The sequence below is a fragment of the Bacteroides sp. 1001136B_160425_E2 genome, assembly GCF_015559655.1.
In the GTDB taxonomy this organism is placed as follows: domain Bacteria; phylum Bacteroidota; class Bacteroidia; order Bacteroidales; family Bacteroidaceae; genus Bacteroides; species Bacteroides luhongzhouii.
On sequence record NZ_JADMQH010000011.1, the window covers coordinates 173,014 to 230,684 of the forward strand.

Genomic DNA, 57,671 nt, shown 5'->3' on the forward strand with positions numbered 1-57,671 from the left:
ATATGGATGCTGAAAGAGCTGCTAAGGAGAAATTCTTGAAAACAACTGTTCCGGCCTGGTTGGAAAAAGCGAAAGAAAACGGCCGTCTGGCACAAAAATAAGAGAATTTATATATGTGGAGCAAACCATGGAGTTATAAAGAAGGGCTGGTGATTGGCGCAGGATTACTGGTGATAGGACTACTGCTGCAAATGACAGTGGGCGCTATCAACTGGAGCCTGTTTGCCTATCCGGTCAATGTGATTGTGTCAGTGGTTTATATCATTGCTTTGGTAGCCATGCACCTTCTTCGTAAACGTGTTTATTTATTTGGATGGTTGAGTCATTATTCTGCTGCTGTTTCTTCTCTGTTGTGGGTAGTTGGCATGACGGTGGTGATGGGACTGATCCGGCAGGCTCCTTCCGGTCATGCTCCGACGGATCTGTTGGGATTTTCGCAGATGATTGCCTCCTGGCCTTTTGTTCTGCTCTACTTTTGGATGGTCACCATATTGGGATTGACGATCCTTCGTACCGGTTTCTCTTTGAAGGTCAGCCGGATTTCTTTTCTTTTGAATCATTTCGGATTGTTTATTGCATTGATAACAGCCACTTTAGGAAATGCCGATATGCAAAGGTTGAAAATGACTGCCCGGATGGGGAGTGCCGAATGGCGGGCTACTGACGATAAAGGTCAACTGATTGAACTTCCATTGGCTATCGAACTGAAGGATTTTACTATTGACGAATATCCTCCGAAACTGATGCTGATTGACAACGAAACCGGGCGTACGCTTCCCGAAAAATCTCCTGTACATGTATTGCTAGAAGAGGGAGTGACAGAGGGAACATTACAGGACTGGCAATTGACAATCGAACAATCTATCCCGATGGCAGCTTCTGTGGCTACTGAAGATACCTTGAAGTTTACAAAATTTTATTCGATGGGAGCAACTTATGCTGTTCACCTGAAAGCTGTCAATCCGAAGAATCAAACAACAAAAGAAGGTTGGGTAAGCTGTGGCAGTTTTCTCTTTCCTTATAAGGCAATCCGACTGGATTCTTTGACCAGTCTTGTGATGCCGGAACGGGAACCGCAGCGATTTGCATCGGAAGTGAGAATCTACACACAAGAGGGAACTATAACGGAAGGTACTATTGAAGTGAACCGTCCGATGGAGATAGAGGGATGGAAAATCTATCAACTAAGCTACGACGAGGCGAAAGGACGATGGAGTGATGTCAGTGTCTTCGAGTTGGTTCGCGACCCGTGGTTACCGGTTGTTTACACAGGAATTATAATGATGATGGCAGGAGCTGTCTGCTTGTTCGTCAGTGCACAAAAGAGAAAAGAGGAGGACAAAGCATGAATTGGGAGTACTTTATATTATTTGCAATAGCTGCACTGGTTTGTTGGGCTTTAGGAGCTTTTGCTGCCTGGAAAGGAACAAAACCGGAATGGGCTTATGGATTTACTTTCTTAGGGTTGGCTATTTTTTTCAGCTTCATTATCGGAATGTGGATTTCATTGGAACGCCCTCCGATGCGAACCATGGGAGAAACCCGGCTATGGTATTCTTTCTTCCTTCCGTTGGCGGGATTGATAACTTATGTACGTTGGAAGTACAAATGGATTCTTAGTTTCAGTTGCATCCTTTCGTTCGTCTTTATCTGTATCAATATCTTCAAACCGGAGATTCACAATAAAACGTTGATGCCTGCTTTGCAAAGTCCGTGGTTTGCTCCTCATGTGATTGTGTATATGTTTGCTTACGCTATGTTGGGAGCGGCGACGGTGATGGCTGTCTATTTGCTTTGGTTCAAGAAGAAAGAGATTGAACGGAAAGAAATGGATTTGTGCGATAACCTCACTTATGTAGGTCTGGCATTTATAACGCTAGGTATGCTTACAGGAGCTATCTGGGCAAAAGAAGCCTGGGGACACTACTGGGCTTGGGACCCGAAAGAAACCTGGGCGGCAGCGACCTGGTTTGCTTATCTGGCATATATCCATTTCAGATTGGGAAAGCCATTGAAGGCACGGCCGGCATTGGTTATTTTATTGGTATCTTTTGTCTTATTACAAATGTGTTGGTATGGTATTAATTATCTTCCGTCCGCACAAGGAGTCAGTGTACATACGTATAATTTAAATTGAAATATCGAATCATTTAAACTGCAATATCAATGAAAACATTTTATTGGTCGTTCTTGCTTATGCTATTGCCAAGCATAGCATACACACAAAACACGGAGAAAGAGAATGAATTTACGATGTCTATGCAAATCAGACCTCGTGCAGAGTATCGGAACGGTGCCTTGACTCCACGGGATGAAGGGGTGGCTCCTACGTCCTTCATTAATAACCGTGCGCGGTTATCGATGGATTATAAACGTTCGGATCTGGAACTGAAGATGTCGGCACAGCATGTAGGTGTCTGGGGACAGGACCCACAGATCGAAAAGAACGGGCGTTTTATGCTGAATGAGGCTTGGGCAAAGATGAACTTTGGCGAAGGATTTTTTGCTCAACTGGGACGTCAGTCATTGATTTATGATGATGAACGTATTTTGGGAGGATTGGACTGGAATGTAGCGGGTCGTTACCACGATGCGTTGAAGCTGGGATATGCCAACAAAAATAATGAAGTGCATTTGATCCTTGCCTTTAATCAGAATAATGACAGCAGAACAAGCGGAGGCACTTACTATGATTCTTCTACGGGGCAGCCTTATAAGAATATGCAAACCGTTTGGTATCACTATAAGGCGGACAATGTTCCGTTCGGGGCTTCTTTATTGTTTATGAACTTGGGATTGGAGACGGGCGATAAAGTTACGGATGATTCTCACACCCGTTACTTGCAAACAATGGGTACTTATCTCACTTATAAGAATAGTAACTGGAATTTGGATGGTGCTTTCTACTATCAGATGGGTAAAAATAAGGCTGCGGAGAAAGTTTCAGCTTTGATGGGAAGTATACAGGCAGCTTATACGTTTGACCAGACATGGGGAGCTGTGGTTAGCTTTGATTATCTAAGCGGTGATAAGGGAAATGGCGGAAAGTACAAAGCTTTTGATCCTCTTTATGGAACTCATCATAAATTCTATGGGGCAATGGATTATTTTTATGCTTCTACATTTGCGAACGGTTATGCGCCGGGATTGATGGATGCTTGTATCGGAGGTCGTTTCCGTGCTTCTGCCAAAGTGGATATGGAGCTTAATTATCACTACTTTAGTACAGCCGTAAAGGTTCAGGACTTGAAGAAGTATTTAGGATCGGAAGTCGATTATCAGATAAACTGGTCGATAATGAAAGATGTGAAACTCTCTGCCGGATATTCTTTTATGCGTGGTACGAAGACGATGGACGCTGTGAAAACCGGCAATCATAAAAGCTGGCAGGATTGGGGTTGGTTATTGTTGAATATTAATCCGAAGATATTGTTTGTGAAGTGGTAAATCCAAGGGAATAGATAAAATTTAAATAAAAAGAGAGTTTTTGAAAGGTTTTGAACTTATAAAATCATCCTTACTACAGTATATCTGAAGTGAGGATGATTTTTCATTTAAGTAGACTTTTCTAATTATCACTTTCTTTCTATTAACCTGATTGTTACAGGTACTTCTCCAAAGTTGTTTTATTTAAAATCTCAATTCGTTTTCCTTCCATGATGACGAGTCCTTCTTTCATCATCTTATTGATTTCTTTAGATAGAGCAGGGCGTGACACATTTAAATATTCGGCGAGCTGGGATTGGGTGTGCATGATATCTACTACTAACGAGTCTTTTTTCTTATGTTCGTATAGATAGACAATGAACCTTTCCCGTACGGTTTTGCGTGAAAGAGGTTTCAGACGGGATACAGTACAGATGTTACAATTACCTGCGATGCAAAGAAAATTATGAAGAACTTGTGGGTCCTGACTAATTACTTTGAAGGTTGAATCTTTGGTTGCCATAAGTACCACACTGTCTTCAAGAGCAGTGAAAGTAGCCGGCAAAGTATTGTTCGAATTAAAAAGATGAGGAGTGGCGAAGGTACGTGGAGCGATAATGTATTCAATCATCACCTCATTACCTAATCCGTCAATAATATCTGTACGTAGTTTTCCTTCTAAAAGTACAAATAACTTGTTGCAAGGTGTTCCTTGTGTAACGACTATCTCTTTTTTACTAGCCGCATAGATTACAAAATCCAGTTTTTCCAATAAGGATTCTTTGATGTTTAAAGGTAAATCCCTGAATAAGGGGATCTGAAACAGCTTTTCTTTATGTGAGTCGGTCAGTTGTATTTTTTTCATTGTATCATGTTGTCTGTATCACGGGCAAACTTACATAAAAAAAACGGATTTCTTGCAGGAGGCTGTGCGAAAAACAGAATTTTTAATGCGCCATTCGTCAACAGACTACTTAGAAGTGTTGACAGCTCAACAATCGTTATTAAATGCCGAATTGACGCAGGCACAGGATTTGTTTGATAAAGTTCAAAGGATTATCAATCTTTATCATGCATTAGGGGGAGGAATATAGCTTTGTTTGCAGAATCTGTAATTATGGTATCTTTCTCTGTAATTTATCTACATGCGGGGTTCTTTTATTTGTCTATTTTTGCAACATGAATCATTGATTAAAAGAATTTTGAAAATAAAAAGTAATAAAAGAAAGTTATGGCTAAAAAAGTTCTGATAATTTCGTCCAGTCCACGTAAAGGAGGCAATTCTGATTTGCTTTGTGATGAATTTATGAAAGGCACTCTCGAAGCGGGAAATGAAGTAGAGAAGATTTTTCTGAAAGACAAAACGGTTCATCCTTGTACGGGATGCAGTGTTTGCAGTATGTACGGTAAGCCCTGTCCACAGAAGGATGATGCAGCGGAAATTGTAGAAAAGATGATTGCCGCAGATGTGATTGTAATGGCAACTCCGGTCTATTTTTACACCATGTGCGGGCAGATGAAGATAATGATTGACCGCTGTTGCGCACGTTATACAGAAATAACCAATAAGGAATTTTATTTCATTATTGCGGCAGCAGAAAACGATAAAGCAATGATGGAGCGTACTATCGACGGCTTCCGTGGCTTCCTCGATTGCTTGGAAGGACCACAGGAAAAAGGGACAGTCTATGGCATCGGTGCATGGAAAGTAGGAGAGATTAAAGATACTCCCTACATGCAGGAAGCATATAATATGGGAAAGATGGTGTAACTGTTTGTTTTCCATATTAAAGATATTCATAAAGAATATGATAAATGGATTTGTTCGAATATTTGAGATATAGTTTTGAACTTAACTTTTAAAACCTGACGGGAAATCTGGAAAAGACGGTTATGTTTTCCAGATTTTCCGCCGTCTTTTTTTATAAGAAGAGGGGAAAAGGTGAGGGTAGTGAGGGTGGATTTCTAACATTCGTGTTTTTTTTAGAGAAAATATAGATAGGAAAAAATAAAATATAAAAATAAAAGGTTGCAATTCTTCCCTCACTACCCTCACCTTTTCCCCTTTTTACGATTACTTAATTGACTGGATTGCTTGTTCTGCCACAGAATTATTATAATTTTGTGGCAGAACTTTTTATTTTGTATAATTCGTTTGATAACTAAGCATCATGGGCTATAAAATAACGACTCTTGTGGAGAATTGTGTCTATGGACGTAAATTGCAGGCAGAACATGGTCTTTCTCTATATATCGAGACTCAAGAACATAGATTACTTTTCGATACGGGAGCATCCGACTTGTTTATCCGTAACGCCCGTCTTTTGCATATTGATTTACAAAAAGTTGATTATTTGATATTATCTCATGGTCACAGTGATCATACGGGCGGATTACGTTATTTTCTGGAACTGAATACGCAGGCAACCGTTGTCTGTAAGCGTGAGGTTTTTTCTCCTAAATTTAAGGATGAACGTGAAAATGGGATGATGCATACACAAAATCTCGACCTTTCCCGTTTCCGCTTTATTACAGAGCAGACCGAACTGCTTCCCGGAGTTTTTCTTTTTCCGTCTATTGATATTATAAATCAGGAAGATACCCATTTTGAGCGTTTTTGGGTTCGGCAAGAAGACGGATGCAAAGTGCCGGATACTTTTCAGGATGAATTGGCGGTGGTATTGGTGGAACCGGAAGGATTTTCTGTATTAAGTGCCTGCTCTCATCGGGGAATAACCAATATTTTGCGCACGGTTCGGGCTGCCTTTCCCGAATCTCCTTGTAAGTTACTTTTAGGAGGTTTCCATATCCATAATGCGGAAAAACAAAAATATCAGGTCATTGCAGATTATTTACAGGCATATCTTCCCCGGCAGATTGGCGTTTGTCATTGTACGGGAGTGGATAAATATGCCTTCTTTTGCAAGGATTTTGGCGACAGAATATTTTATAATTACACGGGAAAACTAATTCAAACCGATTGATTTATCGGAATAAATATATAATAATTTGATATGAAGAAACTAATAACTTCTTTAGCGCTGGTATTATCAGTATTATCCAGCTATGCAATTACTCCTTTGTGGATGCGTGATGCACGTATTTCACCGGATGGATCAGAAATTGTTTTTTGTTACAAAGGTGACATTTATAAAGTCCCGGCACAAGGAGGAACAGCAGTCCGACTTACCACACAAGCCTCTTATGAAGCCAATCCGGTTTGGTCGCCCGATGGCAAGCAAATAGCGTTTGCCAGTGACCGGAATGGGAATTTTGACTTATTCATTATGCCGGCTGACGGAGGTGCTGCCCGGCGACTGACCTATCATTCTGCATCAGAAATACCGTCGGCTTTTACTCCGGATGGAAAGTATGTCTTTTTCTCTGCCTCTATACAGGATCCGGCAGGCAGTGCCCTGTTTCCTACAGGAGCAATGACGGAATTATATAAAGTTCCTGTTGCCGGCGGACGTACCGAGCAAGTGCTGGGCACTCCTGCCGAACTGGTTTGCTTTGACAAAACAGGGAAGAACTTTCTTTATCAGGATCGTAAAGGTTTTGAGGATGAATGGAGAAAACATCATACTTCCTCCATTACAAGAGATATTTGGTTATATAATACCCAAACGGGAAAACATACGAATCTGACAAACCGGGGAGGAGAGGATCGTAATCCTGTGTATGCACCTGATGGTAATGCTGTCTATTTTTTAAGTGAGCGTGATGGAGGTTCCTTCAATGTGTATACTTTCCCTTTGAATACCCCACAGGAAGTGAAAGCTGTAACTGCTTTCAAAACTCACCCGGTGCGTTTTTTGTCTGTCAGCGATAAAGGTACCTTATGTTATACCTATGATGGTGAGCTATACACACAGAAGTCTGGTGCACGTCCGGAAAAAGTAAAAGTAGAACTTGTCCGTGATGATGAGCAGCAGCTTGCTGCACTTAAATTCTCGCAGGGAGCAACTTCCGCCTCTGTATCTCCGGACGGTAAACAAGTTGCTTTTATTGTACGTGGTGATGTGTTTGTGACCTCAACTGATTATGCTACCACCAAGCAAATCACAAATACTCCGGCAAAAGAAGCTGCCGTCTCTTTTGCTCCGGATAATCGGACACTGGTTTATGCCAGTGAGCGAACCGGTAACTGGCAACTTTATACCGCCAAAATAAGTCGTAAGGAAGACCCGAATTTCCCTAATGCCACTCTTATTGAAGAGGAAGTATTACTACCGTCCAAAACGGTAGAACGTGCTTATCCGCAATATTCACCGGATGGCAAAGAATTGGCTTTCATTGAAGACCGTAATCGTTTGATGGTACTCAATTTGAAAACAAAAAAGGTACGTCAGGTGACAGATGGTTCTACATGGTATAACACCGGAGGTGGATTTGATTACGAATGGTCGCCCGATGGTAAATGGTTCACTCTTGAATTTATAGGCAACCGTCACGATCCTTATTCGGATGTAGGCATTGTCAGCGCACAGGGAGGAACGATTATTAATCTGACAAATAGTGGATATATCAGTGGTGCTCCGCGTTGGGTACTCGATGGGAATGCTATTCTTTTCCAAACCGAACGTTATGGTATGCGTGCGCACGCTTCCTGGGGATCGCAGCAAGACGTGATGTTGGTATTTCTCAATCAGGATGCTTATGATCGTTACCGTTTGAGCAAAGAAGATTTCGAATTACTCAAGGAATTTGAAAAGGAACAGAAGAAGGCAAAGGAGAAAGACGATGATAAGACAAAAGTCGGAAAGAAGTCTAAGGCGGAAAAAGCTGATAAAGAAAAAGCTAACAAGGGAAAGACTGATAAAGGCAAGGGCGACAAGGAAAAGAGTAAAGTAGATAGCGGCAAAGACAGCGATCAGGATGAGTCCACCGAGGATAAAACAGACCAGAAAGAGATAGTTGTCGAGCTTAACGGTATTGAAGACCGTATCGTACGTCTCACCCCCAATTCTTCCGACTTAGGCAGTGCCATACTTTCAAAAGACGGGGAAGATCTTTACTATTTCTCTGCGTTCGAAGATGGATATGATCTTTGGAAAATGAATCTCCGTGAAAAAGATACGAAGCGTCTGCACAAACTCAATACCGGTTGGGCATCGTTGATGCTGGACAAAAAAGGAGATATCTTTTTGTTGGGAAGCCGTAATATGCAAAAGATGGATGCCAAGTCGGATGCTTTGAAGTCCATCAGCTATCAGGCTGAAATGAAAATGGATTTGGCTGCTGAACGTGAAACGATGTTTGACCATGTGTACAAACAGCATCAGAAACGTTTCTACAATGTCAATATGCACGGGGTTGACTGGGATGCCATGACTAATGCTTATCGTAAGTTCCTGCCTCATATTGATAACAATTATGACTTTGCGGAATTATTGAGTGAGTGGTTGGGTGAGCTGAATGTTTCACATACCGGAGGACATTATTTTCCCCAAGGAAAAGGAGATGTCACTTCTAATCTCGGACTCTTGTTCGACTGGGATTATCAGGGAAAAGGAATGCAGATTGCCGAAGTAATAGAAAAAGGTCCGTTCGATCATTCGCGTACCAAAGTTAAGGCTGGTTACATTATTGAAAAAATTAATGGAGAAGAGATAACTCTCGATAATGATATAACCTGTTTGCTGAATAATAAAGCAGGGAAGAAAACGTTGATTTCAATCTACAATCCGCAAAGTAAAGAGCGTTGGGAAGAAGTGGTGATACCGGTCACCAACGGGCAACTGAATGGATTGTTATATAAACGTTGGGTAAAACAACGTGCGGCAGATGTTGAAAAATGGTCGAAAGGACGTTTGGGATATGTTCATATTCAGTCGATGGGAGATGATAGCTTCCGTACTGTCTACTCGGACATTCTGGGGAAATATAACAACTGCGAAGGCATTGTGATTGATACCCGTTTCAATGGTGGTGGTCGTCTGCATGAAGATATTGAAATACTGTTCAGTGGTCAGAAATACTTTACACAGGTAGTACGCGGACGTGAAGCGTGTGATATGCCAAGCCGTCGTTGGAACAAACCTTCCATTATGCTGCAATGTGAGGCCAACTACTCGAATGCACACGGAACTCCGTGGGTATATAAACATCAAAAGATTGGCAAACTTGTCGGTATGCCTGTTCCGGGCACTATGACGAGTGTGTCTTGGGAAACGTTACAAGATCCTTCACTGGTTTTTGGTATTCCTATTGTCGGTTATCGTTTGCCTGACGGCAGTTATTTGGAAAATTCTCAATTAGAACCGGATGTGAAGGTTGCCAATAATCCGGAAACAGTAGTCAAAGGAGAAGATACCCAACTAAAGGTGGCTGTCGATGAACTTTTGAAAGAGATAGATAGTCAGAAGAAGTAAATACGAGTATAATTATATCTAAAATAAAGAGTCGCTTCTTTGAAAGAATCAATCAGATTCTTACAGAGAAGCGACTTTCTTTTATAGCGATTTTCTTATATTGACCTTTTTATATGACTCCTTTTATAAGGCGTTTATTTTAAATAGATATAGGGCTTACTTCCAGACCGGCAGTAATCTATGGAGGTTTTTTCTAGTCATTATCTTCTGATTCAGGAAGCTGACGATATACCCCGTTATACAAGCTGCAATGAGTGATCCTTCGCGTACTCCCTGAATACCTTGAGTCAGCAGGAGAGAGAGAATCACGGCTAATGTAACCAAAGTAATATCGAAATAAACTTTGAACTTTCCAAATTCCTTGTTATAATGGCGGGATGCATATTTCACAAATGCTTCTGCGCTCATCATGGCTACTCTTGGTTTCAGTTCAAGTACTACTCCGATAGACTGCACTATGCATCCTGTAAGTAATAAAGCAATCGACATACCATAATTAGCGGGATGTAGTTCGCTTGTCACCATCATATTGAAATCAATGAATGCCGAGAAGATAAAAGAGAACGGCAGTTGAAGAAAAATTTCAATAATATCCTGCCGGGTTCTGTTCTTACGGATTAACCAGAACTGTCCCAGGATAAGCACCATGTTGATGATAAATGTACAAGTACCCAATGATAAAGGACTATTCAGGCTTAATACATAATTGATGCTCGATATGGGAGTAGTCCCTAATGCCGAGCGTATAATCAATACGATACCTGCCGCTAAAAAATAGAGTCCGATAACAAAAACTAAATACCTCTTAAAAATCTCTTTCATTTCCATGTCTTTTTAACCTCTTTCTATTGATTCCCTTTTCATGTATTGAAAAGGATATGCAAAGGTCCTGTTTTTTACTCTGAAATAGATTATCTAATTCCATACAGTTTTTGTCATATCCGAAACAAATCGTATTTTTACGTCATAAAATAAAGGTGTAAATGGTAAAATCTCGTATATTTGATAATACGCAACTATTGAAGGAGCATCCTGAACTTCCTCATTATAAAGAGGAGGTAGTCTGTTTCCGGAGTGAATATAAAGATAGAAGTTATCCGGCGAATGAATGTTATTTCAATCGGGAGCTTTATATGATATTCGTTCTTGAAGGTCGTTCGGAAATTCTACTGAATGGAGAGTTTATTGCGATAGAACCGAATATGTTACTTATTCACGGAGCGAATTATCTCACGGAACATCTTTATTCAAGCCGGGATATTAAATTTATCACTCTTGCCCTTTCCGAATCCATGCGGACGGACGATTCATATCTGACACAAATCACGGCAATCCTGTTGGCGACCATGAGGCGGAATAAGCAATATACGATTCAGTTGACGGAGTACGAAGCTCAAATCATTCATAAGGAGCTGGAAGTATTGATGCATCTAATGAATATTGAACATCATTTCCTTTTCCGGCGTATACAGGCAGCGTGCAATTCTCTGTTTTTGGATATAGCAGATTTTCTTTCCCGAAAGACCGTTATCAAAAAAGAGATCAGTCGTAAAGACCATGTTCTGCAAGAATTTCATGCACTCGTTACCCGTAATTTCAGGGAAGAACATTTCGTGAGCTTTTATGCGGATAAATTGGCTATTAGTGAACAGTACCTGGCACGTATTGTACGTCTTGGAACTGGTAAGACTATCAATAGCCTTATAAATGAATTGTTAGTAATGGAAGCGCGTACTTTATTGAGTTCTACCAAATTTACGGTTGGCGAGATTGCTGCTAAACTGGGGTTTAGTGATGCAGCCGGTTTTTGTAAGTTCTTTAAAAGAAATGCGGGACAGACTCCGTTGAATTATCGGAAAGGATTATTGATTTGAACGGAAAGGATTGCTGAACTGAATGGGGAATTGCTGAACTGAATAGGGAATATAATGAATTTAAATAATAAGTTGACTGATTTGAATGAAAATGGAAGTAGGTTGATGCAACTGTCCTTAAAGACCGTATACATCAACCTACTTGAATATATAGTGAATTGGCTTGATTTTAACCGATCACTGCTGTGATATCTTCTACAATTTGTTCATCCGTCAAATGATTGGCACGGAGAAACTCCTGTATATCATATCGGTCAACAAATTCTTTTTTAGCTCCAAAGTTCAGAACTTTCATGTTTGTAGCACCATAATAACGGGCAATCTTTTCACCGAAACCGCCATCCAATACACCGTCTTCCAACGTAATCACTAATTCGTGATCTGCTTTCAGTTCATCCATCAGTTCGTTGTCTACACCGGTGATGTAACGCGGATTGATGAGTGTTGCGTCAATATTGGCTTTTTCTTTCAGAAGTGATGCAACCGACTGTCCCAATCCATAGAACGAACCTAAAGCAAGAATGGCTACTTTTGATCCACGATGCGTTACTTTATAGCGATTGAGAACACTATAATCAGTCTCCACCGGTTCCCCACAAGTAATTACATCTGTTGCCGGTACACGGATTGCAACCGGGTGTTCATTTTGGCGGATACTCCATTCTAGCATAGCAAGATATTCCTCTTTGCAAGTCGGTGCCAGATAAACCATATTAGGAATATTGCTGATGAGCGGAATATCGAAGAAGCAGAGGTGAGTTACATCATTCATTCCGGACAGTGTACCCCAGAATACCAACAAAACAGCCGGGTTATTATTAATACAGAGGTCTTGCGAAAGTTGATCGTATGAACGTTGGATAAATGTACTATACACTCCGTAAACAGGTTTTCCGCCATTGGCTGCGATACCCGAAGCAAGAGCTACTGCGTGTTCTTCTGCAATACCGACATCTACAAACTGCTTACCTGCTTCTTGACGACGGTCCAGTGTAAATCCCAATACAGTGGGAGTGCCCGAAGTGATTGTCACCACACGAGAATCTTCTTTCATCTTTTTCAGCAGATATTGAGCGGTTACTTCGCTGTAATCTTCTTCCTCATAACTGACTTTTGCTTCTCCGGTTTCCAGATTGAATGGAGTGCGCCAGTGGTAAGTCTCTTTATCTTGTTCGGCACGTGCATAACCTTTACCTTTCAAAGTATTGATGTGTACTACTACCGGATGCTGAATATCTTTCACTTTGGAGAATGCTTCAGTCAATGCTTGTACGTCGTTACCCTCATTTACATATATATAATCCAGACCCATCGCCTTGAAGAAGTTACATTCGCACTGACCGTTACTGTCACGCAATTCTTTCAGATTCCTGTATAGACCTCCATGATTTTCAGCGATAGACATTTGGTTATCATTGACGATAATAATCATGTTGGTGCCAAGTTCTGCAGCATAGTCCAGTCCTTCGAAAGCCTCCCCTCCGCTTAAGGAGCCGTCGCCTATGACAGCTATGATATTTTCATTGCCACCTGTAAGGTCGCGTCCTTTAGCCAATCCGCTGGCCAGACTGACAGAGGTAGAAGTATGACCGATTACAAAGAAGTCGTGTTCGCTTTCTTGTGGTTCGGTATAACCGGACACGAGATCGTATTCTTCCGGATGAAGAAAAGCGTTTTTACGGCCAGTCAGCATCTTGTGTACATAACTTTGGTGCGATACATCGAATACGATTTTATCTTTCGGAGAATTGAATACATAGTGCAAGGCAATCGTTGCTTCCACCATTCCGAAGTTGGGCCCGAAATGCCCGCCATGTTCGCTTAACTTTTGTAGGAGTGACACACGGATTTCATCACTTAACTCGTTTAGCTCTTTTACCGACAGCTTCTTTACATCTGCCGGAGAATAAATATTTTCTAAGTACATATCAAACAGTTTTTCTAAATAATGTTTTTACTTATTTCTTTATGGCACTGCAAAGATACAGCAGGATTTGAAATCTGTTTGTATATGAATTACGGATTGTTTTACCTATATTACAGTTCCCTTATTCGAGTGAACCATATTTTTATGCTAAAATTTGGCTTCTGTATTCATTAGGCGTGCATCCGACGCGTTTTTTGAATAATCTGCAGAGATGTTGCGGGTATTGGAATCCTAACGAATAAGCTATCTGACTTACGGTTTCACATTCTCTAGTTTTATAACTTTATCCATGGCTTTTGGTATTTGGGATCGGTAACAAAGATACAGATAAATGTCCTGTTTTCATAGTAGGGAAATGACTAATCTGTAATTGGGGTTATCATATCCGTAATCCGTCTACAATGGCTTCTTTATATTCTTCCGATCTTTGCCATGTTAAATAAAACTTAATGAAGCAGAGGAAATTAATAAAATTCGGTATTTGAATAGTAAAGAAGTGACAGACACTTCGCTTCCTTCGCTAATCGAAAAAATACATCAGAGAGATATGAAAAAGATACTTGTAATAATGAGTGCGGGCACAAAACTCGACAATACAGACCGACTGACCGATGCATATATTAAAGGATTGGTAGAGCGCAGACATTCTGTGTCGGTGGTTGTACCGGATGCGAGAAACTGGCATGGCAGATTGATAAAGTACATCTTGAAAACGCCCATAAAAAGGGATTGGAATTATAAATAGCATATAGTAACCATGGAACAAAAAAATAAATTAAAACTCAATTCGGGCGGTTTGCTCGTTTTTATCCTTACGGTCGGTGTATTTGGAATTATAAACACCGAAATGGGAGTAGTGGGGATCCTGCCCTTAATAGCCATTACTTTTAATGTTTCCGTACCCCAAGCCGGCTGGACGGTAAGTGTTTTCGCGTTGGTGGTGGCTGCGTCAGCCCCTGTGACTCCTTTATTATTTTCGGGGATCAATCGGAAGAAAGTAATGTTGCTGGCATTGGGATTGTTCACAATAAGTAATGTAATATCCATGCTCACCTCTAATTTCACAGTATTGTTGATTGCTCGGATACTTCCCGCTTTCCTGCATCCGGTATATGTCTCTATGGCTTTTACGGTAGCCGCGGCGTCTGTTAGCAAGGAACAGGCTCCCAAGGCTGTTTCTAAAGTCTTTGTCGGTGTGTCCGCCGGTATGGTGTTGGGTGTTCCGGTGACTAGTTTTATTGCCAGTGAAGTTTCGTTCTCCATGGCGATGTTGTTTTTCACTGTTGTAAACGCATTAGTCTTTATTGCTACGATTTTGTTTATCCCTTCCATGCCTGTAAAAGAAAAAGTATCTTATGGTGCGCAGCTTTGCGTATTGAAAAAAACAACGATGTGGCATTCAATTATTGCTGTTACCTTGATTAATGGAGCTATGTTCGGATTCTTTAGCTATATGTCGGATTACCTGAAAAAAGTAACGGAGGTCCCATATAATGTGATAAGTGCAGTATTACTTGTATATGGTTTGGCAAATATTGTGGGTAATGTGATAGCGGGGAAGCTGCTGTCAATAAACGCCAGGCGTTCGATTATCTTCATGCCTTTTGCGCTATTGGTTTCATATATCTGTCTGTTCATCGTTGGAGAATGGATTGGAGCTATGGTGATTGTCATTCTTATTTTAGGCGTATTGGCGGGTATAGCAAGTAATAATATGCAATATATGATAACAGATGCCGCTCCCGAAGCTCCGGACTTTGCCAATGGAATGTTTCTGACTTCAGCCAATTTAGGAACAACGATTGGTACAGCTATATGCGGAGCTTTTATTACAGAGATGGGGACACGATATTCTGTTTTTGGATCGTTGCTTTTCCTGATTGCGAGTATTGTATTCGTTTATCTGCGGGTTCGCGTAGCGCATATCCGGAAGCAGGTTAATGTCAATGTTGTAACAGAATAATAAAAAAAATATAATCCGTAATTGGGGTTATTATGTCAGTAATTCATCTACAAACGGTCTCTTTCTTTCATCGTATTTTTGCAATGTAGAAAGTAGACAATCAATTTTTTAATAATTAAAAATAAGAGATATGAAACGGATTTTATTATTAACAACTGTGTTTATGATGATGCTTGGAACTAGTTTTTCTTCTGCACAGACGGATGCAGATAACTTTTATAAAAGTGATTTGGTAAGTGTGGAGAAAGTCTCTTTTTTCAACCAGTATAAAATGAAGGTAGCCGGAAATTTGTTTCTGCCTAAGAATATGAAAGAAGGAGACAAATATCCTGCAATCATTGTCGGACATCCCATGGGAGCCGTCAAGGAACAGAGCGCAAATCTTTATGCAACGAAAATGGCCGAAAGGGGTTTTGTAACACTCTCCATAGACCTGTCTTTTTGGGGTGGGAGTGAAGGCGAGCCGCGCAATGCTGTTTTGCCGGAAGTTTATGCGGAAGACTTTAGTGCCGCAGTTGATTTTTTAGGTACCCGTCCGTTTGTTGACCGGAATCTGATTGGAGTGATCGGAATTTGTGGCAGTGGAAGTTTTGCTATCAGTGCAGCGAAAATAGATCCTCGCCTTAAGGCCATTGTGACAATCAGTATGTACAATATGGGTACGGCTAGCCGTAACGGGCTAAAACACTCATTGACATTGGAACAGAGAAGGCAAATAATGGCTGAAGCGGCAGAACAGCGTTATGCTGAATTTTTAGGTGGAGAAACTAAATATACCGGTGGTACTGTACATCAACTGACAGAAAAGTCCAGTCCGATTGAACGGGAGTTCTATGAGTTCTACCGTACACAAAGAGGAGAATTTACCCCCGACGGAGCAACTCCTATGACCACCACTCATCCTACACTTTCAAGCAATGTGAAATTTATGAATTTCTATCCTTTCGAAGATATTGAGACTATTTCACCCCGCCCTATGCTTTTCATCACCGGTGAAAATGCCCACTCACGTGAATTTAGTGAAGACGCCTACCGATTGGCCGCCGAACCTAAAGAACTGTATATAGTACCCGGTGCCGGGCACGTAGATCTTTACGATCGTGTGAGCCTTATTCCATTTGATAAACTGGAATCTTTCTTTAAGGAATATCTAAAGAAATAAGTTTTTAATACTATAAATATGAGATACTATATAATAGCAATTCTTACTATGCTGACATTATCGGTCGGTTCCGCATCATGTAGCGAAGATGAACCCATACAGGGAGCAGGTCAACAAGTGACTCCGGGTAATGGTTCGGGGTCCGGTGATAATGGCAGTAACAATAATCCCGATGATAATGACAACAATAACGATGATACCCCAGTGAGCAATAATCTTAAAATAACAATCGGACCTGTTTCATTCAATGCCACATTGGACAATAATGAGACAGCGAAAGCATTTAAGAGACTACTCCCTATGACAGTGGATATGTCCGAACTGCATGGTAATGAAAAATATTATTATCTGTCGAATGGTTTGCCGACAGCATCATTCAATCCTGGGACTATTCGGACGGGGGACTTGATGCTTTACGGTTCCACTTGTGTGGTACTTTTTTATGAAACCTTTCCCACCTCATATACTTATACCCGTTTAGGACGCATAACAAATCCTTCAGGACTAGCCTCTGTCCTTGGTTCAGGAGGCGTAAATGTAACTTTTGAAATAACAGATTAAAGAATAAACTAATGGAACAAATAAGAAATAAAGAATATGGAGGCGAACGTCCTCTGTTCGCGACCCACGACCTTCAACTGGAAGATGTAACAATTCACGCCGGTGAATCTGCATTGAAAGAATGTAGTAATATTATAGCAATCAACTGTCGCTTTGAAGGAAAATATCCTTTTTGGCATACCAACGGATTCATTGTGAAAAACTGTCTCTTTACAGAGGGAGCCCGTGCTGCTCTATGGTACTCTCAAAGTCTGCAAATGGCAGATACCTTGGTAGAAGCACCGAAGATGTTTCGTGAAATGGACGGAATAAAACTCGAAAACGTGCAGTTGCCTAATGCTTTGGAAACGTTTTGGTATTGCCGTAATATAGAGCTGAAGAACGTACAGATTGATAAAGCGGATTACCTTTTTATACACAGTGAGAATATTAAGATACAAAACTATACCCAAAACGGGAACTATTCGTTCCAATATTGCAAGAATGTAGAAATCCGTAATGCAGTTATCAACTCCAAAGATGCTTTCTGGAATACGGAAAATGTAACAGTCTATGATTCCGAGCTGAACGGAGAATATCTGGGCTGGCATTCTAAAAACTTACGTTTGGTAAATTGCAGGATTTCGGGGACTCAACCGCTTTGCTACGCACATGATTTGGTGATGGAAAATTGTACGATGGCGGAAGATGCTGACCTTGCTTTTGAACACAGTAGTGTGAAGGCAACGATTAAAAGTCCCGTTCATAGCGTAAAAAATCCTCGTACTGGAAGTATTGTTGCCGAAAGTTTCGGAGCAATCATTTTGGACGAAAATATTAAATCACCAGGAAATTGCGAATTGAAACTTTGGGACGATCTAACCTGTTTTAATTGAAATATGAAGTATAATTTCGATGAAATTATTCCACGCAGAGGAACGAATTCTTATAAATGGGATTCGGCTGAAGATGCGGATGTATTGCCGATGTGGGTAGCTGATATGGATTTCCGTACGGCTCCCCCTGTCGTGGAGGCACTGAAGAAACGGGTGGAACATGGAATTTTCGGTTATGTACGTGTACCTGATGCATACTACGAGGCAGTTGTAAATTGGTTTGCTCGGCGGCATGCCTGGCAGATGGAAAAAGAATGGATTATTTACACTACCGGTGTTGTGCCGGCAATATCTGCTGTAATTAAAGCATTAACGCTGCCCGGAGATAAAGTAATGGTGCAGACACCTGTATATAACTGTTTTTTCTCCTCTATCCGTAATAACGGATGCGAGATGATTGCCAATCCTTTGGTATATAGAAACAGGGGCTATCAGATTGACTTTGATGATTTGGAGAGGAAAGCTTCAGACCCGAAGGTAAAACTTCTGTTGTTATGTAATCCGCACAATCCTGCCGGAAGAGTGTGGAGCAAGCAAGAGTTAAGGCGGATAGGTGAGATTTGTCTTCGAAATAATGTATTTGTGGTTGCGGATGAGATTCATTGTGAATTGGTATTTCTGGGGCATGAATATACTCCTTTTGCTTCCATATCAGAAGAATTCCTACTGAACTCGGTCACTTTTGTTTCGCCTAGCAAAGCCTTTAATTTGGCAGGACTTCAGATAGCCAATATCATTTCCGCAGATGCAGATGTACGGAGGCGGATAGATAAAGCAATTAATATAAATGAAGTCTGTGATGTGAATCCTTTTGGAGTGGAGGCGTTGATAGCTGCTTATAATGAGGGTGAAGAATGGCTGGAAGAACTTAAAATCTATTTGTTTGCGAATTACATCTATTTAAAAGGTTATTTCGAGACCTATCTTCCGGAGTTTCCTGTAATGATGTTGGAAGGTACGTATTTAGTTTGGGTAGATTGTTCGGTTCTGCATCAGGTGTCAGAGGAAATAGTCAAAGACTTGTTGAAGAAAGAAAAACTTTGGGTGAACGAAGGCAGCCTGTATGGAGAGGCTGGTGAAGAATTTATCCGCATCAATATTGCCTGTCCGAGACAGCGGTTGATAGATGGATTAAACAGATTGAAGCGGGCTTTGAAATAATAAAATAATTGTCAGTTTATTGAGAGATCCCCCTTCTCACTCCTGCTCCTTATTTTCGGGTGTATATCTTGGGCTTTGGGAACGCTATATGCCAAATATCGTTCTTCTCGTGAAGAAAAAGTGAATGCTTTTGCCGGTTCTGCCTGACAGATGCTTTTTGCCAGTGGAATGTTTTGGCTTTGTGCTGTTTATATCATTTCGATAATATAATTCCTTATATTTGTATCAGGATGAATAAACCAATAATTTGAGAAATGAGAACAGAAAAAGAAAAAATGTTGGCGGGAGAAGTTTATGATTGTGCTGATAATGAGTTATTGACCAGATGGCATAAAGCAAAGCAGCTTCAACAGGAGTATAATAATACTCTCACTACTGATGCAGGTAAAATTTCTGATTTATTAGATGAATTAATCGGTTCAAGGGGGGATAATGTCTGGATTAGTGCTCCTTTCTTTGTGGACTATGGTGAGAATATTTATATCGGGAAGAATGTAGAGATTAATATGAATTGCGTTTTTCTTGATTGTAACAAGATTGTTATCGGTGATAATTCGGGGATTGGGCCGGGAGTACATATTTATACTGTTTTTCATTCTACAAAGGCATCGGAAAGAACCTCTGAAAACAGTACTTTTTGGAAGTCACAGACAGCTCCGGTGATTATTGGTAATAATGTGTGGATTGGTGGAGGATGCATTATTCTTCCGGGAGTAACTATTGGCGATAATACAACTATTGGGGCAGGGAGCGTTGTCACAAAGTCTATTCCGGCCAATGTGCTGGCGGTTGGCAATCCGTGTAGAATCCTTAAACAGATAGAGGATTGACGCTTCTTTAATATTCGTATTATCTCGTCAGTAAAAAAGTCACTTGTAATGCTATGTTAAGCACTTCCCATTCATAACGTAAAAAATACCTGAACGGGGAGTATAAGGGAGGAATGTGTTGATCTAATAATGACGCTATATCTTTGTATTTAAGATGTCAGGTTTGCGTGCGGAATTTATTAGGAGTCATCCCGACAATTCGTTTAAACATTCGGCTAAGATGTTGTGGATACTGGAATCCGATTTCGTAGGCAATCTGACTCGTTGTTTTATCCGAAGACAAGAGTTGTTCTTTTGCCAGTTCAATCATTTTATCCTGAATATATTCGGAGACGGTTTTACCAGTTTGCTTACGAATCATATCGCCAAAGTAGTTGGGAGAAAGGAATACTTTGTCGGCAAAGTATTTGACCGATGGCAATCCTAAATGTTGCGGAGCATCTCCTTCAAAATATTCATTGAGCAGATGTTCGAAGCGGACGATAATATCATTGTTAACTTTGTTTCGGGTTTCAAACTGCCGTTCGTAAAAGCGCATACAGTAATCAAGCAGCAATCTGATATTGGTACAGATCAGGCGGCGACTGTGTCTGTCGATAGCATGGTTTAGTTCGATTGCTATTTTTTGCAGGCAATCCATTACTATCTGTCGCTCCTCTTCAGAAAGATGGAGTGCTTCATTGGTTTCGTAAGAGAAGAATGAGTAGTTTTTTATTTCTTGTCCGAGGCTAGTGCCTCGTATGAGGTCGGGATGGAATAGGAGGCCGTGCGCATTGGGCTGAATATTTTGGATCAATTCCAAATCAGTAATTTGCCCGGGGCCAAAACAGACAATGGTTCCGTCTTGATAGTCATAATATTGACGACCGTATTTAATATCACCGCATTTTACATTCTTCAAAAATAGCGCATACACTTCATAGCGAAACCATGCGCGTGTAGGCCATGTGGTGGCCTTGGTGAGATCGATGATGCTGACCAACGGATGTTTGGTTTCAAGCCCGAAGATTTCGTTATAACGATTCACGTTATCTATTACAACCATTTCGTCTTTATAATTCTCTTCCATAGCGTTGTCTGCTTTTAGTAGGTTACAAATATAATTCTTTTTTATCCATAAAATTAGTTCTCCATCTTCAAAATCCATGATTGGGGTATAAATATCCGTAAATCGTCTACATCCGGGGTGGATGATTCCCAGTAATTTTGTAATCGGTAATTTAATACTGAAATTCGAACTATCATAAGTTATCAAGATGAAAAAGTTACTGATTGCTTTTCTATTGTTTGCTGCCGCTATTTCGGCCAGCATCATTAAACCGGTTGAGCGGTTTGCCACCGAAAATAATAAAGTACGGTTGTCTCGCATAACAGTCGATTCGGCACGACTGGAAGAATATAATGCTTATCTGAAGGAAGAAATCGAAGCCTCAATGCGATTAGAACCAGGTGTGCTGGTACTCTATGCCGTAGCGGAGAAAGAACGTCCCCACCATGTGACAATTCTTGAAATTTATCTTGATGAAGCAGCTTATAAAAGCCATATTGCTACGCCTCATTTTCAGAAATATAAAAAAGAAACGCTTGATATGGTGCAGTCGCTCGAACTGGTAGATACCACTCCACTCATTCCCGGGCTGAAGATTAAGTAAATTGAATCAGTAATATTGGTTTCTATATCCGTAATTTGTATCATAAAGAGTTGGAACAGAATAGCTAACTTTGCATTATCAGAGAGTTCATAAATAATAAACCATACGTAGTTATATGAGAAAATTGTTTTTTATTATTGTAATAGCTATCGGAATGATGCAAATCCCGATGCAATCTATAAATGCACAGAATATGAAAAAAGAAGAAGTACCTCAAAACATCAGCGCATTTCCGGTAGGAAAAGCGAATACCGGATTCGAACAATATTTCACGGGTAGATCTTGGCTGGCACCGCTGACTGGTAACAAATACTTGAATGTACCCATGTCCAACGTTACTTTTGAGCCTGGCTGCCGGAATAATTGGCACAGCCATACGGGTGGACAACTCCTGATTGCCGTCGGCGGTGTGGGATATTATCAGGAACGTGGTAAAGCTGCGCGCCGTTTGCTTCCTGGTGATGTGGTTGAAATTGCTCCGAACATAGAACACTGGCATGGCGCCGCTCCCGATAGTTGGTTCTCACATCTGGCTATCGGATGCAATCCGCAGGCCAACCAGAATACGTGGTTGGAACGAGTGGATGACCAACAGTATGCCGAAGCAACGAAAGATAACATAGCAATCGGACTGCAAGCTACCGATCCTGAATTGGACGATATATTTAGTAATTTTACAAAAGAAGTGCAAGAATACGGTGCACTGGACATTAAAACCCGTCTTATGGTAACATTGGCATCCAATATTGCTTCACAAGCGCAGGCCGAATACCGCATCACACTCGAAAGCGCCCTTAATGAAGGCATTACTCCGATAGAAATAAAAGAAATCCTTTACCAGTCAGTAGCCTATGCGGGCATGGCTAAGGTCAGAGATTTTATCGGTATCACCAATGATATATTGCTCGCCCGTGGCGTGCGTCTTCCTTTGGAAGGACAATCGGTTGTATTATCCGAAACACGTTTCAATAAGGGACTGGAGTTGCAGAAATCCATATTTGGTGAACGGATAGAACAGATGCATAAGAACGCTCCCGACAATCAGAAGCACATCCAACGTTACCTCTCCGCCAACTGTTTCGGCGACTATCAGACACGTAGCGGACTGAATGTAAAGACCCGCGAACTGATTACATTCTCGATACTTGTTTCTTTAGGCGGCTGTGAATCGCAGGTAAAAAGTCACATACAGGGAAATGTCAACGTAGGGAATAATAAAGATACGTTGCTGGCAGTCGTAACGCAACTATTGCCATTTATCGGTTATCCGCGCACACTCAATGCCATAGCCTGTCTGAACGATGTAATTCCGGAGAAATAATAAGAAAAGTAACGCTCAAACGGTAGAAATAGCCTCCGCTTGAGCGTTTGTCTTTTAAGAAGTTTTCTTGGAATGATGGAGAAGAAAACGATAAGTAATATCGTTTGTTGATGTGGTTTTCATATTTTAGATTTCTCGAAAACACAATAGATGTTAATTGGCTACTAGGCTTGCGAACTAATTTTTGATATGATATGTTGTTTAAAGTGAATAACGAATTAAAAAATGAACTAGAAAGTTAGACATGGACAAATAAAGCATTTCTAATGATTTAGCAGATAAAACATTACATTTTAAAACTTATGATTATGAGAAAATCGATTATTTTATTAGCCTTGATATTGGGTGGACTTACAGCAAAAGCCCAATCAGTTGTGGAAGGTACAAAAGTTACAGATAATTGGTCTGTAGAAGTGAATGCCGGTGCGATCACTCCCCTTACTCACAGTGCTTTCTTTAAAAATATGCGCCCCGCTTTTGGAGTGGGAGTCTCAAAACAATTAACTCCTATCTTCGGTTTGGGATTTCAGGGAATGGGATATGTTAATACCACTCCGAGTAAAACATCTTTTGATGCTTCGGATGTCAGCTTATTGGGTAAAGTCAATTTGATGAATCTATTTGCAGGTTACACTGGCGAACCTCGTTTGTTTGAGGTGGAAGCTGTTGCAGGAATGGGCTGGTTACATTATTATGTGAATGGTGACGGAGATCAGAACTCCTGGTCTACTCGTTTGGGATTGAACTTCAACTTCAACTTGGGTGAAAGTAAAGCATGGACATTGGGTATTAAGCCTGCCATTGTATATGATATGCAAGGCACTTACCCCGAAACAAAGAGCCGTTTCAATGCCAATAACGCAGGTTTCGAATTGACAGCCGGATTGACATATCACTTTAAGACAAGTAACGGAACACATCATTTTGCTAAAGTGAGAGTGTACAACCAAGCTGAAATTGACGGATTGAACTCTTCCATCAATGCGCTTCGTTCAGAGGTGAACAACAAAGATGGTGAAATCAGCAATGCAAATCAGCGGATCAACGGATTACAGGAAGAACTTGAAGCCTGCCGTACAAAGGTGGTTCCGGTAGAAACAGTAGTGAAAACTGCCCGTGTACCCGAATCTATCATTACTTTCAGACAAGGTAAATCATCGGTTGACGCTTCGCAACTTCCTAATGTGGAACGTGTAGCTTCATACATGAAGAAATATGCCGATGCAAAAGTTGTTATTAAAGGATACGCTTCTCCGGAAGGTAGTGTTGAAGTCAACGCAAGAATCGCTGCTGCTCGTGCAGAGGCTGTAAAGACTATCCTTGTTAATAAATACAAGATTAATGCATCCCGCATTACTGCTGAAGGTCAGGGCGTAGGTGACATGTTTACCGAACCGGATTGGAACCGTGTAAGTATATGTACGATTGAGGATTAAATAGATATATTACATAAATAGAATAACAAAGGCTGCCTTTTGGGCGGCCTTTGTTGTATATACAGGTTTTATAGATAAGCGGCTAATTTTTGAATACCCTGAAAGATTAGTAAACAGATTTCTTTGTACATTACATAAAATAGCTATTTTTGCAAGTATTGTTCATGCGCGTTCTGTGTTGAGTGTGCAAATATCAACTATTAAAAACTGTATTATGAAGAGAGTATTTGTTTTTCAAGATTTTAAATCACAAAAATTCTGGAGTATAGAGGTAGTCGGAACAGATGTTACTGTAAATTATGGTAAGCTGGGGACTGCCGGACAAACACAAGTGAAAAACTTCGCGACTACTGAAGAAGCTGAAAAGGCTGCCGGCAAACTGATTGCAGAGAAGACAAAGAAAGGTTATGTGGAAACTGCCGAAGAAACAGCACGTGAAATGAAAGTGGAAGCTAAGAAATATACATTGAGTTATGATGAGTATGAAAACGATGTGAAGCTTTTGGATAAGATATTGAAAGACAAACATCTCTCTGAATATAAACAAATAACGATTGGCTGTTGGGATTATGAGGGCGAGGACTGCTCGGCTTTGTTACAAGGTCTCATTGAAAATAAGGACAAGTTTACACAGATAGAAGGTCTGTTTTGGGGGGATATTGAACAAGAAGAACAGGAAATCTCATGGATTGAACAAGCCGATCTTAGTCCGCTGCTCGATAGTATGCCTAAATTGAAGGATCTGAAAATAAAAGGAACAAACAATCTGCGTTTAGGAAGAACTTCACGTCCGGAGTTGCGGTCGTTGGAAATAATCAGTGGTGGTCTGCCTACTGAAGTGGTAGAGGACATTCTTGCTTCTGATTTTCCCAATCTGGAAAAACTGATTCTATATGTTGGTGTGGAAGATTACGGATTTGAAGGTGATATTGAGATATTCCGCCCGCTTTTCTCCAAAGAGCGTTTTCCGAAGCTGACTTATCTGGGGCTTGTTAATTCTGAAGAACAGGATAGTATTGTAGAAATGTTCCTGGAGTCGGATATTCTTCCTCAACTTGAAACCATGGATATTTCGGCTGGTACTCTTAAAGATGAAGGTGCACAGTTATTATTGGATAATATGGATAAGATCGCTCACTTGAAGTTTATCAATATGCGCTATAATTATTTGAGCAAGGACATGAAGAAACAGTTGCAGAATCTTCCTATGAAAATAGACATTGCCGAAACTGAAGAGGCGGATAAATATGATGGTGAATTGTGGTATTATCCGATGATTACAGAATAGGAGATGCAGATAATCGTTGTCAGCAACTCTTTATCCAAACGTATAGAATACTTTGTTGAAGCAGGTAAGCACTTGCAGACAGAAGTTTGTTTTATGACTTATGAGGAACTTTTTGGCTGCTTGCCGCTATTGCGGCAGGCAGTTATCAAACTGGAACCCTGTGTAAGCGATGAAACTGATTTCCTGAAATATGCGCTGTTGAATCAGGCATATAAGGAGACATTGCAACGTTTGAACAAGATGAGCCTGCCTGATGATGTTCGCTTTTTAAATACTCCTGATGCTTTGTTGCGTGCTCTTGATAAAAAGGAAACTAAAGAGGTTCTGATGGACAAAGGGCTGAAAGTGACTCCGATGTTATCATCTCCACACTCTTTCGATGAGTTACGGCAGCTTCTTGCCGATTGTGGGAGAGGATGCTTTTTAAAACCACGTTATGGTTCGGGTGCGGGAGGCATTATGGCGATTCGTTATCAGCCTAACCGGAATAAGTGGGTGGTCTATACTACGCTGCGGCAAGTGGACGGAGTCATTTATAATACCAAACGAATCAATCGTTTGAGCGTGGAAAAAGAGATTGTCCTGTTAGCAGAAGCTGTGATACAAACAGAAGCTATCCTGGAGGAATGGATTCCTAAAGAACAATTGCAAGGAGAAAATTACGATCTTCGGGTAGTGTGCCGGGAATCTGAAATAGATTATATCGTTGTGAGATGCAGTAAAGGAAGTATTACGAACCTGCACCTGAACAACAAGGCGCATTTGTGGAATGAATTGTCTTTATCCGAAGAAGTGCGGCAACAAATCTATTTTCAATGTCAGGAAGCTGCCCAATCCTTGGATTTGCGTTATGCAGGAGTAGATATATTGATAGAAAGAGGGACGGATATTCCTTATATAATAGAAGTCAACGGACAAGGAGACCATGTTTATCAGGATATGTTTGCCCATAATTCTATTTATATTCAACAAATAAAAAACATAAAAAAGAAATATAACCATGCAAATAGATGAACTGCCGGCTGGCGAACAGACCCATCATCCGGATCTGGATATGAATCAGGTAGTGGGTACTCATGATATATTGATGCTTTGCTTTGACACCTTGCGTTATGATGTCAGCAAAGAGGAAGAAGTGGCCGGAAGAACGCCTGTATTGAACAGTCATGGAGGAGAATGGGAGAAAAGACATGCTCCGGGAAATTTTACTTACCCGTCTCATTTTGCCATCTTTGCAGGATTTCTGCCTTCTCCGGCAGAACCTCATTCATTGCGTAGCCGTAAATGGTTGTTTTTCCCCGTGCAGGCGGGTACAGGACGTATTCCGCCTAAAGGAAGTTATCCATTTACAGAAGCAACGTTTGTGCAGAGTCTTGCCAATACAGGCTATGAAACGATTTGTATAGGTGGTGTGAACTTCTTTAGCAAACGTAATGAGTTGGGGCGTGTATTCCCCGGTTACTTTACTAAAAGTTATTGGCTGCCTGCTTTTGGATGCACAGCACCCGATAGTACTGAAAAACAGATTGATTTTGCATTGAAAAAACTAGAAAATTATCCGGAGGACAAGCGGATCTTTATGTATATCAATTTTTCTGCTATCCATTATCCGAACTGTCATTATGTGGAGGGTAAAATGAAAGATGATAAAGAATCACATGCGGCTGCCCTGCAATATATTGACAGTCAGTTACCTCGTTTGTTTCAGGCTTTTCAGAAGCGGGGCAATACGCTGGTGATTGCCCTTTCCGACCATGGCACTTGCTATGGTGAAGATGGGTATGAATATCATTGCATATCTCATGAAACGGTTTATACAGTCCCTTACAAACACTTTATTTTAACGAAAAAATGAATCAACCGCTACCACGATATGTAGACTATATGTATAGCTATCCACATAAAACTGCCTATCGTCCTTTTCCATCCCCGGTTTCGCTGGTTCCTTATATGGAACAGGTGGAAGGGCAGAAGGCATCGCTTTATTTTCATATTCCTTTTTGTAGTCATAAATGTGGATATTGTAACCTGTTTTCTCTACAAACAAATCGTGCGGATTATATCGCGACCTATTTGGAAGCCCTTCACAAGCAGGCACAACAGTTGTCACCTCTTACCACCGGACTGATATTTGATAGTTTCGCTATTGGAGGAGGTACGCCATTGCTCCTCACTGTTTCCCAACTGGAATACTTGTTGGAGACGGCTACCTTGTTCGGAGTTCATCCTTCACATGCTTTTACTTCCGTAGAGACATCACCGGAGTATGCTGATCCTGCACGTTTGACATTGTTGAAACAAGCAGGAGTGGCTCGTGTAAGTATAGGTATACAAAGTTTTCTCAACGAAGAATTAACAGCTTTGAAAAGACGTCCCCGGCAAGACACGATAAATCAGGCGTTGGAAACTATCGGGAAGATGGAATTTCCTTTTTTTAATATTGACTTGATTTACGGAATCAAAGGACAAACAGTGGATAGTTTTCTCTTTTCCCTGGAGCAGGCTCTTCTGTTTCAGCCTAACGAACTCTTTATCTATCCATTATATGTGCGACAGGGAACAGCTATCACGGAGCGGGAATCTGATGATGTCTGTTTTCAGATGTATTGTGCCGCTCGTGATATGTTGAAAGATAGAGGCTTTCTACAAACTTCGATGCGGCGTTTTGTTCATCATCTGTCTACTGATGCGGAAATCTCATGTGGAGATGAAGTGATGCTTTCGTGTGGTTCCGGTGGACGCAGTTATTTGGGGAATTTGCATTATGCTACCCGGTATACTGTATGTCAGCGCTGTATTGCCGGAGAGATAGATGACTATATGGGCACTGCTGATTTTACAGTAGCTCGTAATGGGTTTATTCTCTCTCAAGAAGAGCGGAGACAACGTTTCATCATTAAAAATCTGATGTATTATATGGGTCTTGATAAAGCCGAATATGAGCGCCGTTTTGGCGAATCACCGGATGATATTCCATTATTCCGGCAATTGGCAGAACGGCAATGGATAGAAAATACAGATAGCCGCATTTGTCTTACTTCCGAAGGAATGGCATATTCTGATTATATTGGTCAGTTATTCATTACTCCTGAAATAAGAGGGCTGATGGAAACTTATTCTTATTGAACGAAATAGAAATGAAAAACGAGGGTTCTTTACTTTCCATCAAACGTATCTATTATCGTGGTAAATTGAATAGCTGCAATTATAGCTGCTCTTATTGTCCCTTCGGCAAAAAGTCGCATCTGGTAGCCACTACGCAGGATGAACAGGCGTGGGACCGTTTTATTACGGCTATTGAACAATGGAAAGGGGGACCTTTGCAGTTATTTATTATTCCTTACGGTGAAGCATTGATACATCGTTATTATCGGAAAGGGATTATCCATTTAGCAGCGTTGCCACAAGTGGCTGGGATTTCCTGTCAGACTAATCTTTCTTTTTCTGCTAAACGGTGGCTTGATGAAATTCGTATGTCTCTGGCTGTTATAAGTAAGATCAGGCTTTGGGCTAGTTTTCATCCCGAGATGGTGTCGGTAGAGAAATTTGTGGGGCAGATTCATATTCTCCATCATGCAGGAATGGAGGTATGTGCCGGAGCCGTAGGAAATCCGTCTGCAAAAGCGGTACTTAATGATTTGCGGAAGACTCTTTCACCGGACATTTATTTGTTTATTAATGCCATGCAGGGATTAAGTTCACCGTTGAGTCAGGAAGATATTCTGTTTTTTAGGCAATTGGATAATCTCTTTGAATACGACTTGAAGAATGCTCCTGCACAATGGGGCGTTTGTGCAGGAGGAAAAAGCAATTGTTTTGTTGATTGGAAAGGGGATATGTATGCTTGTCCCCGAAGTCGGGTGAAGCTAGGTAATTTTTATCAGGGCGATAGCTCTATACTGCCACTATCTTGTAAGAGAAAGGTTTGTGACTGTTATCTTGCTTTTAGTAACCTGAACAACCACCCTCTGCATAGAATAATGGGTGAAGGGACGTTTTGGCGAATACCGGATAGGCCACTTATTACTACTGTTTTCTTCGATGTGGATGGAACGCTGACTGACGCAGGGGGAAAGGTGCCTGAAAGTTATGCTAATGCATTGCGAGCTATGGCACAGTCGGCTTCATTGTATCTTGCCACTTCTCTGTCGATGGAACAAGCAAGAAGGAAACTGGGGAAGACTCTTTTCGATTTATTCAAGGGAGGAGTGTTCGCAGATGGAGGTTTATTGTCTTATTCGGGTCAGGTCAAGTGTTTGCCAGTGGAAGTGCCGGATATTTATGGAGAATCGGCAAAGGTTACTGTTCATAGTTATGAAGGAGTGGTTTACAAATATAGTATATTGGTACGTAATAAAGAACAGAGAGAAGATATTCTTGTCCGGTTAAAAGAAAGTCACTGTCAGGTTTTTCATAAAGCTCCACTTATCACAGTGATTCATCATGAAGCAAGTAAGAAGGAGGGACTACTTCAGCTGTGCCAAGCTTTGAGTCTATCTTCTGAACATACTTTAGTCGTAGGAAATTCGTTAAAGGACTGGCCGATGATGTCCGCAGTGTCTCATTCATGTGCCGTCATGAATGCAGAATCATTATTAAAAGAACGGGCGCGTTATACGCTGAATCCGGATCGGTTATTAGCTTTCTTCCGTTTCTCCAACAGAGATTCTATAGATCGGGTTTTATCTATTAAAATTTGATATCTAGCGAGTTATCTCTTTGAAAAAAAACAGCTAAAATTTGGTAGTTATGAAAACAAAGCCCATATTTGCAGCCCTAAAATAGGGACAGGCATAAAAATCCTCATCGGAGGGTGCTATAATAATAATTATAGTGCTGGATAAGATGAATGGTGTAAATCATTCGCTTGTCCGGCACTTTTTTTATGTTGTAACAAATAAGATAAAGAGGAGAAGTATCGAAGAAACTATGAAAGAGTTAGATTTGACACAAGGAAGTGTACCGAAGGTATTGTTGCAGTTTGCAGTACCTTTCCTGATTGCCAATGTGCTCCAGGCACTGTATGGTGGGGCCGACCTTTTCGTTGTAGGACAATATGATGATTCGGCAAGTGTAGCGACCGTGGCTATCGGTAGTCAGGTGATGCAGACAATTACAGGTATTATTCTGGGCATTACCACCGGAACAACGGTGCTAATTGCCATTGCTACCGGAGCTAAAGACAATCGGAAGGTTGCTTTTACCATTGGCTCTTCTGTATGGCTGTTTTCAATTATCGGCGTGCTGCTTACTTTGGTCATGGTGCTTTTTCATGGTCAGATAGCAGAAGTGATGCATACTCCTGCTGAAGCTATGGCAGATACGAAAAGCTATATTCTGGTATGCTCTATGGGCATTCTGTTTATAGTGGGATATAATGTTGTATGTGGTATTCTGCGTGGATTGGGTGATTCTAAGACACCGCTTTATTTTGTAGGTTTGGCATGTGTAATCAATATAGTGCTCGATTTTATACTGGTCGGTTATTTTCATTGGGGAGCTACAGGAGCGGCTATTGCTACTGTCACTGCACAAGGCGTCAGCTTTGGAATAGCACTTTGTTTTTTATATCGGCATGGATTCCACTTTGATTTCTCACGGAAGGATATCCGTTTGAACCGGAATCTGTCTAAAAAGATCATGGTATTGGGAGCACCTATTGCTTTGCAAGATGCTTTAATCAATGTCTCATTTCTGATTATCACTGTCATTGTGAATCAGATGGGAGTCATTGCGTCTGCTTCTTTAGGTGTTGTTGAGAAAATCATTGTGTTTGCCATGCTGCCTCCGATGGCTATATCGTCGGCTGTAGCAACCATGACTGCACAAAATTACGGGGCGGGACTTATCAAGAGAATGAATAAATGTCTTGCTTCCGGAATAGGGATTGCTCTTGTTTTCGGTGTGTCGGTTTGCGTGTATTCGCAATTCTTGCCGGAGACTCTCACCGCTTTCTTTACGAAAGATACCGCTGTGGTGGCAATGGCGGCAGATTACCTGCGGGGATATAGCATTGACTGTATCATAGTCAGTTTCGTGTTCTGCATTAATTCTTATTTCAGCGGACAAGGGAACTCATTATTCCCGATGATTCACAGTCTGATAGCCACTTTCCTGTTCCGTATACCATTGTCATACTGGTTCAGTCAGATGGATAGCTCGTCGCTGTTTATCATGGGATTTGCTCCGCCCATTTCAACGGTGGTTTCATTATTGATTTGTATCTGGTATTTGCGATATACCCAAAGGAAATTATACTTGAGAGGCACATTGATGCCTGCTATGTCGAATTAGGTGTTTTTAAGTGACATATATTAACTAAAATCTATTCCTTATCAGATGGTTCATTGACTGTTCAATCTAATTGAGTTTGAAAAGTCCTTGGATTATTTGGTAAGGAATATTATTTTTGTATTCCAAATGAAAAACTCAATACCTCGATATACTTTTTATAAGAATAAGTATGGAAGCGAGCTTTTGGTCGATGTTGTAGAACTGAAATATGTGAAGAGGTTCTTGGCTGAAAGTGCTATTCACACTTTGAATTATTATGATGTTACTTTTATAACAGAAGGTAAAGGCAGTTTTTCAGTCGATAACCAAACCTATGAAGTAACTCCATGTGACGTTCTATTCTCTAAACCGGGAGAAATCCGGAACTGGGATACGTATCATATCATCAATGGTTATGCGCTGATTTTCGAGGAAGAGTTCTTGTCTTCCCTCTTTAAAGATTCTTTGTTTGTACAGCATCTTTCGTTTTTTCAGCTGGAAAGCTTTTCATCAAGACTACATTTGTCGAATGAGCTTTATGCCCGTATATTCCAAATTTTGCATCATATAAAGATGGAGATTGATTCGTATCAGCAAAACGGTGTGCATGTATTGAGAGCGTTGCTTTATGAAGTCCTGATGTTATTGGACCGGGCTTATCTTAAAATGACTTCGATAGAAGAGGGCGGGAGTAGAGAAACGACTAATAATCATGTAAGTAAATTCATGAAATTGGTAAATATCCATTCAAAAGAGCAACATTCGGTTCAGTATTATGCGGATAAACTCTGTATTACTTCAAACTATTTGAATGAGATGGTAACCTCGACAATGGGCTTCAGCGCAAAACAATATATTCAGAATAAAGTGATGGATGAGGCTAAAAGACTGCTCGTTTATACAAACTTCCCCGTATCGGATATTGCTTTTGAACTCTGCTTTTCAACGGTTTCCTATTTTATCCGCAGCTTCCGGCAACATACGGGAGAAACTCCATTATTTTATCGGAAAACACATAAACCGTAAAAAGTACTATTTTCCCCCTTCTTTTTATTACGCCGTTTTTCTTCTATTTTTCTACTTTCGCATCAGATAATAACTAACAATAAAAAATGAAATGATGAAAGATGTAGAAAAAACAGTAGGGAACATGATTGATAAGTTGAAAACAGCTTTTATCGGTTCTATAGACAGTGAAGGGTTTCCTAATATCAAGGCAATGTTGCAGCCTAGAAAGAGAGAAGGGATAAAAACGATTTATCTGACAACGAATACTTCATCCATGCGTGTAGCACAATACCGGGAAAACAATCATGCTTGTATTTATTTTTGTGATAACCGCTTCTTTCGGGGAGTAATGTTGCGTGGCACCATGGAAGTTTTGACAGACAGTGCCAGTAAAGAGATGATATGGCAGGAAGGCGATACAATGTATTATCCCGAGGGAGTCACCGATCCCGACTATTGTGTATTGAAATTTACGGCAACTTCCGGTAGGTTTTATAGTAATTTCAAATCGGAGAGCTTTATCGTAGAATAAAACTCATAGTATATAAGAGATACTAAGAGACAGAGCTTTTATAGTCTCAATGTGCTATTTTTAAGATTGTATAAAAGAATAGCGACTTTAAAAACAATGAACCAGTGAATAAACGGCATAAATTAGTGCAATAATATGCGGAAATGCAGGTCTATTTCGCATAAAACTACATACGGTATGCATCTTTTCTTGCAGGCAAAGCGTTCGTTCCTCGGTGAGGAGCGAGGTGTTCCTCGGTGTGCGTCGCTATCTTCCTCACCGGGGAACTTGTTAGTCATCGTTGAGGAAGCTGAAACCGGTCTTTTTGATGGTGCTTTTTCTCTAGTTTGGCATAACTGTTAGAAAGGATAGGAATAATAAAAAGAACGGTTTATCTTAGTATTTTATATTGAATGGTGAATGAATAATGGAAAATAGCTGCTATTTGGATGATATATGTCCCAAATGATAACAAGAAAGAACTTTCTCCCGACAGATGCCGGGCTTTTTTCTATTTTTCTTAAATCGTTATGCTATTGTCTCTCTTCCTGATTGCTTAAATATTCCTTTTTTAAGAATGGTCATTCTTTCATTCATTTTATGCTTCCGGACAGAATCCGTTTTTATAAAACAGATAACTTTCCTCTATCGCATCGGCAGTATCAGCTTCTAATGCATATAATATTTCTTTGCAAAATTCCAGTTGCCCGGTTCCGTTGGCAGTTACAATATTTTCGTCTCTTACAGCTTGTTCATTGATATAGTTCGAATCGCCTGTATATTTATCCCCAGCATATTGTTTTAGATAATTGAGCGTATTGCTGGTATGCTTTACCTCATTAAGGAAACCGTGCATACCCAGAAAAACAGAAGCATTACATATTCCGGCAACTAATTTCTTTTCTTTAATAGCTTTTTCTACAAGTGGAACTATCAATTCAGCTTCAGGTGAGAACCAGTTCATACCGCCAATTAACACCAGCCCCGCATAATCTTCTGCCATATCTTTTAGCCCATAATCAGGCAGCACTCTGAATCCGCCTATTGAACTTACAGGTTCTTGGGTTATTGATAGGGTTTTCACTTTATAACTAATAGGATTTCCGGGCTTGACTCCCTGATTCAAACAGGTAGCTATATATGCGCCTTCCCAGTCGGCGAACCCTTCTAAAATTACAAATATTACTTCTTTCATATATGATTCTAATTTTTAGTGAGTACAAAGGTGTGATATTTAATTGACTTTTGTAGTAGTAATTGTGGTAAAATCTCGAATAATACAATTAAAATATGATTATTCAATTTACAATAGGAAACTTTTTATCATTCAAAGAGCAATGATGAAGGGCGTGAAGTAAAAACTATAACTTTTCCATTCAGGAAAAATGAATTGGAAGGTACAATACCTTATGGGGGAGTGCGATACGCTCGGAAAAGAAATGACTCAATTAACGGAAGATAAATTTTTTGTCCGTACTGGGACTGTCAATACACAAACAGGTAAACTTGTCGTCGCAGGTTATTATGATACAAACAATAATAACAAGTATGACAAAACAGATAAGGATGAAATCTTAATCTATGATTTGAAAACCTTGAAGTTAGCTTCGAGAATATGACTTCTGGCTAGATAGCCAACTGTGTACAAAGTAGAAAAGTGAAATAAAAAAAGCTCTGTAATCATTGAATTACAGAGCTTTTTCTTTGTTTCGCTTTCTTAAGAAGCGGTGCGTACGGGACTCGAACCCGTGACCCCATGCGTGACAGGCATGTATTCTAACCAACTGAACTAACGCACCAAATTTTATTTGGACTAACTTTTTTTATTTCTTTCTGCCTCTCTATTGAAGAAGCGGTGCGTACGGGACTCGAACCCGTGACCCCATGCGTGACAGGCATGTATTCTAACCAACTGAACTAACGCACCAAATTTTATTTGGACTAACTTTTTTTATTTCTTTCTGCCTCTCTATTGAAGAAGCGGTGCGTACGGGACTCGAACCCGTGACCCCATGCGTGACAGGCATGTATTCTAACCAACTGAACTAACGCACCAGAATTTCATTTTGTTAATCTGTATCTCTCTCGATTGCGGGTGCAAAGGTAGTTGTTTTTTGTAAATCTGCAAGCGTTTTGAGAAAAGTTTTTTTCAAGAAAAAACGAGAAAAACGCTTAGTGTCTCATTTTGAGTACTTTTGTAATGAAATAAATATTGTTTTTTTTTCTCTTCGGATAGTGACGCTATCCGGTTGTTATAGTGACGCCATCACGATAGGATAGCGTCACTATCTGAAGTCAATAGCGTCACTATCCTGAAGTTTGTCATTCTATTCATAGAAAATAACTCTCGATATCTTTCTATCTGTAAGAAATCACCGTTTTTATATCAACTTTCTGCTTGAATAATTCGTAATTTTGCAATAAATCGTTATTTTTGCGGACTAAAATAAGAAAGGTGGAAAATAATCCGCCTAGAATCGTTAATTAGTAAAAAGAATGATGACAACAGCCAAACTGTTATTGCACTGTCCCGACAAACCGGGAATCCTTGCAGAAGTGACAGACTTTATTACGGTAAACAAAGGAAATATTATCTATCTGGATCAATATGTAGATCATGTAGAGAACATATTCTTCATGCGTATTGAATGGGAACTGAAAGACTTTCTGGTTCCGCAGGAGAAAATTGAAGATTATTTCAGAACTCTCTACGGGCAAAAATATGAAATGGATTTTCGTCTTTATTTCTCTGATGTAAAACCACGTATGGCTATTTTCGTTTCTAAGCTGTCACACTGTCTTTTCGATATGTTAGCACGGTATACAGCCGGAGAATGGAATGTAGAAATACCTCTTATTATAAGCAACCATCCGGATTTGCAGCACGTAGCAGAGCGGTTTGGAATTCCTTTCTATCTGTTTCCTATCACAAAGGAGACAAAAGAAGAACAGGAGCGTAAGGAGATGGAACTGCTTGCCAAACATAAGATTACATTTATTGTATTGGCACGCTATATGCAAGTAATTTCCGAGCAGATGATTAATGCTTATCCGAACAAGATTATCAATATTCACCATTCTTTCCTTCCTGCGTTTGTAGGGGCGAAGCCTTATCATGCGGCTTTCCAGAGAGGTGTGAAAATTATTGGTGCAACTAGTCATTATGTAACGTCAGAACTGGATGCCGGACCGATTATTGAACAGGATGTAGTACGCATTACTCATAAAGACGCTATTGAGGACCTTGTAAATAAGGGAAAAGATTTGGAAAAAATCGTTCTTTCGCGTGCAGTGCAGAAGCACATCGAACGTAAAGTTTTGGCTTATAAAAATAAAACAGTAATATTTAGCTGATGAAAGTAGCAGTTGTAAAATACAATGCCGGCAATATTCGTTCTGTGGATTATGCTTTAAAGCGGTTGGGTGTGGAAGCGGTGATTACTGCTGATAAAGAAGAACTCCAATCAGCAGATAAAGTTATTTTCCCCGGAGTGGGAGAGGCGGAAACTACCATGAACCACTTGAAAGCAACGGGAATGGACGAACTGATAAAAAATCTCCGTCAGCCTGTATTTGGAATTTGTCTCGGTATGCAGTTGATGTGTCGGTATTCTGAAGAAGGAGAGGTCGATTGTTTGAATATCTTTGATGTGGACGTGAAACGTTTTGTTCCACAGAAGCATGAAGATAAAGTTCCGCACATGGGTTGGAACACAATTGGGGAAACGAACAGCAAACTCTTTGAAGGATTCACCGACGAAGAATTTGTCTACTTCGTGCATAGTTTTTATGTGCCTACTTGTGACTTTACTGCTGCTACAACTGATTATATTCATCCGTTTAGTGCTGCTTTGCATAAAGATAATTTTTATGCTACCCAGTTTCATCCGGAGAAAAGCGGCAAGACGGGAGAGAAAATTCTGACGAACTTTTTGAATCTATAATAAACTATGTTGCCGTTTATAATAAACTCCATCATAGTTTATAATAAACTCGTTCATCGTTTATAATAAACTTTTAGCAAATAAATAATAGATGATAGAAATTATTCCAGCCATTGATATTATTGACGGAAAGTGCGTACGCCTTTCCCAGGGAGATTACGATAGTAAAAAGGTGTATAATGAAAATCCGGTGGAAGTTGCCAAGGAGTTTGAAGCGAACGGTGTTCGCAGGCTTCACGTGGTAGACTTGGACGGTGCCGCTTCTCATCATGTAGTCAATTATCGGGTGTTGGAACGGATTGCTGTACACACTTCTCTTGTTATCGATTTTGGTGGTGGAGTAAAGAGTGATGAAGATTTGAAAATAGCTTTTGAAAGTGGAGCGCAGATGGTTACAGGTGGAAGTATTGCGGTGAAAGATCCGGAATTGTTCTGTCATTGGCTGGAAGTATATGGCAGTGAGAAAATCATTCTGGGGGCAGATGTGAAAGATCATAAGATAGCTGTCAATGGTTGGAAAGACGAAAGTGCCTGTGAACTTTTTCCATTTCTTGAAAATTATATAGATAAAGGTATACGAAAAGTAATCTGTACGGATATTAGCTGTGACGGAATGTTGGGTGGTCCTTCGATTGATTTATATAAGGAGATGCTGGCTAAATTTCCCGATCTCTATCTGATGGCTAGTGGTGGGGTGAGTAAGGTGGATGATATTGTTGCTTTGGATGAAGCTGGTGTTCCCGGAGTTATTTTCGGTAAGGCATTATATGAAGGACATATTACCTTAAAAGATTTGAGAATCTTTTTATAATTAGTGTACCAGAATGAAATGGCTGTTTATATTTTATATTATAAATGGCTACCTTATTGTTATAAGAGGAAATAAAGAATCAAGCTTTAGGAATATAGATTATAAATTGTTGAACAATAAATAAAATAGGATTGTGTTAGCAAAAAGAATAGTACTTTGTCTGGATATAAAAGACGGACAAACTGTGAAAGGAACGAATTTTGTCAATTTGCGCCAAGCTGGTGATCCGGTAGAGTTAGGCCGTGCTTACAGTGAACAAGGAGCAGATGAACTTGTTTTTCTGGATATCACCGCAAGTCATGAAGGACGTAAGACTTTTACGGAATTGGTAAAACGGATTGCTGCTAATATCAATATCCCATTTACCGTAGGTGGCGGCATCAACGAATTAAGTGATGTAGACCGCCTGTTGAATGCAGGGGCGGATAAGATCTCTATCAATTCTTCCGCTATCCGTAATCCTCAATTGATTGACGAGATTGCAAAGAATTTCGGTTCGCAGGTTTGTGTGTTGGCGGTAGATGCCAAACAAACCGAAAATGGTTGGAAATGTTACTTGAATGGAGGACGTATCGAAACGGATAAAGACTTGTTTGAGTGGACAAAAGAAGCTCAGGAACGCGGAGCTGGAGAGATTCTCTTCACAAGCATGAATCACGATGGTGTAAAGGCCGGTTATGCAAATGATGCACTTGCCGCTTTGGCGGATCAGCTTTCCATTCCTATCATTGCTTCGGGAGGTGCGGGTTGTAAAGAGCACTTCCGCGATGTCTTTTTACAAGGAAAGGCGGATGCTGCATTGGCTGCCAGCGTTTTTCACTTCGGAGAAATTAAAATTCCCGAATTAAAATCGTATCTTTGCGGCGAAGGAATTACTATCAGGTAATTGCTGCGTAGCAAAAATTAGCCTTTAGGCTGCGGTGAAGGAATTGCCATCAGGAGGGAGGCACCTCGGCCGGGTTTTCCTGCAGATGGATAATATATTTAGATAAATAGAATGGGATATCTGCAAAAAACTCCGTAGGCGAAGAGAGCGTAATTGTAATTTGAAATAGTAATTAGAACTTATATAAAAATGGAATTGGATTTCGATAAAATGAACGGACTTGTTCCGGCTATCATACAGGACAACGAGACACGTAAAGTCTTGATGCTGGGTTTCATGAATAAAGAAGCTTATGATAAAACGGTAGAAACCGGAAAAGTGACATTTTTTAGCCGTACCAAGAATCGTTTGTGGACAAAAGGCGAAGAAAGCGGTAACTTCCTTCATGTTGTATCTATAAAGGCCGATTGCGACAATGATACACTATTGATTCAGGTAGATCCGGTAGGCCCCGTGTGCCACACAGGTACAGATACTTGTTGGGGTGAGAAAAACGAAGAACCGGTTATGTTCCTGAAAGTATTGCAAGATTTCATAGACAAACGTCATGAAGAAATGCCTGAAGGGTCTTATACTACCAGTCTGTTTCAGTCGGGAATCAATAAGATAGCTCAAAAAGTAGGTGAAGAAGCTGTAGAAACAGTAATTGAAGCAACAAACGGTACTGACGAACGTTTGATCTACGAAGGAGCCGACCTTATTTATCACATGATTGTATTGCTTACTTCAAAAGGCTATCGTCTCGAAGACCTTGCACGTGAATTGCAGGAAAGACACAGCAGTACATGGAAGAAGCACTAAACAATGAAAATTTAATAATTAAAAATTAAAACAGGAGCCAGTATGGATGACGAGGCGTTGATTCAATATAAGAACGTAGAAATCCATCAACAGGAACTCTGTGTGCTAAGCGACGTAAATCTGGAATTGCACAAAGGAGAGTTCGTCTATTTGATCGGAAAAGTAGGCTCGGGAAAAACGAGTTTGCTCAAGACCTTGTATGGCGAACTGGACGTAATTGACGGTGAAGCGGAAGTGTTGGGCTATAACATGCGTTCTATCAAACGTAAACATATCCCGCAATTGCGCCGGAAATTAGGCATTGTCTTTCAGGATTTTCAGTTGCTCACAGACCGAACTGTATATAATAATCTGGAATTTGTGCTTCGTGCCACAGGCTGGAAAAACAAACAGGAAATCCAAGACCGCATTGAAGAAGTGCTTCAATTGGTGGGAATGTCCAACAAAGGTTATAAGCTCCCGAACGAGCTTTCCGGTGGAGAGCAACAACGCATTGTGATTGCACGTGCCGTACTCAATTCTCCCGCTATTATTCTGGCGGATGAACCCACCGGAAATTTGGATGTAGAGACAGGTAAAGCCATTGTTGAATTGTTGCGCAATATCTGTGAATCCGGCTCATCCGTAGTGATGACAACGCACAATCTGCAATTGCTGAAAGAGTATCCGGGCAGGGTATATCGTTGTGCCGACCATCAGATTGTAGATGTGACAGCCGAATACATGCCCAGACAGAGAACAATAGAAATAGATTTAAATATAGATAACTAAAACAGTAACGAAAATGAAAGTTTTAAAGTTTGGAGGAACTTCCGTAGGTTCTGCTCAGCGCATGAAGGAAGTAGCCAAATTGATTACCGATGGTGAACAAAAGATTGTTGTTCTTTCTGCTATGTCAGGAACAACAAACACATTGGTGGAAATTTCGGACTATCTGTATAAGAAGAATCCGGAGGGTGCCAACGAGATTATCAATAAGCTGGAAATGAAATATAAACAGCACATTGATGAGCTTTTTGCAACCCAGGAATATAAACAGAAAGGTCTTGAAGTTGTCAAATCCCACTTCGACTACATCCGCTCCTATACTAAAGACCTTTTCACTTTGTTCGAAGAGAAAGTGGTTTTGGCACAGGGAGAGCTTATTTCTACGGCGATGGTAAACTTCTACCTGCAGGAATGTGGTGTGAAGTCTGTGTTGCTTCCGGCTTTGGAATTCATGCGTACTGACAAGAACGCAGAACCGGATCCTGTATATATTAAGGATAAGTTGCGCGCACAGTTCGAACTCTATCCGGATACAGAAATCTACATTACACAAGGTTTCATCTGTCGCAATGCTTACGGTGAGATAGACAATCTGCAACGTGGTGGTAGTGACTACACAGCTTCTCTGATTGGAGCCGCAGTAAATGCTTCCGAAATCCAGATTTGGACAGATATCGACGGTATGCACAATAACGACCCGCGTATTGTTGACAAGACCGCTCCGGTACGTCAGCTTCACTTTGAAGAAGCAGCCGAGTTGGCTTACTTTGGTGCAAAAATCCTGCACCCTACCTGTATCCAGCCCGCTAAATATGCCAATATCCCTGTTCGTCTGTTGAATACAATGGATCCGGATGCTCCGGGCACGCTGATTTCCAACGATACGGAAAAAGGTAAAATCAAGGCAGTAGCCGCAAAAGAAAACATTACTGCTATCAAGATCAAATCCAGCCGTATGTTATTGGCTCACGGTTTCCTGCGTAAGGTATTCGAAATCTTCGAAAGCTATCAGACATCTATTGATATGATCTGTACTTCAGAGGTGGGTGTATCTGTAACAATCGATAACACGAAGCATCTTAACGAGATTCTGGACGATCTGAAAAAATACGGAACAGTAACCGTTGATAAAGATATGTGTATCATCTGCGTTGTAGGTGACCTTGAATGGGAAAATGTCGGTTTTGAAGCGAAAGCACTTGATGCGATGCGGAATATACCGGTGCGAATGATCTCGTTCGGAGGAAGTAACTACAATATCTCCTTCCTCATTCGGGAATGCGATAAGAAAGTAGCTTTACAGTCGTTGAGCGATATGCTTTTCAACGACAAATAAATCCACAAATAACACGAGCGCTTTTACCGAACTGATAAAAGCGCTCTTTTTTAACCAACTAAACAAGTTTTTCGAATTATGAAGGGAATATTTCCAATCGATAAATTCCGTACTTTGCAGACACCTTTCTATTATTACGATACCAAAGTGCTGCGTGATACATTGTCGGCTATTAACCATGAGGTTGCCAAATATCCTAATTATTCAGTGCATTACGCTGTTAAAGCCAATGCCAACCCGAAAGTACTTACCATTATCCGTGAGAGCGGAATGGGAGCCGACTGTGTGAGCGGCGGAGAAATCCGTGCCGCTATTCGTGCCGGATTCCCTGCCAATAAAGTTGTTTTCGCAGGAGTTGGCAAAGCCGACTGGGAAATCAATCTCGGACTGGAGTATGGCATCTTCTGTTTCAATGTCGAGTCTATCCCCGAACTGGAAGTAATCAATGAATTGGCTGCTGCTCAAAATAAAATTGCCAATGTTGCTTTCCGCATCAATCCCGATGTCGGTGCACATACACATGCCAATATAACTACCGGTTTGGCAGAAAACAAATTCGGTATCAGTATGCAGGACATGGACAAGGTGATAGACGTAGCACAAGAGATGAAAAACGTAAAGTTTATCGGTCTTCACTTTCACATTGGTTCGCAGATTCTGGATATGGGTGATTTCGTGGCCCTCTGCAATCGTGTCAATGAGTTGCAGGACAAACTGGAAGCACGGAGAATTCTGGTAGAACATATCAACGTAGGTGGTGGCTTGGGTATTGATTACGGACACCCCAACCGTCAGGCTATCCCGAATTTCAAAGATTACTTTGCTACCTATGCCGGACAATTGAAATTGCGTCCTTATCAGACATTGCATTTTGAGCTGGGACGTGCTGTTGTAGGCCAGTGTGGTTCTTTGATATCCAAGGTCCTTTATGTAAAACAAGGAACACGGAAGAAATTTGCCATCCTTGATGCAGGTATGACCGATCTGATCCGTCCGGCTTTGTATCAGGCATTCCATAAAATGGAAAATATAACTTCTGAAGAACCGTTGGAAGCATACGATGTAGTAGGGCCGATCTGTGAATCGTCAGATGTTTTCGGAAAAGCAATTGATTTGAACAAAGTGAAGCGTGGTGACTTGATAGCTCTTCGCTCTGCCGGTGCTTATGGCGAAATTATGGCTTCCGGATACAACTGCCGTGAACTGCCAAAAGGATATACTTCTGACGAACTGGTGTAAGTAGAAAAATGAACCGCTACAATCAAAATGTGAATGTAGTTTAAAAATAGAGGGCGCATGGAACAATTTTAACTGAAAGCGTGTTATTTTTGTAATGAGTTCAAAAAGAAACTACATTAACAACTTAATAAAAAAATACGATTATGATTTCAGAAAAATTACAGAATGCAATTAACGAACAGATTACTGCTGAAATGTGGTCTGCTAACCTGTATTTAGCAATGTCTTTCTATTTTGAGAAAGAAGGTTTCAGCGGTTTTGCTCATTGGATGAAAAAGCAATCCCAAGAAGAAATGGGACATGCTTATGCAATGGCAGATTATATCATCAAACGTGGAGGAACTGCTAAAGTGGATAAAATAGATGTTGTTCCTAACGGATGGGGTACACCTCTCGAAGTTTTTGAACACGTTTACAAACATGAATGTCATGTTTCTCAATTGGTGGACAAGCTGGTAGACGTAGCAGCTGCTGAAAAGGATAAAGCAACACAGGATTTCTTGTGGGGATTTGTTCGTGAACAAGTAGAAGAAGAAGCTACAGCGCAAGGCATTGTTGATAAAGTCAAGAAAGCCGGTGATACCGGAATTTTCTTCGTAGATTCACAATTGGGACAGCGTTAATGATGCTACTCTGAAAAAATAGTTCTTTATATAGATAGAAGCTGCCTGAATTTCTGTTCAGACAGCTTCTTTTTTTTCACTTATTTGGCTTATGTTCGAAAATAAACTACCTTTGTATTACGAGTCAGAGAGAAATTAATCCCGATTATTATAAATGAATGATGTGAATAGAGGAATTTTCAGATTGCTCCCTATATTTTTATTGCTCCTTTTTGGGGTGAGTAGTTGTTCTCAAAAAGAAGAACGACGTATTCTAGTTATCCACTCTTATGAGGAGACTTACACAGCTTATCCGGAATTTAACCGGATGATAGCCGAGCAATTTGAGAAAGAAAAAATAGATGCTGATATTCGTACCGTTTATTTAGATTGTGAGTCTTATTGGGAAGAACCGGAGTTGGAGCGAATGCGCTTCCTGGTTGATTCCGTTTCGAAAGACTGGCGACCGGAAGTGATTCTGGTGAATGAAGATCAGGCTACCTATTCATTGATGAAATGTGGGGTTCAGTTGGGCAAAGAAGTACCTGTGGTATTTGGTGGTGTCAATTACCCGAATTGGGGATTGTTGAAACGCCATCCTAATGTGACGGGTTTCCATGATAAAATCGCCTTTAATGAGAATATCAGTGTGGCAAAAGAACTTTTCGGTAAGCATGTCCGGTTGTTTACCATGCTCGATACCACTTATATCGATAAACAAATCAGAAGAGATGCAAAGGAACAGTTTAAAGGTCATAAAGTGACCGGATTTATTGATAACCCCGAACTTTCTCCTGAAGAACAGATACGTTTGACGCAGGAAGAAGGTTATACTCGTTTCATGGCTATTCCTTTACGTAATGCCAGAAACCATTCGGACGCTACCTTTATGTGGGTGTTGAACAGAAGCTATCGCGATCAATGCTACATTCAGTTGAAACGTGATTACACCACCATTAATATTGGAAGCATCTGTGGCAGTCCCAGTCTGACAGCCATCAATGAAGCTTTTGGGTTTGGTGAGAAATTGCTGGGCGGATACATCACTTCGTTGCCTATTCAGGTGGAGGAAGAGGTGAAAGCTGCCGTTCGTATATTGCATGGCGCAATCCCGTCGGACATGCCTATTGTTGAAAGCCAGAAAGAATATGTTGTAGATTGGAATACAATGACGCAAATAGGCTTGAGTAAAGAAAGTATTCCTGCTAAATATCGTATTATCAATATTCCGTTCAGAGACGAATACCCATTTTTGTGGGGAGCCCTAGTCGTTTCATTTGTTCTTTTCTTGATTTTACTTTTTGCTTCTCTTTGGTGGCTATACCTTCGGGAACAGATGAGGAAAAAACAGGCTCTTATAGCATTGGCTGATGAAAAAGAAACATTGTCATTAGCCATTGAGGGTGGAATGACGTATGCCTGGAGATTGGATAACGGTCGTTTTGTTTTTGAAGATGCATTCTGGTGCTCACAAGGGCTAAATCCTAGACAACTTTCGTATAAAGAATTCATGAGTTTTATCCATCCTGATCATTGGGAGGGAGTGAAGTTCAACTGGCGAAATCTGAAAAGTGCTCATAAAAAAATTGTGCAGGAGCTTTGTAACTTTGACGGCAAAGGCTATCAGTGGTGGGAGTTCCGTTATACCACCAAACAGCTACCCGGAGGCGAATATAAAACCGCAGGTTTGTTGCTGAATGTGCAGGATATAAAAGACCGTGAAGAGGAGCTGGAAGCTGCACGCTTATTGGCTGAAAAGGCGGAATTGAAACAATCATTCCTCGCAAATATGAGCCATGAGATACGTACTCCACTTAATTCAATCGTAGGCTTTGCCAATATACTGGCATTGGAAGAAGGATTGACTTCCGTAGAACGCGAAGAGTATATCAGTACTATTAATAAGAACAGTGAGTTATTGCTCAAGCTGATTAATGATATCCTGGAACTTTCCCGTATCGAATCAGGATATATGTCTTTCTCATTCAAGAAGTGCAAGGTGAAAGAGTTGATTGACGATGTCTATATGACACACCAAGTGCTGATTGCCCCACGTCTGGAATTCCTGAAAGAAGTGGATGATACTCCTTTGGAAATCAACGTGGACAGAGAACGTTTGATGCAAGTGCTGACAAACTTCCTGAATAACGCCGGTAAGTTTACAGAAACCGGATATATCAAATTAGGATATAACTATCTGCCGGATGAAGGCAAAGTACAGATTTATGTAGAAGATACCGGAAGAGGGATTCCACGAGAAGAACAACGAATGATTTTCAGCCGTTTCTACAAACAAAACGAATTCTCGCAGGGAGCAGGATTGGGACTTTCTATTTGTCAGGTGATAATAGAGAAGCTGGGTGGAAAGATCGAACTCAAGTCCGAAATAGGCAAGGGAAGCCGCTTTACGGTCATCCTTCCTTGCCGGGTGGTATCTTGATAATGATAAACTTCAACGGAAATACATTAATCTTATTTTTTATTTTTCCCTTTCTCCATCGTTCCCAAGTAAATCTCCAGTGAACGGGTGGAAATCTGTATTTCGCGGAAAGATACGCCTAAAGAGGCTATCAGCAGAATCAATGCCAATCCGAATACATAAGCAGAAAATAATTGCAGCCCGATATAGATCAGGAACATACTGACTACGCAGAGAAAAAGGCTTGCAATACCTAGTCCCTGCATCGTACGGGTCAGATTCAATCGTTTCCGTAGATTCTCGATTTGCGCTTCGGTGATATCTGAAGGGTTCTCCATGTAGCGGTCACGCAGTTGGCGCACAAGTTGGGCATAAGATAAGAAACGGTTGGTATAAGCCAATAATATCAAAGAAACTGCCGAGAAAAGCAGGGTAGGAGTAGTGAGAGTCAGTTCTTCCATAATCTATTTTTTATAGTCAAGTAGCGGTTCAAAAGTCATTTTATAAAAGAGTATTTTTTAGGCACGGATTACACGGATTTTACGGTTTTTAGAAATATGCTTGCATAAAGCAACAGCGTAATTCGTGTGATCCGTGCCTAAAAATGGATTCTGCAAGTAAACCTTGCTCCGGAATTATTCCGCTTTCAGCACATTAAGATCTTTGCCTACCTTGATAAAGGCAGCGATACACTTATCAAGATGTGCTTTTTCGTGACCTGCAGAAATTTGCACACGGATGCGTGCCTGATCTTTCGGCACTACCGGATAATAGAAGCCTGTCACATAGATGCCTTCCTCCTGCATACGTGCAGCGTAAATCTGGGACAACTTCGCGTCATACAACATAACGGCACAGATAGCGCTTTGTGTCGGTTTGATATCAAATCCGGCAGCCGTCATCTTATCGCGGAAGTAGTTTACATTCTCGACGAGCTTATCATGCAATGCATTGCTCTCTTTCAGCATCTTGAAAACTTCAAGACTGGCACCAATGATACCTGGAGCCAAAGAATTCGAGAATAGATACGGGCGACTGCGTTGACGAAGCAAATCGATAATCTCTTTACGACCGGTAGTGAAACCTCCCAGTGCACCGCCAAAAGCCTTACCCAGCGTTCCGGTATAAATATCTACCCGTCCATGAGTCTTATACAACTCGCTTACTCCATGCCCTGTGGCGCCTACCACACCGGCAGAATGAGACTCATCCACCATTACCAGCGCATCATATTTCTCGGCAAGATCGCAAATCTGATCCATTGGAGCTACATTGCCGTCCATAGAGAACACACCGTCCGTCACAACAATGCGGAAACGTTGTGCCTGTGCTTCTTGCAGACATCTTTCCAAGTCCTTCATGTCAGCGTTGGCATAGCGGTAACGCTTTGCCTTGCAAAGACGTACTCCGTCAATGATAGAAGCATGGTTCAGAGAATCCGAGATAATGGCATCCTCTTCAGAGAAAAGCGGTTCGAATACACCGCCGTTAGCGTCGAAACAAGCGGCATACAAGATTGTGTCTTCCGTCTGGAAATACTCCGAGATGGCAGCTTCCAGTTCTTTGTGTATATCTTGCGTTCCACAAATGAAGCGGACAGACGACATTCCGTAGCCACGGTTATTCATCATTTCCTGCGAAGCCTTAATCAATCGGGGGTGATTGGATAATCCTAAGTAATTATTTGCGCAGAAGTTCAGCACTTCCTTGCCTTTTACAGTGATGGCAGCTTGCTGCGCACTTTCAATCAGTCGTTCTTCTTTATAAAGTCCGGCTTCCTTGATTTCAGCCAATGTTTGGCAGAGATATTCTTGCATTTTACCGTACATAGTGTTTGGGTGATTAAGTTATATTGCAAAGGACACAATTTTTCTTGGAATAACAATGTCTTTTTGATTAAAATCTGAAAAAAAAGTGCTTACTTTGCGCACTATTTAAGCTTGATATTCTAAGTCAAAAGAAAAAATGAAACACATTTTGATTATTGGAGCTACCGGACAGATAGGGTCGGAGCTAACGATGGAGCTACGTAAACGTTACGGAAATGCAAATGTTGTAGCAGGTTATATCCCAGGTGCAGAGCCTAAAGGGGAATTAAAGGAGTCCGGACCGTCGGCAATTGCTGATGTAACGGATGGAGAGGTGATTGCATCTGTGGTAAAAGAGTATCACATTGATACAATTTATAATTTGGCTGCTCTACTGTCCGTAGTTGCCGAATCGAAACCCAAGCTGGCTTGGAAAATAGGTATCGATGGATTATGGAATGTGCTGGAAGTGGCACGCGAACAAGGATGTGCAGTGTTTACTCCGAGTTCTATCGGTTCGTTTGGCGCTAGTACGCCTCATACGAAAACACCGCAGGATACTATTCAGCGTCCGCGTACCATGTATGGAGTCACTAAGGTAACGACCGAGTTGCTAAGTGATTACTATTTTAATAAATATGGTGTCGATACCCGTGCTGTCCGTTTTCCGGGCATTATTTCGAATGTGACCCCTCCGGGAGGAGGTACGACCGATTATGCTGTCGATATTTATTATTCGGCGGTGAAAGGAGAAAAATTTGTGTGCCCCATTAAGCAAGGCACTCTGATGGATATGATGTACATGCCGGATGCACTGAACGCAGCAATCACACTGATGGAAGCTGATCCGACAAGATTGATACACCGCAATGCTTTCAATATCGCCTCTATGAGTTTCGATCCGGAGACGATTTATCAGGCTATCAAGAAGCATGTACCGCAGTTTGAGATGATCTATGACATAGATCCTTTGAAACAGCGCATTGCCGATAGCTGGCCTGATAGCCTGGATGACACCTGCGCTCGTGAAGAGTGGGGATGGAAGCCGGCCTACAATTTGGAAAGCATGACGGTGGATATGCTTGAAAAGTTAAGAGAGAAACTAAAATAATGAAAAAACTAATTGCAGGGGTCATGCTGCTCGGTATACTGGGCGCTTGTGGAAACAAGAAAACAAACATCGACCCCTTCGCATCCATTACTAAAGAAGTGGATTCTATTCGGCAGATAGCCGATTCTATCCACCGTGGTGAATCGCCGGAAGATCCGCAACCTATACAGGCGGATGAATCTTTCGATGATTTTATCTACAATTTTGCTTCTGATGACGTGTTACAGCGCCAGCGCGTGAAATTTCCGTTGCCCTACTACAATGGAGATGAGAAATCGAATATCGAAGAGCGTAACTGGAAGCATGATGATTTGTTTACCAAACAGCATTACTATACGCTTCTGTTTGATAGAGAAGAAGATATGGATTTAGTAGGAGACACCTCTCTCACTTCCGTGCAGGTAGAGTGGATGTTCGTGAAAACACGAATGGTAAAAAGATACTATTTTGAACGTATCAAAGGTGCATGGATGCTGGAGGCAATTAATTTGCGTTCCATTGAGCAAAGTGATAATGAAAATTTTGTAGAGTTTTTCGGACATTTTGCCGCAGATAGTCTTTTTCAGAGTAAGCGCGTGTGTGAGCCTCTGGCTTTTGTAACCACCGATCCGGATGATGATTTCTCTATTCTGGAGACCACCCTTGATCTTAATCAGTGGTTCGCTTTTAAACCGGGACTTCCTGCCGATCGTCTTTCTAATATCAATTATGGACAGCGGAATGACGATGATTCGCCAACGAAAATCCTGGCATTGAAAGGTATCGGTAATGGTTTTTCCAATATCCTCTATTTCCGTCGTAAAGCCGGAGAATGGGAATTATATAAGTTTGAAGATACAAGCATTTGATACAGGTTGTAATACGCTATAAATAGCTTTGCTGTCAATGATATAACTGTGTTTGTCGGCTTATAACGAATAACGATATAACTTATAATTAAAAATATATGTATTCTCTTTTACCCTACAATACATTCGGCATCGATGTCAATGCCGCTCGTTTTTTAGAGTACACTTCGGTTGAAGAACTGAAGAAACTGATTGCGCAAGGTGCCGTTACGACACCTTTTTTGCATATTGGTGGCGGCAGTAATCTGTTGTTTACCAAAGATTACGACGGGCTGATATTACATTCCCGCATTGAAGGAATCGAAGTGACAGAAGAAGATGCTCACTCTGTATCAGTGCGAGTGGGAGCAGGGGTAGTATGGGATGACTTTGTAGCCTATTGTGTAGAGCATGGATGGTATGGAGCGGAGAACCTGTCGCTGATTCCCGGTGAGGTGGGGGCGAGTGCGGTGCAAAATATCGGAGCCTATGGCGTTGAGGTGAAAGACCTGATAACGGCTGTGGAAACGGTGAACATTCGAGCTGAAGAACATGTTTATTCAGTAGAGGAATGTGGATATACCTACCGCAACAGCATCTTTAAACGTCCGGAAAACAAGTCGGCTTTTGTTACTTATGTCCGTTTCCGGCTAAGTAAAGAAGAGCATTATACGTTAGACTATGGCACCATTCGTCAGGAACTTGAAAAATATCCGTCGTTGACCCTGTCTGTTATCCGGAAAGTGATTATTGATATCCGCGAGAGTAAGCTGCCCGATCCGAAAGTGTTGGGTAATGCCGGCAGTTTCTTTATGAACCCTATTGTGCCGAAAGAAAAACTGGAAGCTTTGCAACAGGAATATCCCCGCATACCCTATTATGAACTGGCCGACGGTCGCGTAAAGATTCCGGCAGGGTGGATGATCGATCAATGCGGCTGGAAAGGAAAAGCCTTGGGACCGGCTGCCGTGCATGATAAACAAGCACTGGTGCTGGTGAACCGTGGCGGAGCAAAAGGTAGTGATATTATTGCACTTTCAGATGCGGTTCGGGCTTCTGTTCGTGAGAAGTTCGGCATAGATATCCATCCGGAGGTCAACTTAATAAATTGAGAATTAATAAGTGAAAGTAAGAATTATAGGAAGTGGAACATCGACGGGAGTGCCTCAAATCGGCTGTACATGTCCGGTTTGTACTTCTTCCGATCCGAAAGATAATCGATTGCGTGCATCTGCTATTGTGGAGACCGATGACGCGCGGATTCTGATAGATTGTGGTCCCGATTTTCGGACACAGGTATTGCATCTCCCTTTTGAGAGGATAGATGGTGTGCTCATTACGCACGAACATTATGACCATGTAGGCGGACTGGACGATTTACGTCCGTTTTGCCGGTTCGGTTCCGTGCCTATTTATGCGGAAGATTATGTAGCGCAAGGATTGCGTTTGCGCATGCCCTATTGCTTTGTTGATCATCGTTATCCGGGTGTTCCTGATATTCCTTTGCAGGAAATTTCGGTGGGGCAATCCTTTTCTATAAACCACACGGAAGTGCTTCCTCTGCGTGTGATGCATGGCCGACTGCCGATTCTGGGATATCGTATCGGGCAGTTGGGTTATATCACTGATATGCTGATCATGCCCGAAGAATCTTATGAACAATTGGCAGGAATAGATGTTTTGGTAATGAATGCACTTCGCATCGCCTCGCATCCTACTCACCAAAATTTGGAAGAAGCATTGGCGGTGGCACGGCGTATTCAGGCAAAGAAGACATACTTTATACATATGAGTCATGATATAGGCTTGCATGCGGAGGTTGAAAAGGGCCTTCCGGAAAATATTCACCTGGCGTTTGACGGATTGGATATCTATCTTTGATTATTGGTGAAATTTTTAGCAAAAGTTTTGTTTTCTTTGTAGAAATTATTATTTTTGCACCTAGCCGATAAACAGCGAATATTATGAAACTTCGTACGATAGTGAAAATAGCGATCACGTCTTCTGTTGTACTTTTGTGCTCAGGTTTCGCATTGTACTCTTTTTTTAGGCTGTCGGCAGCCGAAGGGCAGAAAGATTTTAATCTTTATGAACTGGTGCCCTCCACAACTTCAGCAGTATTCGTTACTGATGATGTGCTCGAATTTGTAGCGGAAGTAGATGATCTGACTTGTAGTAAAAATCAGCAATATCTTTATGTATCCAAACTCTTTTCTTATCTGAAACAGAGCCTTTACGCCCTTTCAGAAGATACTCCCCACGGTTTGAGCCGGCAAATGAATCAAATGCTGATTAGTTTCCACGAGCCGGATAACGAACGTAATCAAGTACTTTATTGCAGATTAGGGAATGGAGATAAAGAACTCGTAAACAGATTTGTGCGTAAATATATATCCTCACTTTATCCGCCGAAAACATTTGTTTACAAAGGAGAAGAAATTGTCATTTATCCGATGGCGGACGGTGATTTCCTTGCCTGTTATTTGACATCTGATTTTATGGCATTGAGTTTTCAGAAAAAACTGATTGAAAACGTTATTGATGCATATAAAAGTGGAAAATCATTGGCTGATGATTCTGCCTTTGCAGGCATGCGTGCTCCGAAAAAAAGTGCGGCAATCGCTACCATCTATACCCGTATGCAAGGGATGATGGGATGGACAGAATTTGACATGAAGATGAAAGATGATTTCATCTATTTCTCCGGCATCACTCACGATGCAGACTCTTGTTTTGCGTTTATAAACCAGCTCCGTCAGCAGCAATCCGTAAAAGGATTTCCGGGTGAGGTATTGCCGTCTACAGCTTTCTGTTTTAGCAGGCAGGGGATTACGGACTGGGCGTCTCTGCTTTCTTATGGAAATGCGCAGGGGCAGGGTGTGGTTTCCCGTACGAGCGAAGTGCAAAATATAGATAAAGAGTTTTCGCGTTATTTGATGGAAAATGCCGGGCAGGATTTGGTTGCCTGTCTTTTTCAGCGTGAAGATACCTTACAGGGTGCAGCGGCAGTCTTGAGCCTGGCTGTGACAGATGTTGCCGAAGCCGAGCGAATGCTTCGTGCTCTTGTTAATGCCGCTCCGACGGATGAAGGAAGAAGAATTCCCCGTATAACTTATTGTTATACTGTAAATAAGGCATATCTTGTCTATCGGTTGCCTCAAACGACATTGTTTGAACAACTAACCAGTTTTGCGGAACCAACTTTGGATGTATATGCGGTATTCTATGGCGGGCGCTTGTTGCTCGCTCCTGATGCGGATGCTCTGTCGCATTATATTCGCCAACTGGATAAAGGTGAGGTACTCAATGGAGCGATGGCCTATCAGACAAGCATGGATCATTTGTCCGATTCATACCATTTTATGTTGATGGTGGATTTCGACCACATATTTCAGCAATCAGAAAATCACGTTCGTTTTGTACCGGATTTCTTTCTGCGTAACGCTGATTTCTTCCATAATTTTACCCTCTTTGTTCAGTTTGTCTGTACAGACGGAGTGATATATCCTAATATTGTTTTGAAATATAAATCAGAATAAAAAATCATCGTTTGTCTGCTTTCTCCATACATTTTCAAGACGCTATTTAATATTTGAATCTGTAAAATATGCAGAAAAATTCATCCCCCATTATAAACAAAGGAATAAATAAAAAACTTCTTCTTCTGAAGATGAAAAAGAAGACAAAGATTTGTTTTTCTTGAGGGAAGAAAAGGGTATAAAAAACTCCCGATGGAATTTAATCCCATCGGGAGTTTTTTATGCTTATTCGTCGAACGAATGACTTTCGGTTTAGAATGGCAGATCGTCTTTTGCGTCACCCGGAGTAAATTCCGGCATAGCCGACGGAGCAGCAGGAGGAACAGAGCCACCTGTGGCCATTGGGGCGCCAGTGCTGACACGTTCTACTTTCCATGCACGAATTCTATTAAACCAGCGGTCTTGCCATTGGTTAGAGTCAATGTCGAATGAAACAGTCAGTTCTTCGCCCATTTGAATGTTGAACTGATCTATTTTATCTGCCCCAAATACTTCGAAGCACATTTTGCGTGGATATTGGTCGTGACTTTCGATAACAAACTCTTGCGCTTTCCACTCGTTGCCGGTAGCTTTTGAAACTCCTCCTTTGGGCTGGAGGATAGCGATGATTTTTCCTGTAAATTCCATTGCGATAATTTTAAATTCTGCGGCGAAGTTACAATTTTTTAGTAATATCCCTCGCACAATACCTGTTTTTTCTTTTGTTTTATTGGGCAGCCCAAATCTTTTTTCGTAACTTTGTGCGATAGAACATTTAAAACTTAAATACACGAAAATATATGAAATTTATCGTTTCAAGTACTGCTCTTTCCAGCCATTTACAGGCCATCAGCCGTGTTATTAATTCAAAAAATGCGCTGCCAATTCTCGATTGTTTCCTCTTCGAATTGGAAGACGGAACATTGTCTGTGACTGTATCCGACAGTGAAACAACGATGGTGACTACCGTAGAAGTGAATGAAAGCGATACAAACGGGCGTTTTGCCGTAGTAGCGAAAACATTGCTTGACGCACTGAAAGAAATTCCGGAACAACCACTCACATTCGAAATCAATCCGGATAATTATGAAATAACAGTGCAGTACCAGAACGGAAAATACAGCCTGATGGGGCAGAATGCGGATGAATTCCCGCAATCGGCTACACTGGGTGATAATGCTGTCCGCGTAGAAATGGAAGCAAACGTACTTTTGGGAGGTATCAACCGTTCGGTGTTTGCTACTGCCGATGATGAACTTCGTCCGGTGATGAACGGTATTTATTTCGATATTACAACAGAAGACATTACAATGGTTGCTTCGGATGGTCATAAACTGGTGCGTTGCAAGACATTGGCAGCCAAAGGCAACGAGCGTGCAGCCTTCATTCTTCCGAAGAAACCGGCTACATTGCTTAAAAATCTTTTGCCGAAAGAACAAGGTACAGTGACCATCGAATTTGACGAACGCAACGCTGTTTTCATGCTCGAAAGCTACCGGATGGTTTGCCGCTTGATTGAAGGACGTTACCCAAACTACAACTCGGTAATTCCGCAAAATAATCCGCACAAAGTAACTGTAGACCGCCAACAACTGGTAGGAGCTTTGCGTCGTGTGTCTATCTTCTCGTCACAAGCCAGCAGTTTGATTAAACTCCGTATGCAGGAAAACCAGATTGTGATTTCCGCGCAAGATATTGATTTCTCTACTTCTGCTGAAGAAACACAAGTTTGCCAGTATGCAGGTGCTGCAATGAGCATCGGTTTTAAATCGACATTCCTCATCGACATACTGAACAATATTTCAGCAGACGAAGTAGTCATCGAACTTGCAGATCCTTCACGTGCCGGAGTAATCATCCCGGTAGAGCAGGAAGAAAACGAAGACCTGCTGATGCTGCTGATGCCGATGATGCTAAATGATTAATGCTAATTCATCACAGAGGACGCAGAGGACACAGAGGATAAATTTGAATATTTATTAAATAACCCTCTGTGTCCTCTGCGTCCTCTGTGGTGACCCAATAAAATAAACAGAAATGAAATTAAACCTGAAAAACCCCATTGTTTTCTTTGATTTAGAAACAACAGGAACCAATATCAACACAGACCGGATTGTTGAAATCTGCTATCTGAAAGTATATCCGAATGGAAATGAAGAAGCAAAAACATTACGTATCAATCCTGAAATGCATATCCCGGAAGCATCCTCTGCGATACATGGCATTTATGATGCCGATGTAGTAGATTGTCCCACTTTCAAAGAAGTGGCAAAAAACATAGCCAGGGACATTGAAGGTTGCGATTTGGCAGGATTTAATTCCAACCGTTTTGATATTCCTGTTCTTGCCGAAGAATTTCTTCGTGCCGGAGTGGATATTGATATGACAAAACGCAAATTTGTAGATGTACAGGTCATCTTTCATAAAATGGAACAACGCACCCTGTCTGCTGCCTACAAGTTTTATTGCGACAAAAATCTGGAAGACGCGCACACTGCCGAAGCAGATACACGAGCCACTTACGAGGTGCTGAAAGCGCAGTTAGACCGATACTCCGATCTTCAGAATGATATTGCGTTCCTGGCTGATTATTCAAGTTTCAGCAAGAATGTCGATTTTGCCGGACGTATGGTGTACGATGATAATGGAGTAGAAGTGTTCAACTTCGGAAAATATAAGGGAATGTCTGTAGCCGAGGTATTGAAGAAAGATCCCGGATATTACAGTTGGATTTTGAATAGTGATTTCACGCTGAACACCAAGGCGGTATTGACAAAAATCCGCTTGCGTGAAATGAGTAATTTGATTACAAAATAATGCTAAAAGGAAAGAAAATAATTCTTGGAATTACCGGCAGTATTGCCGCGTATAAGGCGTGCTATATCATTCGTGGACTGATAAAACAAGGAGCGGAAGTGCAAGTTGTAATTACTCCGGCGGGAAAAGAATTTATTACTCCGATCACTCTTTCGGCGTTGACCAGTAAACCGGTCATCAGTGAGTTTTTTGCCCAGCGTGACGGAACATGGAACAGTCACGTCGATCTTGGCTTGTGGGCAGATGCTGTCTTGATTGCTCCGGCCACTGCCTCCACTATCGGTAAAATGGCCCACGGAATAGCCGACAATATGTTGATAACCACTTATCTTTCAGCAAAAGCTCCCGTGTTTGTTGCTCCGGCAATGGACCTCGATATGTTTGCTCATCCTGCCACCCAGAAAAATCTGGATATTCTGCGTTCCTACGGTAATCATATTATCGAGCCGGGGACAGGAGAACTAGCCAGCCATCTGGTAGGGAAGGGGCGAATGGAAGAGCCGGAGAATATCATCCGAGTATTAGATGAATTTTTTGCTTCGAGTGACGAACTATCCGGAAAGAAAGTGATGATTACCGCCGGACCGACTTATGAAAAGATTGATCCGGTGCGCTTCATAGGCAATTATTCGTCCGGAAAGATGGGATTTGCGTTAGCAGAAGAATGTGCCCGTCGCGGAGCACAGGTGACCTTGATAACAGGTCCTGTCCAACTCAAAACGCAACATTCTGGTATTATCCGTGTCGATGTCGAATCTGCCGGGGAGATGTACGAAGCGGCACAGGCTCATTTTCCAGATGCTGATGCAGGGATTCTCTGTGCGGCAGTAGCAGACTATCGTCCGGAAACGGTAGCCGATAAGAAGATTAAGCGGGAAAAAGAAGAAGAACTGACCCTGCATCTTCGGGCAACACAAGATATTGCTGCCTCTTTAGGAGCTATAAAAAGAAAACAACAATGTCTGGTTGGCTTTGCGCTCGAAACCAATAATGAGCAGCAGAATGCCGAAGGAAAGCTCGAACGCAAGAACTTCGATTTTATTGTGCTCAACTCGTTGAATGATGCTGGAGCCGGTTTCCGCCATGATACTAATAAGATAAGTATAATCGACAGGAAAGGTCGTACAGACTATCCTTTGAAG

53 protein-coding genes, 3 tRNA genes and 3 pseudogenes (2 of these 59 only partly in view) are annotated in these 57,671 nt (G+C 41.1%); 47 read left to right on the plus strand and 12 right to left on the minus strand.

Annotated features, from left to right (window positions below):
- The 4 genes in view from nrfA to I2I04_RS12920 are tightly spaced (at most 29 nt apart) and all read left to right on the plus strand, a layout consistent with a single transcriptional unit that may run on beyond the window.
- On the plus strand, window positions 1-101 hold the final stretch of the coding sequence (gene nrfA / locus I2I04_RS12905) for an ammonia-forming cytochrome c nitrite reductase (protein ID WP_087318255.1). The gene continues 1,381 nt to the left of window position 1, outside the view; 101 of the gene's 1,482 nt are visible here — the last part of the coding sequence; the start codon falls outside the window, past its left edge; the stop codon is at window positions 99-101.
- 12 nt (window positions 102-113) lie between these two features.
- Complete coding sequence (locus I2I04_RS12910; RefSeq protein ID WP_195655186.1) at window positions 114-1,349, plus strand: cytochrome c biogenesis protein ResB; 1,236 nt, start codon at window positions 114-116, stop codon at window positions 1,347-1,349.
- Window positions 1,346-2,137, plus strand: a complete 792-nt coding sequence (locus I2I04_RS12915; RefSeq protein WP_195655187.1) for a cytochrome c biogenesis protein — start codon at window positions 1,346-1,348, stop codon at window positions 2,135-2,137. Before I2I04_RS12910 ends, I2I04_RS12915 begins: the two co-directional genes overlap by 4 nt.
- Before the next feature lie 29 nt (window positions 2,138-2,166).
- A complete protein-coding gene (locus tag I2I04_RS12920) occupies window positions 2,167-3,447 on the plus strand; it encodes an alginate export family protein (protein WP_195655188.1) in 1,281 nt (426 codons plus the stop codon).
- A 154-nt stretch (window positions 3,448-3,601) separates the two neighbouring features.
- Here the strand turns inward: I2I04_RS12920 and I2I04_RS12925 are convergent, their stop codons facing one another.
- On the minus strand, window positions 3,602-4,291 hold the full coding sequence (locus I2I04_RS12925) for a Crp/Fnr family transcriptional regulator (RefSeq protein WP_195472932.1): 690 nt from the start codon (window positions 4,289-4,291) through the stop codon (window positions 3,602-3,604).
- A 52-nt stretch (window positions 4,292-4,343) separates the two neighbouring features.
- Here I2I04_RS12925 and I2I04_RS12930 point away from each other — a divergent pair.
- From I2I04_RS12930 to I2I04_RS12945, 4 genes and pseudogenes are all read left to right on the plus strand, one after another.
- Window positions 4,344-4,520 (plus strand): annotated as a pseudogene (locus I2I04_RS12930) (TolC family protein); the annotation flags it as partial.
- 137 nt (window positions 4,521-4,657) lie between these two features.
- Window positions 4,658-5,197, plus strand: coding sequence for a flavodoxin family protein (locus I2I04_RS12935; RefSeq protein WP_195655189.1), 540 nt, complete (start codon window positions 4,658-4,660; stop codon window positions 5,195-5,197).
- Between the two features lie 400 nt (window positions 5,198-5,597).
- Window positions 5,598-6,410, plus strand: coding sequence for an MBL fold metallo-hydrolase (locus tag I2I04_RS12940; protein ID WP_195655190.1), 813 nt, complete (start codon window positions 5,598-5,600; stop codon window positions 6,408-6,410).
- Between the two features lie 30 nt (window positions 6,411-6,440).
- A complete protein-coding gene (locus tag I2I04_RS12945; protein ID WP_195655191.1) occupies window positions 6,441-9,800 on the plus strand; it encodes a S41 family peptidase in 3,360 nt (1,119 codons plus the stop codon).
- Between the two features lie 156 nt (window positions 9,801-9,956).
- On the opposite strand, the gene I2I04_RS12950 is transcribed toward I2I04_RS12945, so the two are convergent.
- Window positions 9,957-10,628, minus strand: coding sequence for a YczE/YyaS/YitT family protein (locus I2I04_RS12950; RefSeq protein ID WP_195655192.1), 672 nt, complete (start codon window positions 10,626-10,628; stop codon window positions 9,957-9,959).
- Window positions 10,629-10,783: 155 nt separating this feature from the next.
- Between I2I04_RS12950 and I2I04_RS12955 the strand changes: the two genes are divergently transcribed.
- Window positions 10,784-11,674: a helix-turn-helix domain-containing protein gene (locus I2I04_RS12955; RefSeq protein WP_004304051.1), complete on the plus strand. Its 891-nt coding sequence runs from the start codon at window positions 10,784-10,786 to the stop codon at window positions 11,672-11,674.
- A gap of 169 nt (window positions 11,675-11,843) precedes the next feature.
- On the opposite strand, the gene I2I04_RS12960 is transcribed toward I2I04_RS12955, so the two are convergent.
- On the minus strand, window positions 11,844-13,601 hold the full coding sequence (locus tag I2I04_RS12960; protein WP_195655193.1) for a 1-deoxy-D-xylulose-5-phosphate synthase: 1,758 nt from the start codon (window positions 13,599-13,601) through the stop codon (window positions 11,844-11,846).
- Between the two features lie 142 nt (window positions 13,602-13,743).
- Window positions 13,744-13,863, minus strand: a pseudogene (locus I2I04_RS12965) (helix-turn-helix domain-containing protein); the annotation flags it as partial.
- Window positions 13,864-14,148: 285 nt separating this feature from the next.
- Between I2I04_RS12965 and I2I04_RS12970 the strand changes: the two are divergent.
- The 8 genes and pseudogenes from I2I04_RS12970 to I2I04_RS13000 all read left to right on the plus strand — a co-directional run bounded on the left by I2I04_RS12970 (window position 14,149) and on the right by I2I04_RS13000 (window position 20,153).
- Window positions 14,149-14,346, plus strand: a complete 198-nt coding sequence (locus tag I2I04_RS12970) for a hypothetical protein (RefSeq protein WP_229067720.1) — start codon at window positions 14,149-14,151, stop codon at window positions 14,344-14,346.
- Window positions 14,347-14,358: 12 nt separating this feature from the next.
- Complete coding sequence (locus tag I2I04_RS12975) at window positions 14,359-15,564, plus strand: MFS transporter (protein ID WP_195655194.1); 1,206 nt, start codon at window positions 14,359-14,361, stop codon at window positions 15,562-15,564.
- 130 nt (window positions 15,565-15,694) lie between these two features.
- Window positions 15,695-16,726, plus strand: coding sequence for an alpha/beta hydrolase (locus I2I04_RS12980; protein WP_195655195.1), 1,032 nt, complete (start codon window positions 15,695-15,697; stop codon window positions 16,724-16,726).
- Between the two features lie 18 nt (window positions 16,727-16,744).
- The gene (locus tag I2I04_RS12985; RefSeq protein ID WP_255553100.1) at window positions 16,745-17,287 is read left to right on the plus strand and encodes a cyclophilin-like fold protein; all 543 of its coding nucleotides are present in this window, start codon (window positions 16,745-16,747) and stop codon (window positions 17,285-17,287) included.
- A gap of 11 nt (window positions 17,288-17,298) precedes the next feature.
- Window positions 17,299-18,162, plus strand: coding sequence for a DUF3737 family protein (locus tag I2I04_RS12990; protein ID WP_195655196.1), 864 nt, complete (start codon window positions 17,299-17,301; stop codon window positions 18,160-18,162).
- A gap of 3 nt (window positions 18,163-18,165) precedes the next feature.
- Window positions 18,166-19,323 carry a MalY/PatB family protein gene (locus I2I04_RS12995; RefSeq protein ID WP_195655197.1) on the plus strand — a complete coding sequence of 386 codons (1,158 nt, stop codon included), beginning with the start codon at window positions 18,166-18,168 and terminating at the stop codon, window positions 19,321-19,323.
- Between the two features lie 39 nt (window positions 19,324-19,362).
- Window positions 19,363-19,467 (plus strand): annotated as a pseudogene (locus I2I04_RS23530) (EamA family transporter); the annotation flags it as partial.
- A 110-nt stretch (window positions 19,468-19,577) separates the two neighbouring features.
- Window positions 19,578-20,153, plus strand: a complete 576-nt coding sequence (locus I2I04_RS13000) for a sugar O-acetyltransferase (RefSeq protein WP_055235299.1) — start codon at window positions 19,578-19,580, stop codon at window positions 20,151-20,153.
- Window positions 20,154-20,310: 157 nt separating this feature from the next.
- On the opposite strand, the gene I2I04_RS13005 is transcribed toward I2I04_RS13000, so the two are convergent.
- Window positions 20,311-21,222 carry a helix-turn-helix domain-containing protein gene (locus I2I04_RS13005; RefSeq protein WP_143259669.1) on the minus strand — a complete coding sequence of 304 codons (912 nt, stop codon included), beginning with the start codon at window positions 21,220-21,222 and terminating at the stop codon, window positions 20,311-20,313.
- A 187-nt stretch (window positions 21,223-21,409) separates the two neighbouring features.
- Here I2I04_RS13005 and I2I04_RS13010 point away from each other — a divergent pair, with 187 nt between their 5' ends.
- From I2I04_RS13010 to I2I04_RS13060, 11 genes are all read left to right on the plus strand, one after another.
- Window positions 21,410-21,805 carry a putative quinol monooxygenase gene (locus I2I04_RS13010; protein WP_143259671.1) on the plus strand — a complete coding sequence of 132 codons (396 nt, stop codon included), beginning with the start codon at window positions 21,410-21,412 and terminating at the stop codon, window positions 21,803-21,805.
- Between the two features lie 115 nt (window positions 21,806-21,920).
- Window positions 21,921-23,126 carry a cupin domain-containing carboxymuconolactone decarboxylase family protein gene (locus I2I04_RS13015; protein WP_195655198.1) on the plus strand — a complete coding sequence of 402 codons (1,206 nt, stop codon included), beginning with the start codon at window positions 21,921-21,923 and terminating at the stop codon, window positions 23,124-23,126.
- 302 nt (window positions 23,127-23,428) lie between these two features.
- Window positions 23,429-24,562: an OmpA family protein gene (locus tag I2I04_RS13020; protein WP_185911511.1), complete on the plus strand. Its 1,134-nt coding sequence runs from the start codon at window positions 23,429-23,431 to the stop codon at window positions 24,560-24,562.
- A gap of 214 nt (window positions 24,563-24,776) precedes the next feature.
- Window positions 24,777-25,850 (plus strand): STM4015 family protein, encoded by a 1,074-nt coding sequence (locus I2I04_RS13025; protein WP_143259675.1) that lies wholly within the window; start codon window positions 24,777-24,779, stop codon window positions 25,848-25,850.
- A 3-nt stretch (window positions 25,851-25,853) separates the two neighbouring features.
- On the plus strand, window positions 25,854-26,864 hold the full coding sequence (locus tag I2I04_RS13030) for an STM4014 family protein (protein WP_195655199.1): 1,011 nt from the start codon (window positions 25,854-25,856) through the stop codon (window positions 26,862-26,864).
- A complete protein-coding gene (locus I2I04_RS13035; RefSeq protein WP_143259679.1) occupies window positions 26,851-27,705 on the plus strand; it encodes an STM4013/SEN3800 family hydrolase in 855 nt (284 codons plus the stop codon). Before I2I04_RS13030 ends, I2I04_RS13035 begins: the two co-directional genes overlap by 14 nt.
- Window positions 27,702-28,976: an STM4012 family radical SAM protein gene (locus I2I04_RS13040; RefSeq protein WP_195472949.1), complete on the plus strand. Its 1,275-nt coding sequence runs from the start codon at window positions 27,702-27,704 to the stop codon at window positions 28,974-28,976. Before I2I04_RS13035 ends, I2I04_RS13040 begins: the two co-directional genes overlap by 4 nt.
- Before the next feature lie 11 nt (window positions 28,977-28,987).
- Window positions 28,988-30,550, plus strand: a complete 1,563-nt coding sequence (locus tag I2I04_RS13045) for an STM4011 family radical SAM protein (protein ID WP_195655200.1) — start codon at window positions 28,988-28,990, stop codon at window positions 30,548-30,550.
- Window positions 30,551-30,779: 229 nt separating this feature from the next.
- Complete coding sequence (locus I2I04_RS13050) at window positions 30,780-32,144, plus strand: MATE family efflux transporter (protein ID WP_143259685.1); 1,365 nt, start codon at window positions 30,780-30,782, stop codon at window positions 32,142-32,144.
- A gap of 126 nt (window positions 32,145-32,270) precedes the next feature.
- The gene (locus tag I2I04_RS13055; RefSeq protein ID WP_195655201.1) at window positions 32,271-33,149 is read left to right on the plus strand and encodes an AraC family transcriptional regulator; all 879 of its coding nucleotides are present in this window, start codon (window positions 32,271-32,273) and stop codon (window positions 33,147-33,149) included.
- A gap of 91 nt (window positions 33,150-33,240) precedes the next feature.
- Window positions 33,241-33,663, plus strand: coding sequence for a pyridoxamine 5'-phosphate oxidase family protein (locus I2I04_RS13060; RefSeq protein ID WP_195655202.1), 423 nt, complete (start codon window positions 33,241-33,243; stop codon window positions 33,661-33,663).
- Window positions 33,664-34,240: 577 nt separating this feature from the next.
- On the opposite strand, the gene I2I04_RS13065 is transcribed toward I2I04_RS13060, so the two are convergent.
- Window positions 34,241-34,837 carry a type 1 glutamine amidotransferase family protein gene (locus I2I04_RS13065; protein ID WP_195655203.1) on the minus strand — a complete coding sequence of 199 codons (597 nt, stop codon included), beginning with the start codon at window positions 34,835-34,837 and terminating at the stop codon, window positions 34,241-34,243.
- Between the two features lie 190 nt (window positions 34,838-35,027).
- On the opposite strand from I2I04_RS13065, the gene I2I04_RS13070 reads away from it, so the two are divergent.
- Window positions 35,028-35,261 (plus strand): hypothetical protein, encoded by a 234-nt coding sequence (locus I2I04_RS13070; RefSeq protein WP_195472954.1) that lies wholly within the window; start codon window positions 35,028-35,030, stop codon window positions 35,259-35,261.
- Between the two features lie 106 nt (window positions 35,262-35,367).
- Here the strand turns inward: I2I04_RS13070 and I2I04_RS13075 are convergent.
- The 3 genes from I2I04_RS13075 to I2I04_RS13085 all read right to left on the minus strand — a co-directional run bounded on the left by I2I04_RS13075 (window position 35,368) and on the right by I2I04_RS13085 (window position 35,697).
- A tRNA-Asp gene (locus I2I04_RS13075) sits at window positions 35,368-35,441 on the minus strand.
- 54 nt (window positions 35,442-35,495) lie between these two features.
- Window positions 35,496-35,569: transfer RNA gene (locus I2I04_RS13080), tRNA-Asp, on the minus strand.
- 54 nt (window positions 35,570-35,623) lie between these two features.
- Window positions 35,624-35,697, minus strand: a tRNA-Asp gene (locus tag I2I04_RS13085).
- Between the two features lie 441 nt (window positions 35,698-36,138).
- Between I2I04_RS13085 and purU the strand changes: the two genes are divergently transcribed.
- From purU to I2I04_RS13135, 10 genes are all read left to right on the plus strand, one after another.
- Window positions 36,139-36,996, plus strand: coding sequence for a formyltetrahydrofolate deformylase (purU, locus tag I2I04_RS13090; protein WP_032812087.1), 858 nt, complete (start codon window positions 36,139-36,141; stop codon window positions 36,994-36,996).
- Window positions 36,996-37,586, plus strand: a complete 591-nt coding sequence (hisH, locus tag I2I04_RS13095; protein ID WP_008025486.1) for an imidazole glycerol phosphate synthase subunit HisH — start codon at window positions 36,996-36,998, stop codon at window positions 37,584-37,586. The genes purU and hisH overlap by 1 nt, the downstream gene beginning before the upstream one ends.
- A 91-nt stretch (window positions 37,587-37,677) precedes the next feature.
- Window positions 37,678-38,397, plus strand: a complete 720-nt coding sequence (gene hisA / locus I2I04_RS13100; RefSeq protein WP_143260675.1) for a 1-(5-phosphoribosyl)-5-[(5-phosphoribosylamino)methylideneamino]imidazole-4-carboxamide isomerase — start codon at window positions 37,678-37,680, stop codon at window positions 38,395-38,397.
- A 133-nt stretch (window positions 38,398-38,530) separates the two neighbouring features.
- Window positions 38,531-39,283 carry an imidazole glycerol phosphate synthase subunit HisF gene (gene hisF, locus I2I04_RS13105; RefSeq protein WP_195655204.1) on the plus strand — a complete coding sequence of 251 codons (753 nt, stop codon included), beginning with the start codon at window positions 38,531-38,533 and terminating at the stop codon, window positions 39,281-39,283.
- A gap of 189 nt (window positions 39,284-39,472) precedes the next feature.
- Entirely contained in the window at window positions 39,473-40,084 is a 612-nt protein-coding gene (hisIE, locus tag I2I04_RS13110; protein ID WP_195655205.1) for a bifunctional phosphoribosyl-AMP cyclohydrolase/phosphoribosyl-ATP diphosphatase HisIE, read from the plus strand.
- 42 nt (window positions 40,085-40,126) lie between these two features.
- The gene (locus I2I04_RS13115) at window positions 40,127-40,855 is read left to right on the plus strand and encodes a cell division ATP-binding protein FtsE (RefSeq protein ID WP_143260669.1); all 729 of its coding nucleotides are present in this window, start codon (window positions 40,127-40,129) and stop codon (window positions 40,853-40,855) included.
- Between the two features lie 13 nt (window positions 40,856-40,868).
- On the plus strand, window positions 40,869-42,188 hold the full coding sequence (locus I2I04_RS13120) for an aspartate kinase (RefSeq protein WP_195655206.1): 1,320 nt from the start codon (window positions 40,869-40,871) through the stop codon (window positions 42,186-42,188).
- 78 nt (window positions 42,189-42,266) lie between these two features.
- A complete protein-coding gene (gene lysA / locus I2I04_RS13125; protein WP_143260665.1) occupies window positions 42,267-43,427 on the plus strand; it encodes a diaminopimelate decarboxylase in 1,161 nt (386 codons plus the stop codon).
- A gap of 143 nt (window positions 43,428-43,570) precedes the next feature.
- Entirely contained in the window at window positions 43,571-44,050 is a 480-nt protein-coding gene (locus I2I04_RS13130; protein WP_143260663.1) for a ferritin, read from the plus strand.
- A 154-nt stretch (window positions 44,051-44,204) separates the two neighbouring features.
- Complete coding sequence (locus tag I2I04_RS13135; protein WP_195655207.1) at window positions 44,205-46,469, plus strand: sensor histidine kinase; 2,265 nt, start codon at window positions 44,205-44,207, stop codon at window positions 46,467-46,469.
- Window positions 46,470-46,501: 32 nt separating this feature from the next.
- On the opposite strand, the gene I2I04_RS13140 is transcribed toward I2I04_RS13135, so the two are convergent.
- Window positions 46,502-46,909: a DUF2721 domain-containing protein gene (locus I2I04_RS13140; protein ID WP_195473169.1), complete on the minus strand. Its 408-nt coding sequence runs from the start codon at window positions 46,907-46,909 to the stop codon at window positions 46,502-46,504.
- 174 nt (window positions 46,910-47,083) lie between these two features.
- Window positions 47,084-48,277, minus strand: a complete 1,194-nt coding sequence (kbl, locus tag I2I04_RS13145) for a glycine C-acetyltransferase (protein ID WP_143260657.1) — start codon at window positions 48,275-48,277, stop codon at window positions 47,084-47,086.
- Between the two features lie 136 nt (window positions 48,278-48,413).
- Between kbl and I2I04_RS13150 the strand changes: the two genes are divergently transcribed.
- From I2I04_RS13150 to I2I04_RS13170, 5 genes are all read left to right on the plus strand, one after another.
- On the plus strand, window positions 48,414-49,367 hold the full coding sequence (locus I2I04_RS13150; RefSeq protein ID WP_143260655.1) for an NAD-dependent epimerase/dehydratase family protein: 954 nt from the start codon (window positions 48,414-48,416) through the stop codon (window positions 49,365-49,367).
- The gene (locus I2I04_RS13155) at window positions 49,367-50,215 is read left to right on the plus strand and encodes a DUF4348 domain-containing protein (RefSeq protein WP_143260653.1); all 849 of its coding nucleotides are present in this window, start codon (window positions 49,367-49,369) and stop codon (window positions 50,213-50,215) included. Before I2I04_RS13150 ends, I2I04_RS13155 begins: the two co-directional genes overlap by 1 nt.
- A gap of 98 nt (window positions 50,216-50,313) precedes the next feature.
- Window positions 50,314-51,306, plus strand: coding sequence for a UDP-N-acetylmuramate dehydrogenase (murB, locus tag I2I04_RS13160; RefSeq protein ID WP_195473167.1), 993 nt, complete (start codon window positions 50,314-50,316; stop codon window positions 51,304-51,306).
- 10 nt (window positions 51,307-51,316) lie between these two features.
- Window positions 51,317-52,075 carry an MBL fold metallo-hydrolase gene (locus I2I04_RS13165; protein WP_195655208.1) on the plus strand — a complete coding sequence of 253 codons (759 nt, stop codon included), beginning with the start codon at window positions 51,317-51,319 and terminating at the stop codon, window positions 52,073-52,075.
- Between the two features lie 83 nt (window positions 52,076-52,158).
- A complete protein-coding gene (locus tag I2I04_RS13170) occupies window positions 52,159-53,733 on the plus strand; it encodes a DUF3352 domain-containing protein (protein ID WP_195655209.1) in 1,575 nt (524 codons plus the stop codon).
- A gap of 252 nt (window positions 53,734-53,985) precedes the next feature.
- On the opposite strand, the gene I2I04_RS13175 is transcribed toward I2I04_RS13170, so the two are convergent.
- A complete protein-coding gene (locus tag I2I04_RS13175; protein WP_143260645.1) occupies window positions 53,986-54,360 on the minus strand; it encodes a DUF3127 domain-containing protein in 375 nt (124 codons plus the stop codon).
- A 152-nt stretch (window positions 54,361-54,512) separates the two neighbouring features.
- On the opposite strand from I2I04_RS13175, the gene dnaN reads away from it, so the two are divergent.
- From dnaN to coaBC, 3 genes are all read left to right on the plus strand, one after another.
- Window positions 54,513-55,637 (plus strand): DNA polymerase III subunit beta, encoded by a 1,125-nt coding sequence (gene dnaN, locus I2I04_RS13180; RefSeq protein WP_195655210.1) that lies wholly within the window; start codon window positions 54,513-54,515, stop codon window positions 55,635-55,637.
- Between the two features lie 112 nt (window positions 55,638-55,749).
- Window positions 55,750-56,529 carry a 3'-5' exonuclease gene (locus tag I2I04_RS13185; protein WP_143260643.1) on the plus strand — a complete coding sequence of 260 codons (780 nt, stop codon included), beginning with the start codon at window positions 55,750-55,752 and terminating at the stop codon, window positions 56,527-56,529.
- Window positions 56,529-57,671: the 5' portion of a bifunctional phosphopantothenoylcysteine decarboxylase/phosphopantothenate--cysteine ligase CoaBC gene (coaBC, locus tag I2I04_RS13190; RefSeq protein WP_143260641.1), read on the plus strand. 66 nt of this gene lie beyond the right edge of the window; 1,143 of the gene's 1,209 nt are visible here — the first part of the coding sequence; its start codon is at window positions 56,529-56,531; its stop codon lies beyond the right edge, outside the window. Before I2I04_RS13185 ends, coaBC begins: the two co-directional genes overlap by 1 nt.

What these genes read in the sequence shown, in the direction of transcription:
- I2I04_RS12910 (WP_195655186.1), top strand. Translation starts at nt 114, where the DNA reads ATGTGGAGCAAACCATGGAGTTATAAAGAAGGGCTGGTGATTGGCGCA.
- I2I04_RS12915 (WP_195655187.1), top strand. Translation starts at nt 1,346, where the DNA reads ATGAATTGGGAGTACTTTATATTATTTGCAATAGCTGCACTGGTTTGT.
- I2I04_RS12920 (WP_195655188.1), top strand. Translation starts at nt 2,167, where the DNA reads ATGAAAACATTTTATTGGTCGTTCTTGCTTATGCTATTGCCAAGCATA.
- I2I04_RS12925 (WP_195472932.1), bottom strand. Translation starts at nt 4,291, where the DNA reads ATGAAAAAAATACAACTGACCGACTCACATAAAGAAAAGCTGTTTCAG.
- I2I04_RS12935 (WP_195655189.1), top strand. Translation starts at nt 4,658, where the DNA reads ATGGCTAAAAAAGTTCTGATAATTTCGTCCAGTCCACGTAAAGGAGGC.
- I2I04_RS12940 (WP_195655190.1), top strand. Translation starts at nt 5,598, where the DNA reads ATGGGCTATAAAATAACGACTCTTGTGGAGAATTGTGTCTATGGACGT.
- I2I04_RS12945 (WP_195655191.1), top strand. Translation starts at nt 6,441, where the DNA reads ATGAAGAAACTAATAACTTCTTTAGCGCTGGTATTATCAGTATTATCC.
- I2I04_RS12950 (WP_195655192.1), bottom strand. Translation starts at nt 10,628, where the DNA reads ATGGAAATGAAAGAGATTTTTAAGAGGTATTTAGTTTTTGTTATCGGA.
- I2I04_RS12955 (WP_004304051.1), top strand. Translation starts at nt 10,784, where the DNA reads ATGGTAAAATCTCGTATATTTGATAATACGCAACTATTGAAGGAGCAT.
- I2I04_RS12960 (WP_195655193.1), bottom strand. Translation starts at nt 13,601, where the DNA reads ATGTACTTAGAAAATATTTATTCTCCGGCAGATGTAAAGAAGCTGTCG.
- I2I04_RS12970 (WP_229067720.1), top strand. Translation starts at nt 14,149, where the DNA reads ATGAAAAAGATACTTGTAATAATGAGTGCGGGCACAAAACTCGACAAT.
- I2I04_RS12975 (WP_195655194.1), top strand. Translation starts at nt 14,359, where the DNA reads ATGGAACAAAAAAATAAATTAAAACTCAATTCGGGCGGTTTGCTCGTT.
- I2I04_RS12980 (WP_195655195.1), top strand. Translation starts at nt 15,695, where the DNA reads ATGAAACGGATTTTATTATTAACAACTGTGTTTATGATGATGCTTGGA.
- I2I04_RS12985 (WP_255553100.1), top strand. Translation starts at nt 16,745, where the DNA reads ATGAGATACTATATAATAGCAATTCTTACTATGCTGACATTATCGGTC.
- I2I04_RS12990 (WP_195655196.1), top strand. Translation starts at nt 17,299, where the DNA reads ATGGAACAAATAAGAAATAAAGAATATGGAGGCGAACGTCCTCTGTTC.
- I2I04_RS12995 (WP_195655197.1), top strand. Translation starts at nt 18,166, where the DNA reads ATGAAGTATAATTTCGATGAAATTATTCCACGCAGAGGAACGAATTCT.
- I2I04_RS13000 (WP_055235299.1), top strand. Translation starts at nt 19,578, where the DNA reads ATGAGAACAGAAAAAGAAAAAATGTTGGCGGGAGAAGTTTATGATTGT.
- I2I04_RS13005 (WP_143259669.1), bottom strand. Translation starts at nt 21,222, where the DNA reads ATGGAAGAGAATTATAAAGACGAAATGGTTGTAATAGATAACGTGAAT.
- I2I04_RS13010 (WP_143259671.1), top strand. Translation starts at nt 21,410, where the DNA reads ATGAAAAAGTTACTGATTGCTTTTCTATTGTTTGCTGCCGCTATTTCG.
- I2I04_RS13015 (WP_195655198.1), top strand. Translation starts at nt 21,921, where the DNA reads ATGAGAAAATTGTTTTTTATTATTGTAATAGCTATCGGAATGATGCAA.
- I2I04_RS13020 (WP_185911511.1), top strand. Translation starts at nt 23,429, where the DNA reads ATGATTATGAGAAAATCGATTATTTTATTAGCCTTGATATTGGGTGGA.
- I2I04_RS13025 (WP_143259675.1), top strand. Translation starts at nt 24,777, where the DNA reads ATGAAGAGAGTATTTGTTTTTCAAGATTTTAAATCACAAAAATTCTGG.
- I2I04_RS13030 (WP_195655199.1), top strand. Translation starts at nt 25,854, where the DNA reads ATGCAGATAATCGTTGTCAGCAACTCTTTATCCAAACGTATAGAATAC.
- I2I04_RS13035 (WP_143259679.1), top strand. Translation starts at nt 26,851, where the DNA reads ATGCAAATAGATGAACTGCCGGCTGGCGAACAGACCCATCATCCGGAT.
- I2I04_RS13040 (WP_195472949.1), top strand. Translation starts at nt 27,702, where the DNA reads ATGAATCAACCGCTACCACGATATGTAGACTATATGTATAGCTATCCA.
- I2I04_RS13045 (WP_195655200.1), top strand. Translation starts at nt 28,988, where the DNA reads ATGAAAAACGAGGGTTCTTTACTTTCCATCAAACGTATCTATTATCGT.
- I2I04_RS13050 (WP_143259685.1), top strand. Translation starts at nt 30,780, where the DNA reads ATGAAAGAGTTAGATTTGACACAAGGAAGTGTACCGAAGGTATTGTTG.
- I2I04_RS13055 (WP_195655201.1), top strand. Translation starts at nt 32,271, where the DNA reads ATGAAAAACTCAATACCTCGATATACTTTTTATAAGAATAAGTATGGA.
- I2I04_RS13060 (WP_195655202.1), top strand. Translation starts at nt 33,241, where the DNA reads ATGATGAAAGATGTAGAAAAAACAGTAGGGAACATGATTGATAAGTTG.
- I2I04_RS13065 (WP_195655203.1), bottom strand. Translation starts at nt 34,837, where the DNA reads ATGAAAGAAGTAATATTTGTAATTTTAGAAGGGTTCGCCGACTGGGAA.
- I2I04_RS13070 (WP_195472954.1), top strand. Translation starts at nt 35,028, where the DNA reads ATGAATTGGAAGGTACAATACCTTATGGGGGAGTGCGATACGCTCGGA.
- purU (WP_032812087.1), top strand. Translation starts at nt 36,139, where the DNA reads ATGATGACAACAGCCAAACTGTTATTGCACTGTCCCGACAAACCGGGA.
- hisH (WP_008025486.1), top strand. Translation starts at nt 36,996, where the DNA reads ATGAAAGTAGCAGTTGTAAAATACAATGCCGGCAATATTCGTTCTGTG.
- hisA (WP_143260675.1), top strand. Translation starts at nt 37,678, where the DNA reads ATGATAGAAATTATTCCAGCCATTGATATTATTGACGGAAAGTGCGTA.
- hisIE (WP_195655205.1), top strand. Translation starts at nt 39,473, where the DNA reads ATGGAATTGGATTTCGATAAAATGAACGGACTTGTTCCGGCTATCATA.
- I2I04_RS13115 (WP_143260669.1), top strand. Translation starts at nt 40,127, where the DNA reads ATGGATGACGAGGCGTTGATTCAATATAAGAACGTAGAAATCCATCAA.
- I2I04_RS13120 (WP_195655206.1), top strand. Translation starts at nt 40,869, where the DNA reads ATGAAAGTTTTAAAGTTTGGAGGAACTTCCGTAGGTTCTGCTCAGCGC.
- lysA (WP_143260665.1), top strand. Translation starts at nt 42,267, where the DNA reads ATGAAGGGAATATTTCCAATCGATAAATTCCGTACTTTGCAGACACCT.
- I2I04_RS13130 (WP_143260663.1), top strand. Translation starts at nt 43,571, where the DNA reads ATGATTTCAGAAAAATTACAGAATGCAATTAACGAACAGATTACTGCT.
- I2I04_RS13135 (WP_195655207.1), top strand. Translation starts at nt 44,205, where the DNA reads ATGAATGATGTGAATAGAGGAATTTTCAGATTGCTCCCTATATTTTTA.
- I2I04_RS13140 (WP_195473169.1), bottom strand. Translation starts at nt 46,909, where the DNA reads ATGGAAGAACTGACTCTCACTACTCCTACCCTGCTTTTCTCGGCAGTT.
- kbl (WP_143260657.1), bottom strand. Translation starts at nt 48,277, where the DNA reads ATGTACGGTAAAATGCAAGAATATCTCTGCCAAACATTGGCTGAAATC.
- I2I04_RS13150 (WP_143260655.1), top strand. Translation starts at nt 48,414, where the DNA reads ATGAAACACATTTTGATTATTGGAGCTACCGGACAGATAGGGTCGGAG.
- I2I04_RS13155 (WP_143260653.1), top strand. Translation starts at nt 49,367, where the DNA reads ATGAAAAAACTAATTGCAGGGGTCATGCTGCTCGGTATACTGGGCGCT.
- murB (WP_195473167.1), top strand. Translation starts at nt 50,314, where the DNA reads ATGTATTCTCTTTTACCCTACAATACATTCGGCATCGATGTCAATGCC.
- I2I04_RS13170 (WP_195655209.1), top strand. Translation starts at nt 52,159, where the DNA reads ATGAAACTTCGTACGATAGTGAAAATAGCGATCACGTCTTCTGTTGTA.
- I2I04_RS13175 (WP_143260645.1), bottom strand. Translation starts at nt 54,360, where the DNA reads ATGGAATTTACAGGAAAAATCATCGCTATCCTCCAGCCCAAAGGAGGA.
- dnaN (WP_195655210.1), top strand. Translation starts at nt 54,513, where the DNA reads ATGAAATTTATCGTTTCAAGTACTGCTCTTTCCAGCCATTTACAGGCC.
- I2I04_RS13185 (WP_143260643.1), top strand. Translation starts at nt 55,750, where the DNA reads ATGAAATTAAACCTGAAAAACCCCATTGTTTTCTTTGATTTAGAAACA.